The sequence below is a fragment of the Vallitalea guaymasensis genome (assembly GCF_018141425.1).
GTDB lineage: Bacteria > Bacillota > Clostridia > Lachnospirales > Vallitaleaceae > Vallitalea > Vallitalea guaymasensis.
This window is the reverse complement of record NZ_CP058561.1, coordinates 4,383,033-4,440,703: the sequence shown is the minus strand read 5'-3', so window position 1 is coordinate 4,440,703 and position 57,671 is coordinate 4,383,033. Positions and strand designations below refer to the sequence as shown.

Annotated in this window: 50 protein-coding genes (2 of these 50 cut by a window edge); 6 read left to right on the top strand and 44 right to left on the bottom strand. The window is 31.7% G+C overall.

The window, feature by feature from the left end; genetic code table 11:
* On the bottom strand, nt 1-905 hold the 5' portion of the coding sequence (locus HYG85_RS19010; RefSeq protein WP_212690990.1) for a uroporphyrinogen decarboxylase family protein. Its footprint begins 160 nt before the window's first position; the window shows 905 of its 1,065 coding nt (coding positions 1-905); it begins with the start codon at nt 903-905; its stop codon lies off the left edge, out of view.
* Between the two features lie 12 nt (nt 906-917).
* Entirely contained in the window at nt 918-2,126 is a 1,209-nt protein-coding gene (locus HYG85_RS19005) for a sugar ABC transporter substrate-binding protein (protein ID WP_212690989.1), read from the bottom strand.
* A gap of 213 nt (nt 2,127-2,339) precedes the next feature.
* Between HYG85_RS19005 and HYG85_RS19000 the strand changes: the two genes are divergently transcribed.
* Together HYG85_RS19000 and HYG85_RS18995 are read left to right on the top strand one after the other, a co-directional pair.
* A complete protein-coding gene (locus HYG85_RS19000; protein WP_212690988.1) occupies nt 2,340-3,941 on the top strand; it encodes a response regulator transcription factor in 1,602 nt (533 codons plus the stop codon).
* 2 nt (nt 3,942-3,943) lie between these two features.
* Entirely contained in the window at nt 3,944-5,752 is a 1,809-nt protein-coding gene (locus tag HYG85_RS18995; protein WP_212690987.1) for a cache domain-containing sensor histidine kinase, read from the top strand.
* A 51-nt stretch (nt 5,753-5,803) separates the two neighbouring features.
* On the opposite strand, the gene HYG85_RS18990 is transcribed toward HYG85_RS18995, so the two are convergent.
* Nucleotides 5,804-7,108 carry a hypothetical protein gene (locus tag HYG85_RS18990; protein WP_212690986.1) on the bottom strand — a complete coding sequence of 435 codons (1,305 nt, stop codon included), beginning with the start codon at nt 7,106-7,108 and terminating at the stop codon, nt 5,804-5,806.
* A gap of 138 nt (nt 7,109-7,246) precedes the next feature.
* Here HYG85_RS18990 and HYG85_RS18985 point away from each other — a divergent pair, with 138 nt between their 5' ends.
* Together HYG85_RS18985 and HYG85_RS18980 are read left to right on the top strand one after the other, a co-directional pair.
* Nucleotides 7,247-8,071, top strand: a complete 825-nt coding sequence (locus HYG85_RS18985) for an AraC family transcriptional regulator (RefSeq protein WP_212690985.1) — start codon at nt 7,247-7,249, stop codon at nt 8,069-8,071.
* An 81-nt stretch (nt 8,072-8,152) separates the two neighbouring features.
* A complete protein-coding gene (locus HYG85_RS18980; protein ID WP_113671411.1) occupies nt 8,153-8,563 on the top strand; it encodes an FxsA family protein in 411 nt (136 codons plus the stop codon).
* Between the two features lie 90 nt (nt 8,564-8,653).
* On the opposite strand, the gene HYG85_RS18975 is transcribed toward HYG85_RS18980, so the two are convergent.
* From HYG85_RS18975 to HYG85_RS18785, 39 genes are all read right to left on the bottom strand, one after another.
* Nucleotides 8,654-9,925 carry an ABC transporter permease subunit gene (locus tag HYG85_RS18975; RefSeq protein WP_212690984.1) on the bottom strand — a complete coding sequence of 424 codons (1,272 nt, stop codon included), beginning with the start codon at nt 9,923-9,925 and terminating at the stop codon, nt 8,654-8,656.
* Nucleotides 9,915-10,952, bottom strand: a complete 1,038-nt coding sequence (locus HYG85_RS18970; protein ID WP_212690983.1) for an ABC transporter permease subunit — start codon at nt 10,950-10,952, stop codon at nt 9,915-9,917. Before HYG85_RS18970 ends, HYG85_RS18975 begins: the two co-directional genes overlap by 11 nt.
* Nucleotides 10,953-10,954: 2 nt before the next feature.
* Entirely contained in the window at nt 10,955-12,553 is a 1,599-nt protein-coding gene (locus HYG85_RS18965; RefSeq protein ID WP_212690982.1) for a sugar ABC transporter ATP-binding protein, read from the bottom strand.
* Between the two features lie 118 nt (nt 12,554-12,671).
* The gene (locus HYG85_RS18960) at nt 12,672-13,829 is read right to left on the bottom strand and encodes a DUF3798 domain-containing protein (protein ID WP_212690981.1); all 1,158 of its coding nucleotides are present in this window, start codon (nt 13,827-13,829) and stop codon (nt 12,672-12,674) included.
* Nucleotides 13,830-14,108: 279 nt separating this feature from the next.
* On the bottom strand, nt 14,109-14,513 hold the full coding sequence (locus tag HYG85_RS18955; RefSeq protein WP_212690980.1) for a hypothetical protein: 405 nt from the start codon (nt 14,511-14,513) through the stop codon (nt 14,109-14,111).
* 39 nt (nt 14,514-14,552) lie between these two features.
* Entirely contained in the window at nt 14,553-15,716 is a 1,164-nt protein-coding gene (locus tag HYG85_RS18950) for an ABC transporter permease (RefSeq protein WP_212690979.1), read from the bottom strand.
* Nucleotides 15,717-15,729: 13 nt separating this feature from the next.
* Nucleotides 15,730-16,377: an ATP-binding cassette domain-containing protein gene (locus tag HYG85_RS18945; RefSeq protein WP_212690978.1), complete on the bottom strand. Its 648-nt coding sequence runs from the start codon at nt 16,375-16,377 to the stop codon at nt 15,730-15,732.
* A 13-nt stretch (nt 16,378-16,390) separates the two neighbouring features.
* Complete coding sequence (locus HYG85_RS18940) at nt 16,391-17,170, bottom strand: class I SAM-dependent DNA methyltransferase (protein ID WP_212690977.1); 780 nt, start codon at nt 17,168-17,170, stop codon at nt 16,391-16,393.
* A gap of 6 nt (nt 17,171-17,176) precedes the next feature.
* Complete coding sequence (locus HYG85_RS18935; protein WP_212690976.1) at nt 17,177-19,537, bottom strand: B12-binding domain-containing radical SAM protein; 2,361 nt, start codon at nt 19,535-19,537, stop codon at nt 17,177-17,179.
* A gap of 16 nt (nt 19,538-19,553) precedes the next feature.
* Nucleotides 19,554-20,894, bottom strand: a complete 1,341-nt coding sequence (locus HYG85_RS18930) for an aminotransferase family protein (protein ID WP_212690975.1) — start codon at nt 20,892-20,894, stop codon at nt 19,554-19,556.
* 1 nt (nt 20,895) lies between these two features.
* The gene (locus HYG85_RS18925; RefSeq protein WP_212690974.1) at nt 20,896-22,323 is read right to left on the bottom strand and encodes a PqqD family peptide modification chaperone; all 1,428 of its coding nucleotides are present in this window, start codon (nt 22,321-22,323) and stop codon (nt 20,896-20,898) included.
* Nucleotides 22,307-22,522, bottom strand: a complete 216-nt coding sequence (locus HYG85_RS18920; RefSeq protein ID WP_212690973.1) for a hypothetical protein — start codon at nt 22,520-22,522, stop codon at nt 22,307-22,309. The genes HYG85_RS18925 and HYG85_RS18920 overlap by 17 nt, the downstream gene beginning before the upstream one ends.
* Nucleotides 22,519-23,877, bottom strand: coding sequence for a B12-binding domain-containing radical SAM protein (locus HYG85_RS18915; RefSeq protein WP_212690972.1), 1,359 nt, complete (start codon nt 23,875-23,877; stop codon nt 22,519-22,521). The genes HYG85_RS18920 and HYG85_RS18915 overlap by 4 nt, the downstream gene beginning before the upstream one ends.
* The gene (locus tag HYG85_RS18910; protein WP_113671424.1) at nt 23,855-24,157 is read right to left on the bottom strand and encodes a PqqD family peptide modification chaperone; all 303 of its coding nucleotides are present in this window, start codon (nt 24,155-24,157) and stop codon (nt 23,855-23,857) included. Before HYG85_RS18910 ends, HYG85_RS18915 begins: the two co-directional genes overlap by 23 nt.
* 24 nt (nt 24,158-24,181) lie before the next feature.
* Nucleotides 24,182-24,910, bottom strand: a complete 729-nt coding sequence (locus HYG85_RS18905) for a CPBP family glutamic-type intramembrane protease (RefSeq protein WP_212690971.1) — start codon at nt 24,908-24,910, stop codon at nt 24,182-24,184.
* A 180-nt stretch (nt 24,911-25,090) separates the two neighbouring features.
* A complete protein-coding gene (locus HYG85_RS18900) occupies nt 25,091-25,351 on the bottom strand; it encodes a hypothetical protein (RefSeq protein WP_212690970.1) in 261 nt (86 codons plus the stop codon).
* A 150-nt stretch (nt 25,352-25,501) separates the two neighbouring features.
* Nucleotides 25,502-25,930: a hypothetical protein gene (locus HYG85_RS18895; protein WP_212690969.1), complete on the bottom strand. Its 429-nt coding sequence runs from the start codon at nt 25,928-25,930 to the stop codon at nt 25,502-25,504.
* Nucleotides 25,923-27,656 (bottom strand): ABC transporter ATP-binding protein, encoded by a 1,734-nt coding sequence (locus HYG85_RS18890; protein ID WP_212690968.1) that lies wholly within the window; start codon nt 27,654-27,656, stop codon nt 25,923-25,925. Before HYG85_RS18890 ends, HYG85_RS18895 begins: the two co-directional genes overlap by 8 nt.
* Nucleotides 27,657-28,003: 347 nt before the next feature.
* Nucleotides 28,004-28,222 carry an SPRY domain-containing protein gene (locus HYG85_RS18885; protein ID WP_153064061.1) on the bottom strand — a complete coding sequence of 73 codons (219 nt, stop codon included), beginning with the start codon at nt 28,220-28,222 and terminating at the stop codon, nt 28,004-28,006.
* The gene (locus tag HYG85_RS18880; RefSeq protein WP_212690967.1) at nt 28,185-29,180 is read right to left on the bottom strand and encodes an ABC transporter ATP-binding protein; all 996 of its coding nucleotides are present in this window, start codon (nt 29,178-29,180) and stop codon (nt 28,185-28,187) included. The genes HYG85_RS18885 and HYG85_RS18880 overlap by 38 nt, the downstream gene beginning before the upstream one ends.
* The gene (locus tag HYG85_RS18875) at nt 29,173-30,216 is read right to left on the bottom strand and encodes an ABC transporter ATP-binding protein (protein WP_212690966.1); all 1,044 of its coding nucleotides are present in this window, start codon (nt 30,214-30,216) and stop codon (nt 29,173-29,175) included. Before HYG85_RS18875 ends, HYG85_RS18880 begins: the two co-directional genes overlap by 8 nt.
* A complete protein-coding gene (locus tag HYG85_RS18870) occupies nt 30,137-31,141 on the bottom strand; it encodes an ABC transporter permease (protein WP_212690965.1) in 1,005 nt (334 codons plus the stop codon). Before HYG85_RS18870 ends, HYG85_RS18875 begins: the two co-directional genes overlap by 80 nt.
* Entirely contained in the window at nt 31,138-32,178 is a 1,041-nt protein-coding gene (locus tag HYG85_RS18865; protein ID WP_212690964.1) for an ABC transporter permease, read from the bottom strand. The genes HYG85_RS18870 and HYG85_RS18865 overlap by 4 nt, the downstream gene beginning before the upstream one ends.
* 93 nt (nt 32,179-32,271) lie before the next feature.
* A complete protein-coding gene (locus HYG85_RS18860) occupies nt 32,272-33,963 on the bottom strand; it encodes an ABC transporter substrate-binding protein (protein ID WP_212690963.1) in 1,692 nt (563 codons plus the stop codon).
* Between the two features lie 556 nt (nt 33,964-34,519).
* Entirely contained in the window at nt 34,520-35,314 is a 795-nt protein-coding gene (locus HYG85_RS18855) for an ABC transporter permease (protein ID WP_212690962.1), read from the bottom strand.
* Between the two features lie 2 nt (nt 35,315-35,316).
* Nucleotides 35,317-36,240, bottom strand: coding sequence for an ABC transporter ATP-binding protein (locus tag HYG85_RS18850; RefSeq protein ID WP_212690961.1), 924 nt, complete (start codon nt 36,238-36,240; stop codon nt 35,317-35,319).
* Between the two features lie 354 nt (nt 36,241-36,594).
* The gene (locus HYG85_RS18845; protein WP_330619138.1) at nt 36,595-38,148 is read right to left on the bottom strand and encodes an acyl-CoA carboxylase subunit beta; all 1,554 of its coding nucleotides are present in this window, start codon (nt 38,146-38,148) and stop codon (nt 36,595-36,597) included.
* 47 nt (nt 38,149-38,195) lie between these two features.
* A complete protein-coding gene (gene iolG / locus HYG85_RS18840; protein ID WP_330619137.1) occupies nt 38,196-39,209 on the bottom strand; it encodes an inositol 2-dehydrogenase in 1,014 nt (337 codons plus the stop codon).
* Between the two features lie 44 nt (nt 39,210-39,253).
* Entirely contained in the window at nt 39,254-40,153 is a 900-nt protein-coding gene (gene iolE / locus HYG85_RS18835; RefSeq protein WP_212690960.1) for a myo-inosose-2 dehydratase, read from the bottom strand.
* A gap of 84 nt (nt 40,154-40,237) precedes the next feature.
* Nucleotides 40,238-42,169, bottom strand: a complete 1,932-nt coding sequence (gene iolD / locus HYG85_RS18830; RefSeq protein WP_212690959.1) for a 3D-(3,5/4)-trihydroxycyclohexane-1,2-dione acylhydrolase (decyclizing) — start codon at nt 42,167-42,169, stop codon at nt 40,238-40,240.
* An 18-nt stretch (nt 42,170-42,187) separates the two neighbouring features.
* A complete protein-coding gene (locus HYG85_RS18825; RefSeq protein ID WP_212690958.1) occupies nt 42,188-42,979 on the bottom strand; it encodes a 5-deoxy-glucuronate isomerase in 792 nt (263 codons plus the stop codon).
* 75 nt (nt 42,980-43,054) lie between these two features.
* A complete protein-coding gene (locus HYG85_RS18820; protein ID WP_212690957.1) occupies nt 43,055-43,885 on the bottom strand; it encodes a class II fructose-bisphosphate aldolase in 831 nt (276 codons plus the stop codon).
* Between the two features lie 18 nt (nt 43,886-43,903).
* Nucleotides 43,904-45,283 carry an acylating sulfoacetaldehyde dehydrogenase gene (gene sauS / locus HYG85_RS18815; RefSeq protein ID WP_212690956.1) on the bottom strand — a complete coding sequence of 460 codons (1,380 nt, stop codon included), beginning with the start codon at nt 45,281-45,283 and terminating at the stop codon, nt 43,904-43,906.
* A gap of 17 nt (nt 45,284-45,300) precedes the next feature.
* Nucleotides 45,301-46,320 carry a 5-dehydro-2-deoxygluconokinase gene (gene iolC / locus HYG85_RS18810; protein ID WP_113671442.1) on the bottom strand — a complete coding sequence of 340 codons (1,020 nt, stop codon included), beginning with the start codon at nt 46,318-46,320 and terminating at the stop codon, nt 45,301-45,303.
* Nucleotides 46,321-46,460: 140 nt separating this feature from the next.
* Nucleotides 46,461-47,474: a LacI family DNA-binding transcriptional regulator gene (locus HYG85_RS18805; RefSeq protein ID WP_212690955.1), complete on the bottom strand. Its 1,014-nt coding sequence runs from the start codon at nt 47,472-47,474 to the stop codon at nt 46,461-46,463.
* A gap of 519 nt (nt 47,475-47,993) precedes the next feature.
* On the bottom strand, nt 47,994-48,296 hold the full coding sequence (locus tag HYG85_RS18800) for a hypothetical protein (protein ID WP_212690954.1): 303 nt from the start codon (nt 48,294-48,296) through the stop codon (nt 47,994-47,996).
* A gap of 242 nt (nt 48,297-48,538) precedes the next feature.
* Nucleotides 48,539-49,597: a sugar ABC transporter substrate-binding protein gene (locus tag HYG85_RS18795; protein ID WP_212690953.1), complete on the bottom strand. Its 1,059-nt coding sequence runs from the start codon at nt 49,595-49,597 to the stop codon at nt 48,539-48,541.
* 98 nt (nt 49,598-49,695) lie between these two features.
* Nucleotides 49,696-50,682, bottom strand: coding sequence for an ABC transporter permease (locus HYG85_RS18790; protein ID WP_113671446.1), 987 nt, complete (start codon nt 50,680-50,682; stop codon nt 49,696-49,698).
* Entirely contained in the window at nt 50,675-52,171 is a 1,497-nt protein-coding gene (locus HYG85_RS18785; RefSeq protein ID WP_212690952.1) for a sugar ABC transporter ATP-binding protein, read from the bottom strand. Before HYG85_RS18785 ends, HYG85_RS18790 begins: the two co-directional genes overlap by 8 nt.
* A gap of 286 nt (nt 52,172-52,457) precedes the next feature.
* On the opposite strand from HYG85_RS18785, the gene HYG85_RS18780 reads away from it, so the two are divergent.
* Nucleotides 52,458-54,290: a sensor histidine kinase gene (locus tag HYG85_RS18780; RefSeq protein WP_212690951.1), complete on the top strand. Its 1,833-nt coding sequence runs from the start codon at nt 52,458-52,460 to the stop codon at nt 54,288-54,290.
* A 4-nt stretch (nt 54,291-54,294) separates the two neighbouring features.
* Nucleotides 54,295-55,833 (top strand): response regulator transcription factor, encoded by a 1,539-nt coding sequence (locus tag HYG85_RS18775; protein ID WP_212690950.1) that lies wholly within the window; start codon nt 54,295-54,297, stop codon nt 55,831-55,833.
* An 8-nt stretch (nt 55,834-55,841) separates the two neighbouring features.
* Here HYG85_RS18775 and HYG85_RS18770 read toward each other — a convergent pair whose 3' ends face one another.
* Both HYG85_RS18770 and HYG85_RS18765 read right to left on the bottom strand, forming a co-directional pair.
* The gene (locus tag HYG85_RS18770; RefSeq protein ID WP_212690949.1) at nt 55,842-57,071 is read right to left on the bottom strand and encodes an ROK family transcriptional regulator; all 1,230 of its coding nucleotides are present in this window, start codon (nt 57,069-57,071) and stop codon (nt 55,842-55,844) included.
* 94 nt (nt 57,072-57,165) lie between these two features.
* Nucleotides 57,166-57,671, bottom strand: the final stretch of a protein-coding gene (locus HYG85_RS18765) for a uroporphyrinogen decarboxylase family protein (RefSeq protein ID WP_212690948.1). It continues 730 nt past the right edge of the window; only the last 506 of its 1,236 coding nucleotides appear in the window; the start codon falls outside the window, past its right edge — the gene reads right to left on this strand; it ends in the stop codon at nt 57,166-57,168.

The window sequence follows — 57,671 nt, the reverse complement described above, 5'->3', positions numbered from 1 at the left end:
TCTCTAACTCTCTCTTCGGATTGATTTAATAGGATATCATTCTCATCAATACCACCAAAAAAGGTTATATCATTACCAAATTCATCCATCAACTCTTGCGGGTCCATATCAGAAGCATTGACCTGTATAGGATTAACTGCATCAAAACCAACATCTATTAAATCTGGAATAAGTTTTCTTATTGCTCCACAGGAGTGAACAGCAGTTACCGCATTATTACTATGGGCTAAATCAACTATTTTCCTTATCCTAGGTTTAAAATATTTTCTCCACATCTCTGGAGATAATAATAATGAACGTTGTGTTCCGAAATCATTACCCATGAAAAACATATCAATCACTCCAGGATTTTGTTCAAAGCTTCTTTTGGTTAATTCGTAATAGAAATCGAAACATTTTCCAACAAGAGTGTCTATGACTTTTTCATCTGTGTACATTTTGATAAAAAAATCTTCCATACCAATCAATTCAGTAGCATCATGAAAAAAAGGAGACCAAGTTCCACCGATGATTGTATATCCTTCTGCTTCACGCAATTGCTTTTCTGTGATTTTACAATCATAATCATCAATATCAGGATAAGGATAATCCATGATGTCTTTAACGGACTTAGCGTATGCTAGGGGATGTGTAATTGCTTGCCCGTAATGAAGCCCTGCTCTTCGTATACCCCAATCAGTATCAAAACTTCCATCTTCGTATGTCTTGTAAGGCTTACCAACATATTCAGGTCTGATAGTTTTATAATCAATATCTAATATATCGTACAATGCTTCATTTTCATCTTTTGCCCCTAGAGCTGCAACAATATTTTCAGTGGTCTTTGGATCACCACCATACCACATTGGAAATCTATCCATAGTCTTATTCTTAATTGGAGCTAATGCTCTTTCCTTTGAAGTCATAAAATCCCTCCCTTACCATTGAGCAGGCATATATTTATCTACATTTTCTTCAGTTATGATGTTACTAGATAGATAATAGATATCATTTATCTTTTTTCCATTAAACCAATCAGCTGCAACCTTTATAGGAAGTGCCCCATCTGCTTCTGCTGATTGATAGGTTATAGCGAACAAATCCCCTTTCTTAACCGCATCCATTCCATTTTTTCCATTACCTGATGCTACAATGACTATGTCACTTCTTCCTGTTTCCTTACAGGCATCAATAGCGCCGATTGCTTGTATCGAATCATCACTACAAACGATACCTTTTATTTCATCACCATATTCATCAATCCAATTCTTCACTATTTCCTTGGACATATCATAATCAAAATCACAATCCTTACTATCAAGTGACTTAATATCAGGTGCATACTCTCTAAATTCCGTAATAGGTCCCCAATTCCTTGCATAATAAGGTGAACCGCCTACCGGTGTATGCCTTAGATAACAGACACCACCTTCTTTGTCCAATTCATCAGCCATAACCCTTGCTAACATACGAAAGTTTCCCCAATCATCTGGTCCAGTCCATGCAAGACAATACTTTAACGCTTGAGATTCTGGCAGTGTATTGAAAAAGATTAGTGGAATACCTTTTTCATTGATTCTTATAGCTTGAGATACCGCTTCTTTTTTATCAATGGCAGCTAATATAATCATGTCAGCGCCATCATTTATTGCATCATCTATTAATTGATTCTGCTTCAATAAATCTCCATTTGGATTTAACATTCTAAAATCTATACCATATGCATCTGCTACCTTTTTAGCTCCTATACCAACAGCTGTCCAATAAGGATGTTCACTAGTGACGATTACATATATTTTCTTACCCTTAGCTCCATCACCAGGAGAGGATGGTATATTGATTTTGTCTTGTACCCACCCAGGAAATCTAATATCATACCAATGCATAGGATCAGCTAAAGGCAATAATTCAGGATTAGTAGGTCTTTCGGGTATTTCTTTTATTTTTGTTGGATAAATAAGTAACTGTCCATCATAGGACTTCAAATTTGATATATCAACCTGCAAATCTGCATTACCATCATTTGCTGATTGATTATTTTCAGAAAAATTGTTATCGTTTTTGTAGATATCATCATTATATTTGCAACCATTAAATAAAGTAACTGAAAGAAAGATTGTTATAACAAGTGCTAATAATTTTTTCAAAAAACTCCTCCTTAAAAGTATTGTTATTGTTAATATTAGCACATCACTTACGATAGATACATTATAATTCCCTTACAAGAAAAAGTTAATTCAATTTCTTAAGATGTTTTGGTCCATTTATTAACAATACTCGTAAGCATATTGATTTTTTGACTCTATGATGATATGCTTTTTTTAAGTTCTTAAAACTAAGACAAAAAGGTGGGACACTATATGTATAAACTTTTGATTGTCGATGATGAAAAATTGGTTCGTTCCTCTATAAGTACTATCATTGATTGGCATTCTCTTGGATTCACCGAAGTATATGAAGCTGAAGACGGAGAACAAGCTCTAGAAATAGCATTAGACAAAAAACCTAATCTTATACTTACAGATATCAAAATGCCTTTTATGGATGGTCTTGAATTAACCAAGCAGGTCAGAAAATATCTTCCTACATCCTATATAGTTATTCTAAGCGGCTATGATGAATTTGAATTAGCTCAAGATGCTATTGCTCTTGGAGTAAAAGACTATATCTTGAAACCAATAGGTGCAAAAACTCTATATAATAAAATTGCTCACCTATGCAAAGAAATAAATCTAGAAAATGACCACCGTAATTACCTGACGAAGATGAAAACTCAATTGCATCAAAGTCTTCCTTTATTGCGTGAAAGATTATTGAATATGCTTATATGTACTCCTGGCAATAATGATAGGATAATCGACCGCCTATATTCTCTTGGAATAGAATTCAACCTTGCACCATATACAATATGTGTAGTAGAACCAGATCTGAATAGTATCCTTCCCAAAGATTCTGAGATATACTATTTTGCAGTAAAAAATATAATCTACGATACAATAGGAAAAAGCTATTATGTGTTTTCTGATAATAATAATAGAATAATAATTGTTTTCAACAGCAGTGAATATCTAACCTCTATGGAAAATCGTAGCATCATATCGGTTACACTTCAAGTGATACAAAACAACGTTAATTATCATCTTAACATACCTTTAACCTCTTCAATAGGAATAACTGTAGATAGTATATATAGACTCTATTCATCTTATACAGAAGCTTTATCTGCACTTGAATGTAAGTATACATTAGGAAAGAATAATACCTATGATATAAACGACCTTGATTATATTCAACCAGAATTCTATTATCCTTTTGATACCAGCGGATATTTATTGGAAGCAATAAAAGCTGGTGAAGTAAATAGCATCAAACAGACATTATCCAACATATCTACTTTATTAAAAAATCAAGAAACCCTGACATGGGTTAATATCAAGCTCATATTTATAGAAATAATTACAAGCATTTTGAAAGTAGTAGTTAAAACCAGTGATGTTTCTTCCTCTACATGGGAAGAAGGTATATCTCTATATGATACTATTGAAAAAATGGATACAATAGATGCCATTGTTGCAAACGTTCAATCTTTTTGTATACAAGCATCTGAAAAATTGGCATTGACCAGAAACAATAGTAATTATAATATCATAGCAAAAGTAAAAGACTATATCGACAACAATTATGAACAAGAAGAACTTTCCCTTAACTCAGCTGCTGATTATGCCTCTGTAAGTTCCGTTTACTTAAGTTCTCTGTTCAAGAAAGAAACTGGAATCAATTTTAAGACTTACCTGATTAATAAGAGAATGGATAAAGCTATACATTTAATAAAATCAACTAATTTCAAGACTTATGAGATAGCTCATCTAGTTGGATTTTCCAACCCTCATTATTTTAGTGTTTCCTTTAGAAAATACACTGGCAAATCACCTACCGACTATAGAAAATCCTTGGAGGAATAGTGATGGTAATAACTAAAAAATATCTTGAGAAAATTAGATATATCAGTATACGTACAAAAATACTATTATCATTTTCTTTGGTTATTATTTCATTAATAAGTTCAACACTTATCTTTGCACTTAGCAAATATAATCATAAGCTACTTAATAATAATATTGATTATTCCAAGAAAGTTACTTCATCACTTGTTGTCAATCTGGATGAGTACATCTATCAGCTCAAGTATATTTCTAATATAATTGCTTATAATCAATATGTCCAAAAATACCTTAACAAACATGATTCTTATTATAGTATTGATTCATCTGATAGTTTTCAGCGTACACTGGAATTCCTATCGAATATTATAACTTCTAGAAGTGATATTGACTCCATACTGATTTTTGATAATGATAAACTATCAGTTTTCAAAAGCACCCATCTTGACCTTAACACCAATTATGATTATAAAAATCAGTTATGGTACAAAAACATATTAGAATCAGGCGTAACCCCTAAGATATCAGGTCCTCACAAACAAGAGTACTTACATACTCCAGAAATCAATGTATTCTCGGTTAATAGAACCATCCAAAGATATGACGGACTAAAAAAGACAGGAGTTATACATATAAGTGTCAATCTATCAGAATTAAAGAAGTTCTGTGAATCAGAAATATTATATAAGAACGGATTCATATTCATCGTCAACGATAATGGAGAAATAATCTATCAACCTGATAATAACATTACTAACAGCAAAAAATTAACTTCATTGGAGAAGGATGTAACCAACATATTACCTAAACTAACTAATAATAAGATTAATATCTTCACTGATACAATATATGATGAAAAATATCAAATCGTATCAAAATATATGAGTAATGCTAATTGGTATATAGTAGCTGCAACTCCATACAAATCTATTACCGAGGATGCTGAGCATATTAAGAACATTATTCTTTCAATGGGACTATTATCTCTGATATTAGCACTTGTAATAACCTATATCCTATCAACTGCAATAACAAAACCAATACTCAACTTGCGAAAATGTATGGCTGAGGCTACAGAAGGAAATCTTACTATCAGGTCAAATATAAAATCAAAAGATGAAATAGGTATATTGTCCTCTAGTTTCAATGGTATGTTATCTCAGATTGAAAAGTTGATGCAGCAAGTAATATCAGACCAAGAACAAAAACGCAAGCTTGAATTGAAAACCCTTCAAGCTCAGATAAATCCTCATTTTCTTTATAATACACTTGATTCAATAATATGGATGGCAGAAAGCAAAAACGATAATATTGTTCCTATGACTGAATCCTTATCTAAACTTTTTAGAATAAGCCTTAGTAAAGGCAATGATATCATACCTCTATCTTCTGAAATTGAACATGTAAGGAATTACCTATTTATTCAAAGCATGAGGTATACTGACAAATTTGACTATTCAGTATCAGTAAAACCAGAAGTATTACGTTATAAAACCATAAAACTTATCCTTCAACCCATAGTTGAGAATTCTATCTATCATGGAATAAAAAATAAAAGAGGTAAAGGTAACATCAGTATCAATTGCTGTATCAATGATAAAAAATTGTTAATTACAATAACTGATGACGGTATAGGAATGGACTCTGAGACCTGTACCAGAATATTATCTCCTTCTTATAAAACCGATGGACGCCTTAGTTCTGGTATTGGCGTACATAATGTCAATGAAAGAATAAAACTATACTTTGGAAATCAATATGGTCTTAGATATGAAAGTACTATTTCTGTTGGTACAACAGTTTACATTGATTTACCTCTAATAGAAGATTAACCGCAAGTAGATTGACGCTGTATGGTTTCATAGCCAAACAGCGTCAATCTATTAATTACTATATTCCTCAGCTATTCTCATAGCTATCTTTTCCCATTCCCAAAGTCTTTCTGGGTGATAATTGACAGTGGATATATCCTTCATAATAAGTTCTACATGGCATTTTCTTTCTGTCCTGTCCATGAATTCTCTTATTTCTTTTTCGGCTTGTTTCAAGGACCAATTATTTTCAATAAATATTGCAGGATTTACTTTTCTACTCATAACATAATCGGTTTGCACCTCTTCGATTATTCTATCAATATTACACCATGGACTCACAGATAGCTTCCTGAGATTTGGTATTTTTCTTAGGAGATCCATCTTTCTATCTAGAGGCTCACAGCATCCGTAATAAGTATGACCCCATCTGCTTAACCATCTCATATCATGTTCTATGGCAAATTCCCAATGCATCTCGGGAGATACTTCACTGAATATCTGTGCGTTAGAACATCCCCACATATTATGTGGTTTTACATAATCAGGGTCATAATCTTTGCCTGGAAGAGAACTTATATAGCCATAACCACCTGAACCGATTCTTGTGTTATTACAATCAAGTGATAATAGATTCTGTTCTACAAATTGGTCTAATTCAACCATCCAAGCATCAACCATCTTTTCTACTGCATCATGAACCATATTTGGTCTCATTACCAAATCCATCATTGCTTCCTGGACACCCCACCATCTGATTAGATAATCCCATGGGGTGAACCATATATGTGTCTGTCCTGCTTTCTTCACAGGAATTATGCCTTCAAATATATCACACATAGCTTTATACGCATATTCTGTAGCTTCTTTATTATGAGTTATTTTTGGCAACTTGATTTTTTCTATATCTTCAGGTTCTTTTATCTGGATTTTGAAATGCCTTGAATATATTCCATTGGCTTCATCAGTTTTTATGACATCCACTTCTTCTTTAATACCAAAATCAGTACTATGAATAACCAATGGACATTCAATATAAGGATTAACAATCATATCTCCCGGCATATGATTCCATTGATAAATAGTCTTTCTTAAAGTATCCTCAAGATTCCTTGCCCACTCATGTTCACATTGTAATGTCAATTCATCGTTCACATTCATTTCATGCCAAGGTATCTCGTTAATCCATACCATTGGTCTAGCAGAATCAAGATCATTGAGTTTCGTCCATAATACAGCTTTTTCTTTATGTATTGGCAAAGATGAAATCTCTGCAATCCTTGCCCCAAGTTTTCTTAATACCTCTTTATCTTTCTCCTTGAGTATAATCTCTTGTGCTACAGGTGGCATAGTATGATGACTTGGATCATGCAACATATGAATCTCCTCCTTAATATATATAATATTGACTTTTAGCAATTCACTATTTATACTAATAATATAATATACTTTACTGATTGTGAATTAATAATCTAAACCAATATATACATATTATTAACTTAAGGAGTTGTTTATGTGGATAATCTTAAAATTAAAATTATAAGTGGAGGATTTAATAATTGTTCCCCCAAATGGAATTCCAAGGTTACCAAAGATAATTGTTACAAGATATATTTTCCTGTTCATGGAAAAGTCAATCTCATGTTAGATGATGATATCTATAATATTATTGAAGGTAATGTATACTTTATTAATGGATATAAACTTCAAGAACAGATTTGTCCTGAATATATGGACGTATATTGGATACATTTTCTGCCTAGCTCACTATTTTTGAATAAGATATTGGATTACCTTCCTCCTGTTTATTGTTGGGAGAAAAGCAGCAAAATAGTAGATACTATTAACTACAAAAGTATTCCTGAGTTATTTGATAATCCCAGAAGCGCTAGAAACAACGTGTTGGATACAGCACCTCTAAGTTTGCCTATATATATTAATTCTTTTATTCTCCTTTTGATATCAGATATGATGGAAAACCAGAAGGAACTGGTTGATAACATATCCTACGTTGAATATGAAAAACTGAAACCTTCCATAGATTTTATTAACAATAATTATGATAGGACATTAACTCTAGAAGAGATTGCAGGAAAAGTTTATCTCAACCCTATATATTTTCTAAGATTGTTCAAGAAAAATTTTAATATAACTCCTCAGCAATATATTATGAAAAAAAGATTAGATGAAGCATGTAGTCTCCTTAGGGAAACAGAATTAACCATCAATGATATTGCCAACAAACTAGGTTTCTGTAACCAATTTTACTTTTCTAAAATATTCAAAAGGAATTTTAACAAGACACCTTCACAATATAGGAAATTGATAATATTACCTTAAATTAATAAAGGATTCAAGATTTATTCATATACTGTTCATTATTTTGGTTTATACTAATAAGAAAGAAATGAGGGATTGAAAATGAAATTTACATTTGGAAAATTACTTTTAATCTTTACAATAGTACCATTTGTTGAGTTATATATATTATTGAAGCTGGCTAACATAACATCTGCTGGCATTACATTACTTATAATAGTCATTACAGGTATAATAGGTGCTTATTTTGCTAAACACCAAGGAAGGGCTGTAATTCAGAATATACAATATGAAAGTAATAGTGGCCGTATGCCTGGTAATGAACTACTACACGGATTATGTGTTTTGATAGGCGGTATTTTATTAGTGACTCCAGGGATCATAACAGATTTGCTTGGATTCAGTTTACTGTTACCATTAACAAGAACCTTTTATGTTAATTTCATTAAAACATATTTCCGAAAAAAATTTGATGCAGGGAGTATTAACATATATACATCGAACAAATTCTAAGTTAGGGGCTGTTTCATGATACATTATTTATATTGAATGTATTATGAGACGCCCCTTCATTATTGTATAATCTATTTATTATAATGTTTTTTACATCTTACCTAGTTTATACTTCTTCCAAGCATGTAATCCAAGTGATACACCTATTACCCCATATACTACAAATGCTCTGAAGAACTCGCCAATCTGAGCATCTCCAAATAGTGCTTTACCTGCTGTTGGAGAAACAATGAATATCATGTGGAACAACACAACTCCAGTGATTGCATGACTAATCTTAGCATTGGTTACTGAAGCACCACCTATCAATATCGCTGCTATTGAGAACATAGCCACCTGCATATGACTGCCGTATGTATTCATTGTACCTATATTCTGTAAAAATATTATTTGTCCCCATGAAGCAAGGACTGTTGAGATTATTACAGCTTGTATTCTGGTTCTATTAACATTTATACCGGCTACCTTGGCAATATGCTGACTGTGACCTACTGTTCTGAAGTTCTGACCAATCTTAGTTCTCATTATGAGCTTGTTGAACAAGCATAAAACAGCTATAACAATCCATGTAATAAGTGGAATCTTGAGATTCTTGTACATATTATCACCTAATAATATTAGTACACTGATAACAATCAATACTATACTTGCCACTACATATACTGTATAAGTTTCTTTTGACTTCTTGACTATTCTATCTTTTTTAATTCTCTCTAGATTATATAATGAATAAATAATTAATAATACTGCTAGAATAATGATGAAATAGAATAAATTTAGCCGAAAGATTCCATCTAAAGCATATTTTATACCTCCATTTCCATTAACACCATTGAGAGCTATGGTATTCCTTAACCCTATTCCATCAGGTTTTATCATAACATTATTACTCATAGGAATAGCAGTACCCACCATGACAAGGAGTAAGAATTGATATAAGCCATTAGCAAAGAAACTGACTATAAGTCCTGCAATCATTTCTTGTCCTTTTGTAGCATTGAATAATCTTCCAGTCAAATATCCCAACAATATGGAGATTGGTAATGCCAAAACTATACATAGTAAAAAACCTATAATCCCTTCTACCTGCCAATAAGTGACTGCTATAATTGATAATTGTCCTGCCATGGCTCCTATTACTAATCCAAAGTTAAGTCCAAGACCTGCTAAGATTGGTATTAACAAGGATAATACCAGAAATGAGTTTCTTGATATCCTATTTATCAATTCATTGAAGATATATACTGAATTAAGTTCTGATAACATCATGCCAATAAGTGAAAGCGCAATAAAAATAATAGATACAATATTACTTAGAACCAACTGCTTGATTGACGCCTTATTAAAGAATCTAGCCAACATATTTACCCCCTTTCACCTTAGTTAAAGCATATAGAATTATCCCATTCTGAACTACCATTCTTATCATCTCAGAGACATTTCCTTCAGGAAACATTTCGTTAGCTACAGGCATAGAACTAGCTAATAGCCCTTGGAATAGTAGAACCCCTATAATGACATGTGATATTTTTGCTCTTTTAGCAGTTGCGCCACCTATTAGTATTGCTGCTACAGCTGGAAAAGCCATCATAAGAGGTGCGCCATATAGTTGTACAAATCCGTAGCTTGAGGAATATATGATTATACCAATTGCTCCAAGAACAGTTGACAGCATATTTGCTATGATCCTTCCTCTATTTATATTGACGCCAGATGCCTCGGCAAAATTAGGATTCATACCTGCTGCAAGAATAACAATACCTGTTTTACTCTTAGTAAACAGAAATACCAAGAAGCACATTAATAGGAAGAATAATATTAATCCTGTAGGAATATGTACACCACCAATATGAAAATCCCAAAAATTATTCAATATATGACCAAAAGTGGTATCTAATGTAAATGTGTTTCTAAGTCCTTTACCTATAGGCCAAACCATTTTCTTGTTACTGAAGGGTAAGGCTATCCATGCTATACACATTAATTGAACCATGGAAAACCCTGTATATGTAGCTATAGTCATTTCAGAACCTTTTACCACATTAAGAAGCTTTCCATATAAATATCCAATCAGTAGTGCTATTGGTATAGCGAATAATATTGCAGCAATCAAAGCAACGACCCCCACAAAACCGAATTCAACGCTTAAAACTGCTCCCATCAATCCACATAAAATTCCAATAGGCAGGGCGAAATTAGGTCCTACACCAGATTGAATTGAAGGAACCATGGCTAATACCAATATTCCATACATACCAAATCTTTTTATTATATCAGTTAACAGCATACTCATAGGCAGTCCTTGAAACTTAGCAGCTACTAATACAATGATAAATAGAATAGAGATAATTAATCTGGGGATACCAATTTTATTAATCACCGTCTTCATTGTTACGCCTCCTCTTCCATTATTTTGTTTAATGGAATACCTGACATAAGTAATCCAAATTTTTTATTAGTATCGGAAGGTTTCAATATTCCAGCTAATTTCCCCTCGCTTATAATGGCTATTCTATCTGCTATACTTCTTACTTCTGCTAACTCAGAGGAAGTCATGATGATGGTCATACCCAATTCTTCATTAAGTTTTAATAAAAGGTCTAAAACTAATTTCTTAGCACCTATATCTATACCTCTTGTGGGTTCTGAAACAAACAATACATCCGGCTCTTGAGTAAGTGCTCTGGCAATACATACTTTCTGCTGATTCCCACCGCTTAATCTTCCCACATGTTGTCTACTACTTGTACATCTAATATCCAGTTCTTTTATCCTTTTCATTGAATACTTTTTAATCTTAGTGAAGTTCTTTAGCTTAAATAATCCAAGATTAATCAAAAACTGCTCTTTTATATTGAGTGCAGTAAAGATCATATTAAGTTCAATGGATTCATCAAGAATCAAACCAACATTCTTTCTGTTTTCAGATACAAAAGCAAATCCTTTTTTTAATGTATTTTTTGTATCATTAAGGTTCAATTCTTCTCCGTTATAGAGCACTTCACCTTTTGATGGATATAGACCCATTATACCGTTGGCTAACCCTATCTTTCCTTGACCTGCAAGTCCACCTATTCCAAATATTTCACCTTTACGTATCTGTAAATCAATACCTTTAACTCTTTCTCCTGGCATATCTACATATAAATTCTTAATATCCAGTATAATTTCCTGTGAGATATTTTTGCTAGCCTGTTTATTTTGTATATCTATTTTTCTTCCAACCATAAGTTCAGCCAATTCCCCAACATCTGTTTCTTCTGCTCTTTTATTACACACTCTTACTCCGTCTCGTAGAATAGTAACATTATCTGCTATGGATATGACCTCATCAAGCCTATGTGTAATAAAAAGAATAGCAATTCCAGAATTGGCTATCTTCTTCATGGCTGTTAAGAGATTTTTTGCTTCACTTTCTGCTAAAACAGCTGTTGGTTCATCAAAGACAAGAAGTTTTACATTTTGTTTATCAATCTCTCTTGCAATTTCAATGAATTGCATATGTCCAACAGGTAAACCAGCTACTTTTATCCATTCATCAATATTTATTTCCAGTGTATCAAGAGCTTTTCTAGCATCTTTATTCATTCTTTTGAAATCTACTGTTTTTAGCTTTTCCCCTAGAGCACGGCTTACTAAGTTATCTTTCAAGATTTCTCTATTTAATTTTATATTTTCTGTTATAGTGAATTCTGGAATCAACATGAATTCTTGGTGTACCATACCAATACCTAACTGCATTGCTTCTTTTGGAGATTTCACATCAACTTTTTCTCCTTCAAAGTATACTTCTCCTTCAAATCCACCTGTATTATGAATTACGCCCATTCCAAAAAGTATATTCATCAAAGTAGATTTACCTGCACCGTTTTCTCCAACTAAGCAATGTATTTCTCCAGGTTTTACTTTTAGTTCTACATCTTTTAGAACCTGATTACCTGAATAATTCTTACTAATATTTTTCATTTCAAGTAAATAATCACATTCCATTGTTCTCCTCCTATATTTTTAATTAGATAATAAAAAGAGCTGTCTCATAATACTTTTAATGGGTAAACTCTTGATAGATGTATTATGAGTCAGCTCCTACCTATATAAGTAATAGTTTTTATAAGTCTATATAGTCTATAAGAACTAAGAAATAATTATCGAATTTCTTACCGTTTTCTTCTAGTAGAGTAACATTGATATCAATGTCATCACCATAATTACTTGTATAATCAACAAAACATTCTTTTAATTTTTCGTTATCTATCTTATCCCCCCATTTTCCTTCAATCCATTGTGACGCATACTCTGCACCAGCTTCAATAAACATCATATTAACAGGAACAGGCCAAGTAGACATTCTGCCTGTCATATTGTTTTCAGCATTGATTCTTCTTATTTGTTCAACAACATAGTTAGCATCGCCTTTTTTGTCCTCTGGGATTTCAATTTGTAGAGCAGAAGGAAATCCATGATATGGAGAAGGACAACAAGGTTGAGGATATATTCCATGTTGTTGTAATATAGATTTTATCAATGGTGGCTGCATGGAACAGTTGGTTGAGAAGAAAGCTGTATCTTCTCCATACTGCTTAATCTTTTTAGGTACATCTTCTAGGATGAATTGCTGTGCACCAGATATACCTGCATCACCAGTTGGGTCTGGAGCAGTGGCGTCAACAAATTTTATACCTTCTTTTTTACAGTTTTCCTTTAGTAGGTCTCTCCTTGCTGCAAGTAGAGCATATGACATATGTCTTGGGAATGAATAATGAACCAATGTCTCGGCTCCCTGTTTTTTTATCTGCTCAACTATAGCTGTACCCATTCCAACTTCATCCATTTGGAAACATAGATCCGCTCTGTCAGCTATCATGTTAGGATCTTCTCCTGATGTAGCAGCAATTATCAACAGATCATCTCTTGTTTCGAGAACCTTGTCTATTGCTGCTGATGTACCAGGAACCGCTTGACATATAACAAGAGCCTTTACTTTTGGATCAGCTGCAATACCAGCTATATTGGCTATAACAGTTTCTTGTTCATCCATGAATTTTTCTGGATAAGTCTGAAGGATGACTTTATCTTCGCCATATCTCTCCATGAATACTTCTTTTGTCCTCTGTGCAGCCCTATATTCTTCTTCATTTTGAGCAACTGTACCAGTAATGATACCTATCTTCCAGTCACCAGTTGATTTTTTACCGCACCCTACAAACATTGATACAGTAAGGGCTAATACTAAAAAAATTGAAAACAATCTTTTTAACTGCTTCATTAATAATACCTCCCGCAATCTCTTTTTATTAATTGATAGTTAACTTATAGCTAATGTCCTATATAAAATCTAGTAACAAGTTGTCTAAGATCAGCTAAAAAAAATAATGTTGTTATTTTATCTCATGTATCTTATTATTAATATAATATATTTTACTGGACATAGTATTATGTATGTTTTCAACAAAAATAATGAGGTATATAATAATTATCTTTATACATAATAAAAAACTCCTTAATCAATAATTTTAATTAAAGAGTTCTCTTGTTATAATTTATATTATTTTAGTTTTCCATAAACACTATAAGTTCCTTTTTCAGCCATATCATCTGGAGAATTACTATTGTTAATAATAATATTACAATACCATAAACCTTCTGGTATCTTCACATCCACAGAATCCTCGTAGTTGCTTCCGCTTTTTGTATATAGGATTTCATTTCCCTTATTAATAATCTGTATTGTAATATTCCCTTGTTCTACAGATGCACTGCATTCAAATTTCAATATGGAATCTTTTTTGACATCAAAAGGTATAAATATACTGTCTGAGTACTTTCCAAAATCCACAGCTTCCTCAAACGCTGCTTTGGACGTATGCTGTCTATTCATTAAATTGAATACAAAAATAAATGATATACATATCACAGTTAAGACCAATAATAGTTTTGTATCTCTTTTCATAGGCTTTCCCCCTATAACAATTTACAATCAGATATTTAATTACTTCACCATAGCTTCCATAGGATATATTCTATATGTCTTAAGTTTAATCAGTACATACTTGATGATTATAATAAACAAGCAAAGCCCTGCCATATATATGATGACTCCAGTATCCATAGAATATATGTTCATCTCATATCCCAAAAAACTAGTTGCACTATTATTCATTGCATTCAAGATCAAGGACACTAATAAAATAGAAATGACAAATACTCCTCCTACCACTATAGATAATCCTCCTACAAAGATTTTATTGATATATCTATTGGATAGTCCTAGAGCTTTTAACAAACCTATCTTTTTGGATAAGCCTTTCATCAGATACGATATCAATAAGAAAACTATGATAAAGTTGCTGACAAGCATCATAACAATATTTATTATTATATTACTATGCTTATTATTATTAGATTTAAAATTGGAAGATGTACTTCCCACATTATATTCTCCTATCATGTTAGTAAATTCAGAGATAGTATCTTTGTAGATATTAATGCTATCATTATTCTTAAAATACACTAGAACTTCATTTTCTATTACTTTTGTATCATTCAAAGTTTCATATGTATCTATAGAAAGCATGATTGAAGATTTGAATTGCTCTACATTGTCGTCCAATATACCTACTACTTTATATTGATTAGGTTCTACATCAGCTATATCTTTCTCTAATGTGACACTTAGATTCACCAAATCACCTATACCTAGATTATATTCCTTAGCTGAATATGGACCAATTACTACTTCTTTCTCACCACTCCTTGGCAGCCTTCCTTTAGCAACACTGTTCTTTAATTCTTGTTGAAAGAATTTGTCTTCAACACCGGTAATTACATAATATATACTTTGAAAAGTAAGACGATCATCTATATAGTAAAGATTTCTTGTAATGGTTTTATATACGCTCATATCTTTTCCATATAGTTCTTTCAATGCATCTGATAATCCATCCACATCATGATATAACCAATAATGGAAAACTCCATCCTGGCTTGATTTACCTTTAAGGTTGATATCAGGTGTTAAAACAGATTTAGTCTGCTGTTTAATTATTTGATATTGTACTCCTCCATAGGTTAAAAGCAGAACAAGAAAAACAAAAAATATTATTAGGAATCTTTTCTTCTCAAAATAAATATCCATGAAAATCTTTTTGCTCATATTATTTCCCTCCCTACAGATTTATTACATAATCAGCACAATCATCAAAATAATCATCATGACTTGCCACTATTACAATTTTATTTTTGTTATGACAGTAACCATCAATGAATTCTACAATGTTGACTGCATTATCTTTATCAAGATTAGATACAGGTTCATCACATATCAGAATAGATGGATTTTTGAGTATAGCACGTGCAATACCTACTCTTTGTTGTTCTCCTCCTGACAGTTCATATGGATAATGGTTGATTCTATCTTCTAATCCAAGTATTCCAATTATGTCTTTTGCTTTATTATAGATTTCTTCTTTATTAATCTTGTTTTTCAGCACATCTACAATAACTACATTGTCCATTACTGTGAGATTATCAAAAAGATTGTAATCCTGAAATACTATACCTATCTCTTTTCTACGAAGATTACATTTCTCTTCTTGTTTCAGGTTACTAACTATAATATCATTAAAAATAATTTTACCACCATCTTCTTTTTGCAAAAATGCAAGCAATGTGAGTAAAGTGGTTTTACCCTTTCCCGATTCTCCTTTAATCAAATATAGTTTCCCTGACTGGAATTCATAATTAAAATCATTAATAACATTAATCCGTCTCTTCTTCTTAACAAACTGTTTAGATAAATGTTCTACTTTTATCATAGCAATAGCTCCTTTACTTTTTTAAGACAACAAATTTCATTTTACCTGTCTCATAATTAACAGCATTCAAAGTATATGTTTTTTCATGTTTGAAAGCTGTTTGATCAATAATATTACTAATCATTTCATTATTTAATAGATATTTGGATGTTGAAGTAATGTATCTCTTAGTTTTATCATCTATATTGGTTTCACTGTAAATATTAACTATTGATCTATCCTCTAATATTTTTTCGCTTATTATTGCATAACCTTTTTTATCTTTGTCAAATAAGAATGTTGGTCTTTTTTCTCCTAATTCAATTTCTTTTGGACAATCCAAGTAATTGAATACGAATACTCCTCCATCTCTCAGGTTGTTGTAGACATTATTGAATAATTTTATTCTTGTCTCATCATCTTCCAATAAACATATAGTAATCCTTGCTAGAATAATAATATCATATTTGGATGATGAAACATGTCTAAGCATGTCATCACATACAAGAGTAGGTTTTACATCCAACTTAGAACATTTCTCTTCTAATATCTCCAGCATATCTTGTGATATATCCAAGCCAGCAGCATCATATCCTCTTTTCAATAGTTCCACTAGAATTCTACCACTGCCACATGCAAACTCCATAATATGATTACCATATTCCCTTGCCAGCTTCTCATATAACGGTACATCAAATATATCATTTACATTAGTATCATAGAACTTGGCAAAATGTCCAGAATATATTTCCTCTTCATATATATCAGATAAACTCATCTCATTTATTTCTTTACAGAATCCAAAGTATTCCAATTATATTCACCTCTCAACCAGCATATTATTCTTTTCTAATTTCAGTATTATATCTATATAACGCTCATTACTAAACGAAATATCCTCCTTCAATCCCATTAAGTACTTAGCTGTATCTTGTTCATCTTTTGTACAATATATCATGGTATTACTCTCTAAGTTGTAGATAATGGATATATAGTCATACTCAAACATCACTACCTCATCCTTGAAGGAATATGAATCTCCGGAGTTACAATCTTTGCATATAATGAATCTTATCTTATCCTCACCTTCAATATTAAATAGATTAAAGGTGTGATAGTGATACAATATGTTTTTCATTCTAAGATAGTGCCAAAGCTTAGGATTACATCTAATATGTTCACAAAACATTTTACGGTTCAGGAAATGTGGTAAAAATGTACATTTAGAACATTTACTATAAAATTTACAGTTACTACACTCAGCACTACTGTTTTGTTCCATTTGTTTTGATAAGTTATCTACCAATTGATTGGTAGTATCAGTAGTTGAGCCTACATGTCCATGATTAATACAAAGATTAACCTTTTCATCTGACAAAGTTACTCTATTAAACTGACTTAAGGTACAGATTCCACTGAACATGCATGAATTTTGAATAATCCCTTGCTTAATATCATTAATTGTGAAGTAACCTTTATTCATGACTTCTGCAGCATTGTTTTCTAGTTCTATCAAATCTTGTAGGCTATTTAAACTTCTTGTTGTGATACTAAGCTTTTTACTATCGTATAAGTTATCTATTTGTATATTAGTAGTATTGTCTTTGGTTCTAGTACTGATTATTGATGGTATATACTTATCTGATTTATAGGCTGCTTCTAGAGTATGGTCATACTCCTTGATACAGTATTTTATATTTTTTCTATCATCACAGAAAAGATAATCCTTACTTAATGAAAGCTTATTATTATTGTGAATAATTCTTCCATTGATATTAATATAATTATCAATAAAATCCAAATAGTCATTGGCATCATCTTTTACAAATATATTGTTAAACTTGCTATATCTGTTACTAAAAGGTATTCCTGAATAATAATATAGGATATCTTTGACTATTTTGCTTTTTCTAGTTGACTGCTCAATATAAATATCATTAAGTATATTTTTCTGTTTCAGCAGATTATGAATTTTACCCATATCATAATTATGATAATAAGTTCTATAAGGTAATACTGTGGGTGACATATCCTTGTGGGTATCATATAATCTACTATTTTCAAAGATCCTGCTGCCAGGAAAACTTGTCATGAAACATACGCTTATATTGTCCATCTTTTTATCTTTCACATACTCTATAGTCCTAAATGCATCTTCTAACTTTTCAAAAGGCAATCCAAAGTTAATACTTATATATGGATTAATTCCTACCTCCTCACACTTTTTATAAGATTTTCTTACCTTTTCAATGAATTGGGATGAATTCTCACTACCTACAGCCTTACCAAGCTTAGACATAACCTTGTTGGATGCTGTTTCAAGACCAATCACAATATTTTTAAAATCCGCTTCACTCATTAGATCAATTAATTCTTCAGATAATAAATCTGCTCTTGTACAACACCAATATGTATATTTTATTTTGTTTTTGATTATCTCTTTGCATAATTCTTTGGTTCTATTATTGCTTATGGAAAAGCAATCATCATAAAAATTGATTTTAAGACTGCTATAGGCAAAGTATTTTTCGATATATTTCAATTCATCAATGATGCCTTCAATGCTATGGGTTAAATACCTATTCTTCGTATAAGAACAAAAAGCACAATTACCGTAACATCCTTTTGATGTAATCAATCCTACGTTCTCCACTTCTTCTATTGGAACAGAACCACTGCTATAGGGAAATCCAATATCATCTAGGGTATAATCATAATATCTAATACCCTTTTCAACAATCTCAGTTCCTTTTCTGTAAATAATGTTGTCTATATGATCTAAACTATAACTGTTGATAAGATTATAAATGGTCATTGGTTCTTCTTGTAAGACGCATATATCAATCATGACTTCATCTAGAAGGTTGTGACTTATATATTTACTTACTGGTCCAAAAGCAATTATCCTATTATCTTTTATACAAGATTTCAATCCATTGATGATGACTTTTGAAATATAATAATTGTATTCATTAATATAAAAAATGTATGCATCTGTTTTATAATTGAACAAGTCATTAATCAACTCATGGTAATTATTAATATCTTTATTTATATATTGAATAACTTCAACCTCATTCTTCCGTAAATAAGACATGACATATGCAGAATCAAGCTGATATTCTGCTCCTGTAATATATCCATTGACTACATTCATATAGATTAATACTGCATCCAACATCTCTGCAAAACCCCAATCAAAATACTATACTAGAAAATACCTGCTCAAGAATACCTACTAATTCATCTACCTGTTCTTCATTCATAATCAACATAGGCAATAATGTCAATCCTGACTCAGCATGTGATACTATTAGACCTTTCTTCAATAATTCATACTTCAATATCCCTATCTGTTGTATAGAAAGCTGACTATTATTCTTCTTTTCTCTTATAAGCTCTATTTGTATAAGACAGCCTTTGCCCCATATATCATTGACATTTTTATGATTTATGATGTTTTTACTTAGCTTATCCATGAGATATGAATTAATATGTTTGACATTCTCTCCAATATTAAGTCTTGAATACTCTTCTATGGCAGCTATACATGCCGCACATGATGCTAGGTTACCTCCCTGAGTAGTTCCATGATATAATAATTTATCAGATTGATTATATACGGAATATATCTTTTCATTAAACATAACTGCACCCAAAGGAAGATACCCATTGTTGATTCCCTTAGCCATACAAATTATATCTGGTTCAATACTAAGGCTATTACTATATAATGCTTCTCCAGTTCTATAGAACCCTACTGTTACTTCATCTACTGTTATCAAGATATTATATTCTATACACAATCTCTGTATCATATCAATATATCTGTCAGTAATAATAGATACACCATTAGAAGCAAGAATAGGCTCAATCAAAATACCAGCTATTCTATCATGATTCTTAATGATATATTCTTCTATAGCCTGTAATTCCTCATTATCTCTCTCATTTTTAGATACATCTTTCTGTTCTATCTCAGGGTCAAAAAATACAATATCATCTACTAATGGACCATATCCAGCTATATGTTTCCTGCTTAAACCACTTACACCCATACTTCCATAATGTGTACCATGATATGAATTATTGAAACTGATTATTGTCTTCTTGTCATCACGTTTTCTGATAGTCCAATATTCCCTCATAGTTTTAATAGCCAGTTCTATACTTTCAGAACCTGAACATGTAAAAAATACCTTCTTCATATCACATTCACTAAAGGATAGTATCTTATTAGCACAAGCAATTATTATTGGATTAGTATAATAGAAGAGTGAAGTAAATGGTAAGTCATATAACTGTTTATTTATTGCTGATATTATTCTCTCATTTCCATAACCTAAGGCGATATTCCACAAACCACTTGATGCATCAATATATTTTTTATTGTTTACATCAAATAGATAGATACCTTCACCGCGAACAAAATTACGCATACTGAAGTAATCTTTATTGACTGATGAATAAGGGTGCCATACAGGATACTTGAAATCCATATCATGAGATATGACATTCCTTAGATTTAGATTGTTCATGTTATGCCCCCTCTTTATCAATGATAGGTCTTGTATAGTTCCATATTATCTCAAGCATAGCTTTCATATAATATTCACACAAAGGATCTTCTCCATCAATATTACCTTCATTACCAAGAGCACAAGCTCTACAACCTCCACCACAGAAATATCTCATTTTACAATCTTTACAGGTTGATATATTGTCTACAGAGTATTTACATGCTACTTCTTTACCTATTTGCATAATATCTTCCATATTATCTTCCAATATATTTCCTAACCTATATTCTTCATGTTGAAGAGAAGGACATGGATACACATTATTGTCACTGCTTATACTTATAGTACCGCATCCTAGACTACAATTGGTGACTTTATGCCTATTAATGACTTTTTTTGATTGATCCGCTGCCATGGATAATTCAACATATTTTCTCTTCTTATCCTCTTCTAGGAAAAACTCTTCTGTCTCCCTAATATAATGAATACGTCTATTGATTCTTTCCATGTTTTTCATGAATTCTCTTACATTTGTTTCATATTCATCAGGATCTGATTCAATGACTGGTTTGTTGTCTACCCCTCTGCCGACAGGCATTAATCTAGTCAGATGAATACTATCTATATCATGTTCATATGCAAACTTTGGTATCTCTGGCAGATTACTTATATTATATTTAGTAGGTGTGAATGAAATAATCAATCTCTTAATGTTAAATTCTCTAGCTAATTTGAGACTTTTTACCATCTTATCAAAGGAACCTTTACCTCTTGTTCTTTCATGATATTCTGCTTGGGTACCATCAACAGATACTTGTAACGAATGGATATTAGGTAAGACTTCCTTATATATTTCATTACCAACAGTACCATTAGTTATTATTACAATATTCTTGTATTCTAGTTCATTCAATCTTTTTGTCAATGTTGGTAACCCTTTAAATAGAAATGGTTCTCCACCACTTATTAAAACTGTACTACGATAATCTTTCGGTATTTTTTCTAAAAAACCTATTACAGCATCAATATCCACCTCTTCTTGCTCCACATCAGCACATGTTGAATTGGAATAACAAAAGGGACATCTTAGATTACATTTTTCTGTAACATGTATCCATACATCATTAGGATACTCTGCGGAAGCTGGTTCCAAAATAGTCTTGGAATGACCTGATTTCAATAACAATTCTTTATTGATAGCTTCTTTTAAGAAATCGCTGAATTGTTCTTTTAGAAAATCAGTTCCAAAAGAATATAATTCTGATATTTGCTGTATAACGTTTTGTAAGGTTTCTTTTCCATCGCATCTATTCAATATTTCTTTTCCAGTTGAATTGGTTCTAAGCCAATTGACATTATTATAATCAATAAACAAATATTTATTATCTTTTTCTATTATTTCAAACTCATTATCCAATGTATAGACTTTATCATAATCTAAGTTCATGTTTTATATCCTCCCCTTCAACTTTTTTTCCATCTGGATATATGATAGTCTTTATTTCATCAATGGGACACCATATCTTGATATCTGATTTTGGGCTGGTCTTCAATAATGCTCCCTTTTCATTTAACAGGTTATTAGTAACTATTTCTCCACAAAAACTCAAGTTGGATGTAGTTCTTAGAATTATTTTATTTATCATTTTACCCACTCTCTTTTCAAACTTTCTATTTTTACAGCTCTAGCTAGATATTTAGATGATTTATAGAATATTTCCCTTTGGTCGTTAACAGTAAAGTTATCAGTTTTAACAATAGGATCCAATAAAGAATATTGTTTGTATCTGTCAGCAGTTATTTCTAATCCAAGTTTGGCTTTATGGGTATGCTGCCACGTTCCAGGAAAAGGAGTATTAAATGACAGTGCAATTTCGGCTCTATATTTTTCGTACATCTCTTTTATAAATAAATATGTTTCTTCCATAGTGTCTTTGGTATCACAGAAATGACCTACCATGAAAGATAGACAAAGGAATATCTTTTTCTTGTAAGTGTAATCAATTATTTTCCGTGCTTTAGTAAGATCTATTCCTTTTCTAATGCTATCCAAAACTTCTTGACTGGCACTTTCAATACCATATTGTATAGCTATACATTTATTTTCTGACATGAGATTGAGTAATTCTTCTGACATCACGTCTATTCTTGATTCACAATGCCAATAGATGTCAGGGTCATATTCAGTCATTAGTTCAGTAAATTTTTTAACTCTATCAGGAATAGCCGTGAATGTATCATCAACAATATATATTTTCATTACTTTTGTATTTAATAGTGCTCGCATCATAACTATTTCCATAAATACGTTTTCTATGTTTCTTACTCTGTATGTAGCTCCAGATAATGTAGTTGCTGAACAATAAATGCATCTACCTGGACATCCTCTGCTCGTAAATATGTTTATTATTTCTTTATATTTTGATAGATCTACCAAATCTCTTTTTACTAGTGGGGCAATATCCAGATCTGTACACTGTTTTCTAAGCTTATTCTTAATAATCCTTCCATCTCTTTTAAAAACTAATCCGTCTATATCATCCAGCTTTATGAGATACTCATTGCTTTCTATGGCTTCAACCAATTCAAGCATGGTTGATTCCCCCTCTTTTCTAATAATATAATCAACATATTGAGATTCCATGCCATCTTCTGGTACAAGTGTGGGATGAGGTCCACCTAATACAATTGGTACATGGGGATAAACGGATTTTATTTTTTCAGCAAATAGTTTTGCTAAATCAATATTTTCTGTGTACACCGAAATACCAATTAAAATTGGCTGTAGCTGTTCAATATTGTCTATTACCTCTTTGAAAGGCATTCTATGATAACATAGATCAATTACAGTTGCTAAGTAACCATTAAGTTCCAGCCATGTTCCAAGTGAAATCAGACCTAAAGATGGATTATATTGTGTATCACTAGAAAAATCTTTTTGTAGATAAGTTTGAATTGGTAGATTAATCAGTAGAATGTTATTCGTATTGTAACCACCCATCTATTTCATCCTCTTTCATATTAATAATATTATTGTCAATCAATAATTGTATTGATTCCTCAACTATTTCTTCAATATAATGTGGTTCGTCAGTATCTTTATATTCATTTATCAAAATATTATTGATATCATCAATAGTATTTATACCATTGATTAATTCAAGCACAAGTTTTACAGATTTATTGAGAAGTAATTTTTCAAAATTGTTATTGACTACCGCATAATCCCCCTCCCCCTTCCAATTGATTGTTTTTACTTCTGGTACCAAATTCTTATCCATAATATCCTCCTATCCAAGAATCCATTAATTTACAAATAGTAATATCAAATTTAGGAATGTCCCATTTATGACTGCATGAAAAACAATACATGGGATAATACTTTTAGTTCTTTCTATTATCAAACAATTAGTTATTCCTAAAACCATGATAGCAATTAGATTATAGATTGCTCCCATGGAATAATTGCTAAACGCATTATTAACTAGTGACATATGCCAAAATGTGAATATAAGTGAAGTTATGATTGTAGAACTAGTCTTACCGATTATATTCTTAAAAAAATTGTATAAGAATCCTCTAAAAAACAATTCTTCCAATAAAGCTGCCATAAAAATAAATCGAAATATATTCTGAATGAGATTATCAGGTGAAATATAATTATAGGCACCAACAATAATTCTTACTATACTAGTTATAATATTGGGTAAACATATAAGTATTGTAAATAGACCTATCTTAGAATTGATCTTCCACATATTTTTAAAATACAATGGTTGTCTTATTATCATGTAAACGATAGGTATTATAAAATAATAAGCAAGTATATATGATGGTATTAGATTAATCCCATTTATGACTAATCCTTTATTAAAATACCCTAAGTCAAGTAAAATTGAAATAAGATAACATCCTATTATGCTAAATATTATATATATGCTATCCATCCATTGTATGTTATCTTTTATTATGTATACTTTTTCATTGAATCTCATCAATAATAATATACTGATTGCTGCAATTAAGAACAGCAAACCATATTTATCAACATAAAAAAATGGAATAATATATAGTATAATATAGATATAATCATCTTTAGTTTTTATTAGTTTGATAGCTTTTTGTATAAGTCATCACCTCGTATTCTTGAAAAAGTTTTTTACATTACTCTCAGGATATGATTCATCCTGAGAGTAAGTATAATCAGCTAATCATTATGTTATTGCAATACCAACTGTAACACCTGCTCCTACAGCAGCACCACCTGCTCCGATTCCCAATGTCCATCCACATCCTGAACTATAGCTTGAATCTACACAGTTATCACCTGATACAGGATGACATGAATAGTCACTACTACAAGTAGCTTTAGTACTAATTACTTGAGTATTGTATCCACTACCGCATCCATTCAAACCCATGAACATATTTGTAGAAGCATTAGGCATTTTGATTATGTTAGGTTTTGGTAACATATTACTGCACCTCCTTCCTTACATAATTTCATAAGATTATCAAATGAATATATATGTACACTATTAAAAAGATAATATTACGAAACTATGTTTATTAACTAATCTTAATTTATATTTAAGGATTAGCCAGCAATGAATAGAACTATTATTTTATAGACCAGATTTTTCAAGTAGTATTGACAGCAGACTTTTTTCATCCTTACTCACTTGAAATTCATATAATTTGTCTGGATCAAATGTATTCACATTTGGTTGAAACTGTATCTTATATCTAATAACATCTCCTTCTTCAAGACCAAGCTCACATTCACTTTTTTCAATGATTATCCCTTCATATTCACTATCCAAATAAAAATCATATGTCAGAAATGAAAGTATCTCATTAACTTCTCCTAAACTGTTATCGTTAAGGATATTAGTCATAAAATATGTATCTTCACCGCTTCCAAAGAATTTACCATTAACAATGTATCTCTCTTGTATTTTCAGCATATTCAGACCTATCAAGAAAAGGCAGGTTAGTATAAAACAAAGTACAAACAATACTTTAACTGCTATAATCATTTTTTTATTATCCAATGCTTTTCCCCCTATCCAATAATTCCTTGTATGTCTCTGACTTTCTCATAAGCTCATCACTACTTCCAATAGCTTCAATATTACCTTCTTTCAATACACAGATGTTATTCATTCCTTTTATCAAGTCCAAGTTATGAATTATAAATATTATTGTTTTATCTTGGAATTCTTTTAATATATTATTGTATATCTTACTTTCTAATTTTTTATCAAGATTAGAAAATGATTCATCAAAAATGTATATATCAGAATTTCTGAGAAGACTTCTTGCTATACATATTCTTTGTTTCTGTCCGCTTGATAAGTTGAATCCATTTTCTCCAATTATAGTTTGTATTCCATTGGGCAATTGAATGATAAAATCTTGTATATGACATAACTCCAATATTTTCTGAAAATAACTTTCTTGCACATTACTGTTTCCATATAATATGTTTTCTTTGATACTGCCATTTATCAAATAACCTTCTTGAAATACTACGCTGATCTTTTGCCTGAGTTTATAAATATTAATATTTTTTATGTTCTTATTTCCTATTATGATATTTCCTTTGTCATCTTCAATGTCGTACAAACGTATTAGTAAATTGGATATGGTTGATTTCCCTTCTCCACTTTCACCGATTATTGCATATTTACTACCTTTTTTAAATTGTAATGAAAGGTTCTTTATTACATCAATATTACTATCTTCTTCATATTTGAAACTAAGGTTGTCCACAATGATATCAGAACCTTCTATGGTTTCATTTAATGATAGGTTGTCCTCTTCCTTCATATTGAAAATAGATTCTATCCTACCAAATGCCACCATGACGTTTTGTATATTAATATTCAGATTTATTAGTGCACTAGAAAATTGATTGAATCGTTCAACCAAAGTATCAAAAACAAAGAATACCCCTACGGTCATATTTCCCTTATATATCTCATATATAGCAATAATGAAAATGAGCATAGAGCTTACAAAAGACACTAGGGATACAAAACTGCTATGTTTAAAAATTATTAAGAACCTATCATAACTTAGATGAATAATTTTTTTTAATAAACTATCGTAATTCTGGGAATTGGCTTCTTCTTTACTGTAAGCCTTAATTATTTTTATACTAGACATTATTTGTTTTAGAAAACTAATATGTACAGACGCTTTTTCTCTAATCTCTTCTTGATTGATTTTAACTTTTTTAGCATATCTTGTTGATATATATGTCTGGATAAGAACTGAGATTATACCTATCAACGATAATTTCCAGCTGAAATAGAACATGACAAGAGCTGTAATTATAACATTCGTAAAATTATTTATTATAGAAATGATAGTATCCGTCATGAATCCAGTCACTGTACTAACATCATCAATGCTTTTACTTACTACATCACCTACTTTGATATTTTCCAAAATATGTAGTTTGCATTTTTGCAGGTGATTCACTAAATCATTTCTAATATTTTTAGCTATGGATTGATTTACATATAAATTGAGATAACCATTACAAAATGACATCAAAAGATTAATTATATAAAAGAATAAGAATATGCCTATTACATAATTTAATAACTCAACTTCTTTTAAAATTAAAACTCTATCTATGATAACTTTGAATAATAGTGGATTCACTAAAGATATCAATGAACTTAACCCTAGAATAATAAAAATCATAACTTCATAATTTATAAATGGTCTTAGATATTTGACATATTTCCTTAGATAATCTTTTAGCATATGTAAACAGCTCCATTCATTATTTTAACTTTCATTATTATAAATAATGTATACTTATATTATAATTTAATATTTTATTATTATTAAAATAGATTGTTCATTTTGGAATTTATATCAGCAAAGCCCAGAGATGTTAATGGAAACAGATTATATTCTAAATTTTCTTATATGTTTATTATATTTTATTTTTCAAAATAATACAAGGATTATTTATTGTATATTTTGATAAATTTATGTATTTTTATATACTTTTTATGATTTTTTTGCAATATTGAGTTTTCTAGGTTTATTATATAAACTAAAAAACAAGTTCTTGCATTATATTAATTAATACAAGAACCCAAATATTATATTTTAAAGAGAATTTTTATGAAAATTAGATATATTAAAAAGATTCCTAATCCAAATGGAAGAACTGTAGTAAGTGCTGCTATGATTATAGCGGTAGTATCACCTCTCTCCAGTTTGGTTCCATTAAGACTATTCTCTTCTTTTTTTCTTACTTTAGTACCCCTTGAAACATTATCCTTAATTGATATCAGCTCCTTTATAATGACAAGCAACATATCTCCCCTTTGTAACTTCTTCCCATTGTGGTTTCTCTTTTGAACATTTGTCAGTGGCAATAGGACATCGTGTGTGAAACTTACACCCTGATGGTGGATTAACATTAGATGGTATGTCACCTTCTAATACTATTCTCTTTTTATTCTTTATTATTTCCAAATCAGTGACAGGTATTGCGGATAGTAGAGCTTTCGTATAAGGATGTAAAGGATTGTTATATAATTCATCCTTAGTAGCTAATTCAACGAAATTGCCAAGATACATGACAGCAATTCTATCACTAATATGTTTTACTACACTTAAGTCATGAGATATGAATAAATAAGCCATTCCATATTTCTTCTGTAGACTATCTAATAAATTGATGATCTGAGATTGTATAGAAACATCAAGAGCAGATACTGCCTCATCACATACAACAAATTTTGGATTTAATGCAAGTGCTCTAGCGATACCAATTCTTTGTCTCTGTCCTCCAGAGAATTCATGAGGATACCTGTGAATCATATAACTATCAAGTCCACATGTCTCCATGATTTCCATAACATATTCCTCTAATTCAGTGGATTTTTTCTTATACATTCCATTAGCAACTAATGCCTCTCCAATAATCTGTCCAACTGTCATTCTAGGATTTAACGATGAATAAGGATCCTGAAAAATCAGCTGCATATCTTTCCGAAGTGGCAACATCTGCTTAATAGACCAATCAGTTATATCTTTATCTCTATATTTAATTGTACCTTCAGTTGCTTTGTATAATTTAAGTATGGTTCTTCCTATTGTGGATTTCCCACAACCAGATTCTCCTACTAATCCTAATGTCTCCCCTTCATATATCTGTAAATCCACTCCATCAACAGCTTTAACTGATAGTGGTTTTTTATCCTTATCTTTTTCCCCAGTTGGAAAATATAATTTTAATCCTTGAGTTTCTACGATTATATTTTTATTCATTATCCTTCCCCATTTCTGGATAGAAACATCTTACAAAATGATCTTCTTCCACCTTTTTTAATTCTGGCATTTCTTCATTGCATTTATCGGTTGCATACTTGCATCTTGGAGCAAATTTACATCCTTTTGGCAAGTTAAGTGGGTGAGGAACACTGCCTTCTATCTGCTCAAGTTTTTCTACATCCTTGTCAAGTTTCGGAATAGATTTCAATAAACCGCCTGTATAAGGATGTTCATAATCCTTATCGCCAAATATCTTTTCAACTGGAGCCCTTTCAACAACTTGACCACAATACATGACCACAACATCATCTGCTAATTCAGCTATTACACCTAAATCATGGGTTATAAACATTATAGCGGTATTTAGAGTGACTTTCAGTTGATTCATAAGCTTGAATATCTGAGCTTGAATTGTTACATCCAAAGCAGTTGTTGGTTCATCAGCGATAAGTAATTTTGGTCTACAGGCTAATGCCATTGCAATCATGACTCTTTGACGCATGCCTCCTGAAAATTCATGTGGATAGCAGTTGATTACTCTTTCAGGTGTAGGTATCTTAACACTTTTAAGAAGGTCTATAGCCTTTATCCATGCTTCATCTTTTGATAATTTTTGATGTAGCATAAGTGGTTCAATCAGTTGCTTTCCAATTCTTAACACAGGATTTAGAGAAGTCATTGGTTCTTGGAATATCATAGATATATTATTTCCTCTTATTTTCCTCATTTCTTTCATATTAAGATCAACCAAATTAACCCCTTCAAAAAATATTTCCCCATTTACGATTTCACCTGGATTCTCTACTAGGTTCAAAATACTCATTGCTGTTACTGATTTACCACTGCCAGATTCTCCAACTATACCAAGTGTTTTACCTTCTTCTATTATAAAATCCACACCATTTACTGCTTTCACAGTTCCTTTATCTGTAAAAAAATATGTACATAGATTATTAACCTCTAATACTTTGTTCACCCTTTGCACCTCCAAATGGTTTACTGAAGAATCTGCCAAATAGTCTAACGAAAACATTTTTCTTTTTGATTATTTCTGATTTAGGGTCAACTGCATCTCTAAGTCCTTCACCAATAAGGTTCACACTCATTACAAGTAGAAATAGTAATATTCCAGGGAATAGCCACAACCACCAATAATTTCTCATGACTACTGAATTGGATGCTCTTTGAAGAAGACCTCCCCATGTTGCCACAGGCTCAGTGACTGAAAGTCCTAAATAAGATAAGGAAGCCTCTAACATTATGGAAGTTGCAAAAGTTATAGTTGCTGACACGATCACATAAGCAATAACATTGGGAATCAGATGTTTAGTTATTTGCTGGCGTGTTGAAATTCCTAGTACTTTTGTGGCAGTCATGAATTCCTGTTCTTTTAGTGATAAAATCTGGGCTCTAACCATCCTAGCCAACCCAGGCCAGCTCAACAGCCCAATGATACATATCATTATATATAGTCTGATCTTAGCTGGATAATCAATAAAAATTGCACTTACAGCAATTGCTAATGCCAAAAACGGAAAAGAAATGACTATTTCTCCGACACGCATTAAAACAACATCTACCATACCACCAAAATATCCAGAGATGGCACCTACGACTACACCAATGCCAACAGTTAATAAAGTAGATAATAATGCTACTTGTAAAGCTATGTATCCTCCAGTTATAACCCTATAAAAATAATCTCTTCCATATTTATCAGTACCAAACCAATATTTACTATTAGGAGCTGTATAAGAACCTTCACCAATCTGACTTAGATTAGCAAAATCATAATTGATTACTTTTGTATATATTGTAAAAACTAATACAACAATAACAATGGCTAAAAATACCAAAAAACCAAACATTGCTAACCTATTGGCTCGAAATTTCAATAACATCAACCTAGTTGGAGATAATATTTTTTCTTTTCCTTTTACATTCTTGTTTGTCATCATTTATTACCTCCTTCTCTGACTCTAGGGTCAACTAGTGAATAACCCACATCCTGCATAAGATTTCCTAACAATGTCAACAGAGCGAAGAAAGTCAGAGCTATTATAAGTACACTTCTATCTCTGAAAGTATATGAATCTCTTATTAAACTTCCTATACCATTCCACACGAATATCTTTTCAACAATGATGGAACCACCAAATAATGCTGGGATATAAGCTCCAATCAAGGTAACAACAGGTATAAGCGCATTCCTGAAGGCGTGTCTGTAGATTACAACTTTTTCTCCTAACCCTTTTGCTCTTGCTGTTCTTATATAATCTTGTTTCAATACCTCCAACATTGAATTTCTTACATATTTTATCAGGGGTGCAAGTAAGGCTAAAGTGATAACTGATACTGGTAAAATATAGTATTGGAATTCAGGTCTTAATCCTAGAGGATCACTCATTCCTGATATTGGCAACCATCCAAGAGTTATGGAGAATATAAAAATCAATAACATAGCTATAAAAAATCTTGGTAATGATATTCCTGCTATAGAAAACACAGTCCAACATTTATCGAATATGGAGTTTCTCTTAACAGCTGATTTTATACCTACAATAATAGCAATGATGAAGGCAATTGCGAAACCATATATATTGACTCTAAATGAATTCATGAAATGTTCTCCGATAAAGTCTTTTACTGGTTTATTCTTGATGACAGAGTAACCGAATTCACCTCTTAAAATCTGTCCCCACCACCTAAAGAATCTTACTAAGAATGGGTCATCAAGTCCAAGTTTCTCTATAAAGAATTGTCGCTTCTGTAATATTTCCTCAGTTGTACCTGTAAGCTGTTCAGGATTCAAGAAAGCATTCAAAGGATCACCAGGCATGAATTCGACTATTGTAAATATAATCAATGATATTATAAGTATTACAGGTATCATCAATAATAATCTTTTAAGTATATACTTGATAAGAGATGAGTATTTTTCCATGAAAGTTGGTTTTTTATAAACTGCTTGGGATTTCATATCTACATTTTCCATCTTACCATCCTTTTCTAATAGTCCCTATCTTGTGGATAGGGACTATGAAATATATAACCATGAGTGAATTAAATAATTACTTTGAAACTGTAATTATTTAACTGTACACTTAATAAGAGCAGGTACCCAATCCCAAAATGCATTAGTTTCAAATCCTTTTATTCTTTTACTGAATAAATCATGATAATCATTAGAATATATAGGTAATATTGGCATTTCTTCATTCATTAATTTTACCCATTCCCGATATGCTTTTTGATATATTTCATCATTTTTTGCAGTTCTCATAGTCATTAATAATTCATCATTCTTTGCATTTTCAAAACGAGCTGTATTGGCACTTATAGCACTTCCCCAAGGATTAGCAACATTGTCAGAATGCCAGCTGCCATATCCATCAAAAACTATAGCTGGAGAAGAAGCCAATGCATACATATGATATTTTCTTTCGTTTTTATCTGAGATTTCTTTACCATAGTAATGGTTCAAGAATATTGCCCAATCAATAAGAGAGACATTGAATTTTATACCAAATTCTTCTCCAGTTTTACCAATTGTCAGGTTAAGACAATCTGCCCAATCTTGACTTGGTACCAAAACTTCTATTTCAAGTTTTTCATCCCCTTTTGCCCAAATACCATCAGAACCTTTTGCCCAGCCAGCTCCTGATAATAACTCGTCAACTTTTTCTTTGTCAGCTGTATACTTATGTAAATTATCATCAACCCATTTTTGATCTATCATCCAATAGTTCAAAGTATAAGGTCCATCAGTACTTACAGAATATTTACCTAAGAATGCTTCACGGAATATTTTTCTATCAATTGTATAACATATTGCTTGGCGAACTTCTTTGTGATTTACTGGGGCGAAGTCATTATGGAAAGTAAGATGCCCATAACCCTGTCTTGGGTAATGGCAAAAACTAAACTTGGAGTCAGCTTTTACTGCATCAATATTTTCTGCTTTTACTGATCCTGGTAATACGTCTACATTTCCTGTTAATAATTCATCTAGCTTAGTTTCATCTGATATAACCTTTACTATCATATCTTTTATCTTAGGTTTATCTCCATCCACATCTCCTATGAACTTGTCATTTACAGTAAGTTTGACATATTGATTTTCTTTATATTCTACTATCTTATAAGGACCATATCCTAGAGGCTTATTGATCAAGCTATCTTTAACATGTTGTTGAATAGTCTTATCTTCTGGTTTATCCTTGGTAGCCCACTCTTCACATATGATATTATCCATAAATACTAGACTATCAGTTGCATAATATTGATCAAGTAAAGTGAATTTTATAGTTAATTCGTCTAATTTCTCTACTTTTTCCAGATATTCAGGATAGTCTGTAGATCCTCCTGCTTCTACTATTGCATCTTCATCAAGATAGAAATTGTATGTAAATACCACATCATCAGCAGTTAATGGTGTTCCATCTGAATATACCAAATCAGGTTTTAATTTGAATGTATGTTCTAACCCATCGTCACTTATCTCTCTAGAATCAGTAATTGAATTTAACAAGATTTCTCCTTTTATATTACTTGTCATCAATCCAGCTGGGTTATTGCTGGCACCACCAAAAACAAATTTCCTGATACTGTTGTCATAAGAATTATTACCCCATCCATTGATAAAATCACCGTTAAAATTAGGAGTTCCTATTGTAACATGACCTGAAACTTCTCCTCCTCCAGTTTCTTTAGTTTTATTACATGCCGTTATGGAGCATACCATAGTAAGAACTAGTAAAATCGTTAATATTTTTTTCATTTTTTTTCCCCTTTCATAAATTTTTATTTTAAAGTATAAGAAGATATTTGATATACCTACTTAACATTAAAACCATAGCATTAAAAATTAGTATACTAACAAAACTTTTATGCAAAGCCTAAAATTTTTTAGGGCAAAAAGCTCACTACAGTAAAAAATATGAAATTAAAAATGAGTACAAAAGGAGTATCATTTGGGAAATCATAAGTCAATGATAGAGATATAATTATGAAATATATCAGCTAGAGCAAGCATAATTTAGGAATAATCCAGTATAAGAAAGAGATTAGTAGGTATTATATATATACCTCTTATAATTCATTAATAGAACGTTAATATTAAATATAACCATATAATAATCTGCATAATATTATTAATATACATAATTTAATGTTTTTTCAAAGATTTTTTATATAATAATACTAACTTATACACATATAATTTGTCAAGTTAGTTTTTAATTTTTTATATTTTTTCATAACCATACAATTTCAACAAAAAAAATGAGCTGATAATTTAGATAACCATCAGCTTTTGTATAATTTCTATATTAAAATTAATATTGACCCAACAAACCTCTTTTTCTTGCTATCTTACTGCATTGGTTGAATACTATTAATCCAATAGTAAAATAAACTACTGAATTAGCTATTAGTATCAGATAATCACTAGCTGGAAAATCAGATAATTTATTACCCATTAATGTTGTTGCATATACTTTATCAATACTAGGTCTGAATGGTAATATTGATGCTACTAATTTACTCAGTGATCCTTGACCTGTTATAACTAGAGCAATGAGAAAATATTGAACCACATTCAATAAGGATTGAATCCTTTTAAAAATAAGTGCCAATCCTCCAAATATAAGCCCAATACCAAACATACTAAAAATACCTAATAATATTATTAATAATAATTCTAGTACATTAATATCCAACCAATAATTGGTTGTTTCCATAATAGTTAATAAGACTATAAAGCAGGTTAACAAATTTATTATTAGATTGCTTATACTCCTCACAATCAATACCTTATGTAAGCCTTGATTAGTCATGCTTATTTGTTCTAATGTACCTCTATTGGCATCATTGGTTATACTGTATGCGGTATTTTCATATACCATTAGCATTATTATCCAAAGAAAATATCCAATTACAAATCCTTCTATGGTTTTTCCCAGTTCTATAGGGCTTACATTCATAGTGGAACCAAATACCTTCACTCCTAAAAACATAGCAATAAAAAGACAGTATAAGCTCAGTATTTCAGAAATTGTATTGAATTTGTATCTAATCACATCTTTAAAAGATTTTTCAATAGATACCTTAAACAAATAGAATAACTTCATATCTATTTCCCCTCCCCACTAGTAAGATTTAGATATACTCTCTCAAAGTTTATATTCTTTTGTTTTACTTCTTTTATTAATATATTTTTTACTTTTAAAATATCTATTATCTTATATATGTCCTTTGAATCTAATATATCTATTTCAAGAGCCTCTCCATCATTTATAAGATAAAATTCATTTTCTAGGTTGGACAGGTATTCTTTTTGCTCTTCAGTGATAGTATCTTGTAAATTAATCTCATAAGTCATACTTCTAAACATATCCAATAGATTACCTATTGTATCTTGTGCTATTATATTGCCTCTATTCAATATGATAATATCTTCGCAAACTTCTTCAACCAGATTCATATCATGAGTACTTAGAAGAACTGTTTTTTTCATATTATTAGAGATATATCTCAACATGTTTTTTATTTCCATGAAACTCTTAACATCTAATCCAAGTGTAGGTTCATCTAATATAATAATGTCAGTATCACATATTAATGTCATAGCTATAGCTACTTTTTGTCTCATACCTCTGGAAAGATTATTTACTACAGTATCTTTTTTATCTTCTAAATCAAATCGATCTAGTAACTCATCTATTTTTCTTTCTATCTTCTTACCACCTAACCCTCTAATACCAGCAAAATATCTTAGATTCTCTCTTGGTGTCAATCTCCAATAGAGATTTCTTGTTCCTTCAAAAAGGGCTGCTATATTATCTATGGACTTTTTGTTATCTTTACCAAACAACTTAATGTTTCCTTCGTCTGGAATTATTAGATTACATATACTTTTGATAGTAGTAGTCTTACCAGAACCATTAGGCCCCAATATTGCACATATGCTACCTTCATTGACAGAAAAAGAAATATTATTTACTGCTGTTAAATCCCCATATTTTTTTACCAAATTATTGACTTCAATAACTTTCAATTCTTACACCCCCAAAAATTATTATTTACCCTTCTTTTTAATAAAATTTTGTTTATCATATTATTTTCAAGTAATGGGTCTACTATTAATATAATCTATATTCATTGTTTTTTCAATAAATACTTATATATATCTAATAATATAAATACATAAAATAACTTCACATTCAAAAAGAATATTTTTAAATTTATGGAGAAATATTTATCTGCGTTAAATTAAAGGTGGGAAAGATGAGTTGCTAACTAAAAAGGCTGTAATCATAATACATACATTGTGTTATAAACATCATCGAACACAATCTTTCTTAATGTATTATGAAAACAGCCTTATATTTTTTAAATCATAAATATTTTTTTACAACGGTATATTTCCATGTTTCTTATTCGATTTTTCTTCACGTTTACTCTTTAGAGCCTGAAGTGCAGATATAATATATGGTCTAGTCATCATAGGTTCGATAACTGCATCAACAAATCCTCTATTAGCTGCAACATAAGGGTTAGCAAAATTTTCTTTATATTGTTCCACCTTCTGTTCACGCATCTTCTCAGGATTGTCTGCATTATCTATATCTTTTCTAAATATGATATTAGCTGCACCTTGTGCTCCCATAACAGCTATCTCCGCTGTGGGCCAAGCTAAAACCAGATCCGCTTTTAGATGCTTACTGCTCATTGCAATATAGGCACCACCGTAAGCTTTTCTTAAGATAAGATTGATTTTAGGTACAGTTGCTTCGCAATATGCATATAAAAGTTTTGCTCCATGTCTTATTATTCCAGTATGTTCTTGTGCAACTCCTGGAAAATAACCAGGTACATCCGTCAATGTTACAATGGAAATATTGAAGCTGTCACAAAATCTAATGAATCTTGCGGCTTTATCTGAAGCATTTACATCAAGTGCACCTGCCAGAATTTTGGGCTGATTGGCTATAATACCAACAGTATCATTGTTCATCTTAGCAAAACCTACAATTATATTTTGTGCATAATCTTTATGGACTTCTATAAAACTATCCGTATCAATTATTTCTTCTATTATTAATCTCATATCATAAGCTTTACTTGGAACATCTGGCATGATATCCATAAGCTTAGATGATTTTCTGTTCGGGTCATCTTCAATATTAGATTCAACAGGCTCCTCCAAATAATTAGAAGGCAGATAATTGATTAACTTCCTGATTTCTCTAATACATTCAGCTTCATCAGTATAATGAAAGTGAGCTACACCACTTTTACTTGCATGAACATTAGCACCACCAAGTTCCTCTTTGGTTATTTCTTCTCCAGTAACAGTTTTAATGACCTCAGGACCAGTAATAAACATTTGACTAGTATTGTCTACCATAAATACAAAATCCGTTATTGCAGGTGAATAAACTGCTCCTCCTGCACATGGTCCCATGATTACGGATATCTGAGGTACTATACCAGATGCTTTTGTATTGCGATAAAATATTTCTCCAAAGCCTCCAAGAGCATCGATTCCTTCTTGAACCCTAGCTCCACCTGAATCATTTATGCCAATAATGGGAGCTCCTGTTTTTATTGCCATATCCATTACCTTACAGATCTTTTGTGCATGTACTTCGCCTAATGAACCACCCATTACCGTAAAATCTTGTGCATATACATATACTAGGTTATTATCAATGGTACCATAACCTGTAACAACACCATCTCCGGGAATTTCTGCCTCCCCAAGTCCAAAATCAGTTGAACGGTGTTTCATATATGCTCCAATCTCTACAAAACTGTTGATATCCAGCAGCATATCTATTCTTTCTCTTGCAGTCATTTTTCCATCTGCATGCTGCTTATCTATTCTATCCTTACCGCCACCTTCTAATAAGCTTTCTTTCCGTCTATACATATCCTGTATACTTTCCTGAATGTTTGACACTATTTCACCTCCCCAGAAGTAAATATCAAGTAAATCAAGCTATATAACTAAACTATCTCATTTATCTTAACTGGTCTTCCTTCTTCCAACGATTTTTTAGCCGCCATAGCTATAACAACTGCATTTAATCCATCGATACCTTTAACTGGAGTCTCAGTATCATTTCTTATAGCTTCAAAGAATTGTTTCATTTCTTCAACAAAAGAACCCATATAACGCTCTAAAAAGAAATACAATGGTTTATCAGAGGATACTGCTTCCTTAGTTCTTAGGATTGTATTTGTCTCAGTGTCATTCTTGGCTTCAATACTGCCTTCAGAACCGAATACTTCAACTCTTTGGTCATAGCCATAAGCAGCTTTTCTACTATTGTCAATAATGGCTATTGCACCATTTTCAAACTTTATAGTGATGACAGCTGTATCCACATCACCAGCTTTGCCTATTTCTGGGTCAACTAGACTTGCTCCAACAGCATAGACTTCAGTAGCCTCACAGCCTGCTTGGAATCTAGCCATATCAAAATCATGAATAGTCATATCAAAGAACATTCCTCCAGAAACTTTAACATATTCAATTGGTGGTGGCTCTGGGTCTCTTGACGTAATTTTAATTATATGTGCATCACCTATAACACCATCTTTGGTAACTTGATTGATTCTATTAAAATTATGGTCAAATCTTCTATTAAAACCTACTTGGAATTTCACTCCCGCTTTTTCTACTTCCTTTAGAACATTGTTTATTCTATCTAGATCATAGTCTATAGGCTTTTCACAAAACACATGTTTTCCTGCCTGAGCAGCTTCTATAGAAATCTGAGCATGTGTATCTGTAGATGAGCAGACAAGAACAGCATCTATTTCTTTATCATCCAATATCTTGTGATAATCATCATATACATTTTCTATGCCATAACCTTTCGCCCATTCTTTTACTCCATCTAATCTAACATCTGATACAGCCTTTATTGTTACATCTGGTATATTGTTAGATATACTTTGTGCATGAACTCTTCCAATACGACCTACACCAATGATACCAACATTCATTTTTCCCATAATAAATTTCCTCCAATTATATATTTTATAGTAAGTTGCTATTATTACAGACCTGTATTCTCTTTGATATAAGTTCTAGCTTTCACTGCATATTCAAAAGGATTAGCGATAGCTGGATCTTGTTCGGCTTCTACTACCATCCATCCTTCATAATTGTTATCTTCTAAGATCTTGAAGATTGGTTTAAAATCAATGGCTCCATCTCCTGGAATAGTAAATGCTCCCATCTTAACTCCTTCAAGAAAACTCAATTTATCTTCTTTTACTTTATTTACAATATCCATACGGATATCTTTTAAATGAACATGTGCTACTCTTTTAATATGTTTTTGTAGTACATCATATGATGCTTGTGCACTTAACTCAGAATAAGCAAGATGTCCTGAATCAAATAATAAGTATACATCATCATTTGTCATTTCCATGAATTTATCAACTTCTTCTGGTGTCTGGACTCCAGTTCCCATATGATGATGATAAGATAATTTCATACCTTTTTCAGCTGCTAGTTTTGCAAGTTTGTTCATACCTGATGTAACTTTCATCCATTCTTCTTCTGTATATATTGGTTTGTCATGAAAAACAGATTTATCTGTTCCCTGAATACTATTTCCTTGTTCTGAACAACCAATCATTTTAGCTCCTAGAGCATGTAAGAAATCCCTGTGTTCAATAAAATTATTGATTGTAACTTCTTCTGGTTCTGAGGTAAAAAGTGTTGAAAACCATGCGTTGCATATTCTGACACCACGTAGGTCAAGATATCTTTTTAACACCTTTGGATCTTTTGGATATTTATTTCCAACTTCACTTCCTGTAAATCCAGCCAAAGCCATTTCACTGATACATTGTTCAAATGTATTCTCCCTGCCTAATTCTGGTAAATCATCATTTGTCCAAGCTATGGGAGCAATACCTAATTTCACTTTGCTTCTATCTAACATAATTTCAACCTTCTCTCACATTTTCTAAGTATATATTTTTTCTATCAATTATAATTAATTCAATATCTACAAGTCTGTAATCTATCAATATTTTCTTGCCTCATTGATTTTATCTTTCAATTCTTTTGTAGCATTCATAATGCTATCCTTCTCAGCTACTTCTGCATTTCCTACACGCCACCATGATTCATAACCATCAGTCATGGTTTTTGGTAATACCTTAATATCTATCAGAGTTGATACTTCTTGTTTCTTAGCATCCTGAACTGCATTTATTAACTCTTCTTCTGTTCTTACAGAATATGTTTTACATCCATAAGAAGCTGCATTCATTGCAAAATCCATTTTAACCAGCTTATCATCCAATAATCCTGTTTTAGGATTCCTATGACGCATTTCTGTACCAAAACTTCCCATTCCATGACCCATCTGCAAGTTATTGATACAACCAAATTCCATGTTGTCAAATAATAAGATATTGATTTTAGCTCCTTCTTGAATGGAAGTTACAAGCTCTGAATGAAGCATCATATATGAACCATCACCAACCATTGCATACACTTCCCTATCTGGCTGAGCCAGTTTCACACCAAGGGCAGCATTAACTTCATAGCCCATACATGAATAACCATATTCCATATGATATGTATTTTGTTCTTTTGGTCTCCATACTCTTTGTAAATCACCTGGAAGACTTCCAGATGCACCTACTATGATGGAACTATCATCCAGTAGACTATCCAGCATACCTAAAACTCTGGTTTGTGTTAAGCTTGATTCAAGAACTTCTTTGTATTCATCTATTTTATCATCAAGATGTCCCCTGACTTCTGGAACAAAATCTTCCTTGTACTTGATATTGAACAAACGGTCAACCTCGTTATTCCATCTATCTTTTATATTATCAATCTCATCTGTGTAAGCTGATTCATAATCTTCTTTTTCCAATCGATCAGCTAATATCTCTAAAGCAACTTTTGCATCGGCTTCTACTTTTATTCCATCCAATTTATATGCATCAAATGAAGCTACATTGATATTAACAAAATCCACCTGTGGGTTTTGAAATAACCACTTTGATGCAGTTGTGAAATCTGTATATCTAGTTCCTATTCCAATGATTACGTCAGCTTCTTTGGCTAAGACATTAGAAGCTAGATTACCAGTTGTTCCAATGCCTCCCATGTTTAATCTATGTTCCCATGTAATTGCACTTTTCCCTGCCTGAGTTTCTCCAAATGGAATATCAAATTTTTCAGCAAATTCTTTCAAAGTATTAGCTGCTTCTGAATACCTGACCCCTCCACCACATATGATGAAAGGCTTCTTTTTGTTTTTGATAACCTTGACTGCATCATCTATCATAGCATCAGTTGGAATTTTTCTCTCTATACGATGCACCCTTTTTTTGAAGAAACTCACAGGATAATCATAAGCTTCTCCTTGAACATCTTGAGGAAGTGCTATGGTTACAGCACCTGTTTCAACTGGATCTGTTAATATACGCATTGCATTAATCATAGAAAACATTATTTGCTCTGGTCTATTAATTCTATCCCAGTATTTACTTACTGCTTTGTAAGCATCATTTGTTGTAAGTGTCAAATCATGAAATTGTTCAACTTGTTGAAGAACTGGGTCTGGTTGTCTTGCTGCATATGTATCTCCAGGGAATAACAATACTGGAATTCTATTAGCAGTAGCTGTAGCTGCCCCGGTTATCATATTTGCTGCACCTGGTCCAACTGATGATGTACATGCATATATTTGCTTCCTGTGATTCTGTTTAGCATATCCAATGGCAGCATGTACCATCCCTTGTTCATTACGTCCTTGATGAACAATCAAATCACCTTTATCTTGTTCAAGAGCCTGTCCTAGACCTAGTACATTACCATGTCCAAATATTGTAAAGAAACCTTTTATAAACTTTTGCTCTTCTCCATCAAAGGATATATATTGATTATCTAAAAATTTAACTAGTGCTTGAGCCATAGTTAAACGAATAGTTTCCATGTCCCTTCCTCCTCAAATTTATTTTTGTGACCAAACCTTGGCATTCTTGTTTAACAGCCATTGGTGTTGTGTTTCAAAAGTACGATCTTTCAACCATCGTTTTTCTTCAATATGAGGTATCATCCAGACATAGTACATTGCATAACCTGGTGCTGAACATTGTGGATGTACCACATTGCTTGTTATACAGGAAGTACTTCTATTTTTTACTTTACTGGCTTTATCTCCAATCAGACTGAAACCAAATCCAGTATCTGGCAAAAATCTATAATGATATACCTCAGGTTGTATGTGATAATGAGGTGGATAAGATGACCACTTTCCTGGATGATTGACTACTTCCCCCATTACAAGATTGGAATAAGGAGCAATATCATCATCTATAATAGTTCTTACTGTTCTAATTGATGTATCATTGAGAGTATCCTTACCGAAAACATCACTAACACAGTCTTCCTTATTATATAGTTTAGAATCAAAAACATTATCGTTATAAACAGCTTCGTAACATAATTCAGATTCTGCTAAACCGATAATAACAACCTTCGTGTCTTTTGGAATATGTAGACATATAGGATTTTCATTGAAACAACTATCTCTTTTGACTATCTCTTTTTTACCATCCCATTGAAACATCACATGACCTTTAATCAATAGAATAGCTCTTTCTTTTGGCTCAGCATTTTCATAGACATAATCTTTATTGACTCTAATAATTCCCATGTCCATTTTCATATCACTACGTTTACCTTCTAGTTCTGTGATTGAATTATATCCGTACTTGAACTCCTTGTTTTGATTAATTACCATCTATAACAATCCTTTCTCCTAATATCAATATTGAACTTAAACATCTATACGTCTATTCCAATAAGTTCTTACTAATTACCATCCTAAAAGCTTATATTTATCAAGAATTACTTCTTTCACTTGTTTCATTGGCTTCTTGAAGAATTTAATTCTGTCAAATTCGTCTGTGTTTCCATTGATTTCTTCTCTTAATGTATTACCAAAGGTCATTCTAAGAGCTGTTCCTATATTGATTTTGCCAATATGATAATGTGATAATTTGGTGAGATCCTCATTAGAAAGTCCTGTTGAACCGTGGATGACCAATGGTATATCTGTCACGTTCTGTATTTCTTCCAGCAGCTCATATTGAATCTTAGCATTCTGTTTTTGCATTCTATGTAGGGTTCCTACTGCTACAGCTAAAGCATCCACTCCTGTTTCTATAGCAAATCTTTTAGCTTCTTGTGGGTCAGTATATATTGCTTTTGCTTTTATAGTTGGATCATTATACCCTACTGAGCCTATTTCAGCTTCTACAGACACCCCACAGGCATGAGCCAGTTTCACGACTTCTTTTGTATTTGATATATTCTCATCAATAGGTAATTGAGATCCATCATACATAACTGATGTAAAACCTGCTGCTATAGCCTTAGCACAAATTTCGTAATTACCGCCATGGTCAAGATGCACACATACTGGTATATTGGCATCTTGACCTAAAGCTCTATATAGTGCTGCTTGGTATTTTACGTCCATATGGGCAACAGCATCTTTATTGGACATGAGTATAGCAGGTGCATTCAGCTCCTGGGCTGCCTTTATGACCATCATGGCATCTTCATATCCAAAAACATTGAATCCTGGAATAGCTTTTTTGCTTATTGCTGCCTCTTTAACCATTTGTTCCATATTAACTAGCATAACGTACTCCTTCTTTCTCTATATAGCCAAGTCTCCGAATAATTCTTCATCAGTAGGAATCACTTCTTGTATTGGTGTAGATACCCATGTTACATTAATGAAATGCTTCCAAGTAACATTTTCTGAGGCTACGTTGCCACCCCAAGTACCACATCCAAGTGTTAATGTAAATGGCATTCCATTATCCCAGTTACCACTGTTTGCATAACATTGTGGCTGTCTAACCATGATACGGCTGACTTTTACTCTATTACCTAATATCTCCACACGATCTTGATCGGTAGTATGTATTCCACAAGAATGACCTGTTCCTTGATAACCAGTAATTTCATTTACTTTATCTACAGCTTGGTCAAAATCTTTTACTTTATATAATGTAACTACAATAGACATTTTCTCTCCGGAAAATGGGTAATCAGCTCCAACACCTTGTTCTTCAACCATGATGAATTCTTCATCATCTGAGATGCTAATACCAGCAAGCTCTGCTATTTTATCAGCAGGTTGAGCTACTATTCTACGATTGAGATGTCCATCTTCCCACATAGCCTTTTGTAATTTTTCCTTTTCATCTTTTGTAACTAAATGTCCACCTTCAGCCTTTAAGTCAGCTACTATTTCATCATAAACACTTTCTACTATTACTAATGAATTCTCTGATGAACAGCTTGTTGCATAATCAAAAGTTTTACTTAATTTGATCTTATGAGCTGCATCTTTTATATCTGCTGTTTCATCAACTATAACAACTGCATTACCTGCTCCTACACCATATGCAGGTGTTCCAGATGAATAAGCGGATTTCACCATTCCTGAACCTCCTGTAGCAACAACCAAGTCACATTGTTTCATAAGTTCATTACTAAGTTCTAGAGAAGGTTCTTCAATAGTTATTATCAAATCTTCTGGTGCATTATATTTTTTTAGAGTTGCTCTCATGATATCAACTATGTATTTGTTAGTTTTTTTAGTTCTTGGGTGTGGAGCGAATACTATTGCATTTCTACCTTTGATTGCATTCATAGCTTTAATTACTGGAGTCGCTTCAGGATTGGTACATGGAACTAAAGCTCCAATGACACCTACTGGTTTTGCAAATTTCACAATTCCTTTTTCAGGTATTCTCTCAATGATACCTACTGATTTTTCATCTTTCATGTCCCTTAGTGCTCCTCGGACTTTTTTCATTAATTTAGAGTATTTACCTTCATAATTACCAAGTTGTGATTCCGTTACAGCTAGTGTAGCTATTTCTCTTGCTGTATCTTCTTGTACTACCTCCCAAGCTATTGCTTTTATAAGTTCATCAACTTGCTCTTGTGTAAAACTTTCTGCTACCTCTTGTGCTTTTTTAGCACGTGTTATCAATTCATTTACCATTAATTTTGCGTCTGACATTTGTAATTCCTCCCTATTTATATATTCTTGACGTCATAAGCTTTTTCGCCATCATATTGCTTGATGAATCTCTCTATTTTATCTATACCTGGCATAGCATCTGAACAACTATGACTTGATACAACGATTGATGCTGATGCTGCACCTATTTCCATAGCTTTGCCTGGATCATATCCTTGCATTAATCCGTATATGAAACCACCTGCATAAGAATCTCCAGCTCCGAATGTTTTAACTGGTACAACTGGAAATACTGCTCCCGTATATTTATCACCTTCTAGTGTGTACGCATATGAGCCTTCTTTTCCGTGTTTAATTACCATTATCTTGGCATTAAAGTCAAACCACTTGTTGGCTGTAACATAATCATCTTTGTTATCAGGATTGGAGAACATTTCTAACATATCAAATTCTTCACGAGTACCAATTATCACATCACATTTTTCAGCTAATAAACTGTAGTATATCGCAGTTTCTTCAACTGATTTCCATGTATATGGTCTATAATCAATATCAAAAAATACTACAGTCTTATTTTTTCTTGCCAGTTCAACAGCTGCGAATACCGCTTCTCTTGATGGACTTGCTGCTAATGCAGTTCCTGAGATAAGTATGGCTTTTGCGTTTTTTATGTACTCTTCTTTTACATCTGCAACTTCTAATTTCAAGTCAACAGCATCTGAGCGATACATTAAGATACTGCAATCTGTAGGTGATTTTATTTCAGTGAAGGCAAGACCTGTTTTAGCTCCTGATTCATCAATGACAACATTAGAAGAATCTATATCATTATCATTCAGGTAATTTAATATAAATCGTCCTAATTGGTCATCTGCAACCCTTCCAATAAACCCTGCTTTTAATCCTAATCTGGATACAGCAACTGAAATATTAGCTGGAGAACCACCTAAATATTTAGTGAATGTAGCCGTTTCTTCCATAGGGCGATGAATTTCATTAGCGTTCAAATCAACTGCAAGACGCCCCAATGCAATTAAATCTAAATCCCTGTCATTTTGAAATACCAAGTTATTCATTTTCAATCCTCCTATAATTGAATTAAGTAAAACGTTTACGTAAGCTGTAAAAAAATATTTATATTTGGTAAAACGTTTACGTTGTCTGCAAAAAATAATAAGCCTCTTAGAGTAAACGTTTTAGTTGTCTGTAAAAAAAATTAATTATTTTTTTTAACTGAATCTCTGACTACTAGATTAGGTTCAAATATTACATCATCTTTTACCTTACTGCCTTTACCTTCAATAATGTCAATTATCATATTGGCAGCTACTCTTCCCATTTCATGTATAGGTTGGGCAACGGTAGTCAGCTTAGGTCGAACTAATCTTGCAATATCAATATCATCAAATCCAACGACTGATATATCTTCTGGAACTTTAATTCCCATTTCTTCTAATTTTTCAATTGCTCCAATAGCCATAAGGTCATTACAACAAGCTATTGCTGTAAAGTTTTTGGTTTGGTTATAAAGTCTTTCCATAGCATAGTATCCATCTTTCATAACATAGTCACCTTTGACTACTAGATTGGAATCAAATGGTATATCATAATCATTTAGAGCATTGATGTATCCTTTATATCGTTCGTTAGTTGAATAACTGTCCATAGGACCTGTTATAAAACCAATTTTACGATGTCCATTGAGTAATAGATGTTCAATAACTTCATACATGGCTCTTTGATTATCAAGATAGACACATTTACATCCTTTTATTTCTGGTTTTGAATCAATAAATACTAAGGGTAAAGAACTTTTTAAAATCTTATTAAGTATAGTATCACTTATATTATGGAAGTTGTTGTATATTATTCCACATACATAATGTTCATTCAAGAAATCCAAGTATGCCGCTTCTTTTTCTTTTGAATTATTGCCGTCACATAGTATAATATTATAACCATGTTCGTGAGCTACATCTTCAATCCCTTTAGTCATTTTAGGATAGAAGGGATTAGTTAAGTCAGGTATGATAAGTCCTATTATCTTGGACTTTTTGGTTACTAATCCTCTTGCAACTGCACTTGGTTGAAAATCATATTCTTTTATTAGTTCAAGAATTCTTTTTCTTGTCTCTTCTCCGACACCTTTGCTTTTGTTGTTAACAACTCTTGAAACAGTAGCTACTGAAACATTCGCTTTCTCAGCAATATCTTTTATAGTAACTTTCATAAAAACAACTCCTAATTGAATCTTAAAATACGAAAAAAAGCTTGTAACATTCTATAATTATTTATTAGTAATTAATTAGAGTAAACGTTTTAGTAACTTTGGTTTCATTATATAATGATATAGGGTGTTTGTCAATAAATTATTTTTTAAACATTTTTATATACAGGTAAGTCAGAAAAATTTTTTGTGCTGACGTGGTAATTGCAAAATAGTAAGTGTATATGTTTCGCCAGCGAATTGCTCGTCCTGAGCTCTACAAATAACAATGGACATCGAGTCCATTATTATTTCTGACAGTCCAGTAGGGCTGTCAGATTAAATGCTGGGTTCGGCGTCCTGCCTCACTACTTCACATATACACTTACTATTTTGCTTTAAGTATCCTTCAATGTTGTTACAAAAAACTTTTTCTTCTGATTTGGTTAACTTGTGGCTATTCATATTTCATTATCTTAGTTTATTATTTTATAAATTATTTTTTATAATTTATCATTTAATATTTAATTTTGAGGTTAGATTTTAATTTATGTCTTGGTCTTTTTCTTGTTTTATTTGTTGGTTTTCTTCTTGGTTTACTTCTTGGTTCACTTCTTGATTCTCTTCTTGTTTTTGTTTTTCTATAGCCATTTTTTCTACTCTTTTACCGTAGACGAATACTGCTAGTGCTAGAAACATTAGGAATGTTCCGGCGTTTTTGGTTTTAGTTGGATCAAGTTCTATGCCAGATATAAGTTGAAACAAACCTATCCCCATGTATAATATTGCTATAAATATAACTACAATTCTCCAATGTTTCTCAAAGAAATCTTTTAGTCGTTCCATTTGTTGTCTCCTTTGTATTTTATTAGTGATCCCCAAACATTTATCAATACTCTACTTTATTATTGTAAGCAGTTATTTTATTTTATCATATAATTATTATTGTGAACAGGGGGAGTTTATATACTTAATAATGGGTATTTAAGAATAGAAAAGGCTGTCTCGCGATAGAAATTAGATTTAGATTTCTATTTTGAGACAGCTATTATCTGGGGGATTTCAATGAAATTATTATGTTTTGCTTTTTATAATTGTGTATCGGAGTTATATTGCTCTTTTAAGAATTTTTGTGCTGCTTCGATGTCATCTCCTGTTATAACGGCTGAAGGAACAAAGATATCATCTGTGTTTTTCATTTCTCTTTCGCCGTTGATTATTTCTAGAATGGTATCTACTGTTGCTTCGGCTAGATCTTTTGGTAGGTTTGCATTTGCGATTTTGAGAGCACTTTCTGGATCAGCTATTTTTAAGAGTTCAGGTTCTGAGCCATCGTGGCTGATAACTATTTCTGTGTCAATGGTTCCTCTTCCTTGAGCTTCAAGTGCTGCTAATGCACCTAATCCTTGATCACCATTTGCACCAAAGAATACGTTTATATCTGGATTAGCTTGAATAGCGTCTTCTACAACTGCCATTGCTTTATCTTTTTTACCTTCACCGTTTAATCTTACAACTACTTCTGCATCAGTTATTACTGATTGGAAGCCTTCAATAAATCCATCTGATCTGTCTGTTGATGCTGATACACCTGTCATTTCAATAACAGCTATTTTTGCTTTTTTATCTGGGAATTGAGCCATAAATTTATTGGCTGCTTCAACTCCACCTAATGCACCAGCTGATTTTTCATCTATTCCAACAAATGTTGCATCTGCTGTTTTTGGATCATGTTTTATTGCAAATGTTATTACTGGAATACCTGCTTCTTGTGCCATATTAATATCTGCTGATCCTGCTGTTCCTTCTAGTAGACAATAGATGATACCATCAACTTTTTGTGATACAAGGTTTTCCATTTGGTTTGCCATATTGGCTTGGTCTACTTTACCATCTAATTCAATAAGTTTGATACCTTTTTCGGCTGTATAATTTTGTGTATGCATTGCATGTGCTTGATAATAAGGATGCTCTGCTGTTAAGTATATAACACCTATCTTAAGAGGCTTTTTTTCATCTTTTTTATTATCTTTTTCACTTGCGACTTCTTTATTATCTGTGTTTTCTTTTACTTCTTTTTTACTACACCCTGCCAATAAACTTAATCCTATGATCATAACCAATACTATACTTAATATTTTTTTCATTATCCCATTCTCCTTTTCATTTTATATTTTATATTTATATATTAACAAAATCAATACCTCATTATCACATCCCATCTATCTGAGATTATTTTTATATATTAAGATTTTGCTAATATTCTTTTGTTAAGAGATTTTAGGCTTAATCCATTTCCTTTTAGAGCCATGTCAAGCATTACTGCTAATACAAGTACTATACCTTTAATGATATATTGATAAAACGGATCTACTCCAAGAAGATTTAATCCATTAGATAGTACTCCAACTATCATAGCACCAATAAATGTTCCAACTATAGTTCCTTCACCACCAGTTGTACTTACGCCCCCTAAGAATACTGCTATGATAACATCAAACTCGAAGCCTGTTCCAATTTGAGGGTTACCTGAAGTCAGCCTTGAAGCCATTATGGTACCACTTAAACCTGTTAATAATCCTGTGATGACATACAATAAAACCATAACTTTTGCAACTGATATACCTGATAGCCTTGCAGTTTCTTTGTTACCACCAATTGCATAAGTATATTTACCTAATAATGTTCTACTTAATACAAAATGAAACACTATGTATACTAGAATCATAATAACAACAGGTATGGGAACTGGTCCAATATAACCTCTTCCTAGAACATTGAAATTTTTGGGAAGACCATTAGCAATAGTTGTTCCACCAGCTACTAAATAAGCAATACCCCTTACTGCATACATACTACCCAAAGTTGCGATAACCGGATTTATTTTAGCTCCAACAATCATTGATGCATTTATAAGTCCAACTATACCACCTACAAGAATAGCAATAAGACAAGCAGGCAATAATGGCATACCACCTTGTACAAGTTTAGCAAAAACAACACCTGATAAGGCTATGGTACTACCGACGGAAATATCCAAACCAGTTGTTATCATAACAAATGTTGCCCCAGCTGCAGTAATTGCAACCATACTTTGCTGTCTCAAAATGTTTCTAATATTGATATATGTGAAAAATTCTTCACTCATTACTGCAAATACGACGCATAAAACCAGCAATATACCAATAATCATGAATCGTTGTAAGTATCTGCTGTTTAATCTACTATTCATGGTCACTTCCTCCTACTGATAATTTCATTATTTCTTCTTGAGTAGCTTCTTCGTTACTTAATACACCAGCTAATCTTCCATTATTCATAACCATAATATCATCACATACACCTAGTAATTCAGGCAATTCAGATGAAAATAACAAAACTGCTTTACCTGATTTTGTCAAACCATTAATTATTTCATAAATTTCACTTTTCGCACCTATATCTATTCCTCTAGTTGGTTCATCCAGCAGAAAAATATCTGCCTCAGTTGCCAGCCATTTACCAATAATTGCTTTTTGCTGATTACCACCACTTAGAAATCTAATAATTTGTTCGGGGGTCGGTGTTTTAACATTAATATCTTTAATATACTTCTTAGCTAGCTGGCGATCTTTCTTTCTATTAATAACACATAACTTAGACAGACGATTGCTAACTACCAAAGAAATATTTTCTCTTACTGTCATTTTACCTACTATACCTTGAGTTCTTCTTTCTTCAGGAAGAAGAGCTATCTTAGATTTGATGGCATCTTGAGGTTTGTTTAAATTAATCTTTTGCCCCTTCAAAGTAATATGTCCAGAAATTATAGGATTATCTCCAAATAAAGCTCTAGCAAGTTCTGTCTTCCCTGCTCCAGCCAGTCCTGATACTCCAAGCACTTGTCCTCGTTTCAGTTGGAAACTAACATCTTTTATAAGTTCTTTGGCGCATATTTTTTCCACCTCTAATATGGTTTCGCCAATTTCATGGTTTCTTTTAGGAAATGTATCCTCGATATTTCTTCCTACCATATAACGGATGATTTCTTCTTCACTGGTATCTTTTACAATAAGGTCTTTAGCATTTTTTCCATCTCTAAATACAGTTATACGATCACCAATAGTAAAGATATCTTCAAATCGGTGGGATACATAGATAAAGGTAACACCTTCCTCTTTTAAAGACTCTATCATTTTAAATAATTCATCTGTTTCTTTATTTGTTAATGAAGCAGTTGGTTCATCCATAACAATAATTTTGGAATCCTGAGATAGTGCTTTTGCAATAAGCATCATCTGCTTTTCACAAACAGTCAAATCCCCAACATAACTATTGTATAAAATATCAATATTCAATTTCTGCAAAATATTTTTGACACGTTTAATATTTTCTTTTTTGTTAACTATACTTCCATAAGATGATTCAAAACCAAGTGTCATATTTTCTTCCACTGTCAATGTATCAACAACACTCAATTCCTGAAATATAAAACTGATACCATTTCTATATGCATCATGAGGATTATTTATACTCACTGGCTTCTGGTCAATGAATATTTCTCCAGTATCTTTTTCAAGCAATCCAGCTAGTATATTAATCAAAGTAGATTTACCAGCTCCATTTTCTCCCATCAAGCAATGAACTTCTCCATATTTTACTTTTAAAGAAACATTCTGGAGTGCCTTTACACCAGGAAATGATTTACTAATATCATTCATCTCCAATATATAGTTACTCACAATATCACTCCTTTCTATCGTTTACATATATTGAACCAGCCCTTTTTTGTCAATTAATTAAAAAGTTCAATATATTTTCTTTGATTCTATAAGTTCTTTACCTATCTCTTATAATAAAGATACCTTTTTTTGGGTTCTTTTAAAATGCACATATCTGTCTATTAACCATATACATTTTTGTAAAATTGCATAAAAAAATTCATTATTTGTGTAAATAAATTTACTATGATATACTAAACTTGTCAAAGTCCTTTACCTATTACTAATAATTGATGAGGGTGAGCTAATGATCAAACTTAATTTCAACAAAAAACTCCTTATTGGATTGACTAGTATAATATTTGTTGTATTTTCTGTACTATTTCTTGTTTTTTATAATTATTATTCAAAAGTTTCTCTAGATGATGAATATGTTACCTTGAATCATTCTACAGAAAGAACTTCTTCACAAATAGATCTATTATTTAATCAGATGTCCATGTCCGGTTTATATATTTCTAAGAATGATTTCATTCATGAAATTCTTGATGATATATTTACCAAAGAAGATATATCTGAATACGAAATGATTGAAAACTCAGGGAAGATTAGAAGTCAACTTAATATCCTTACTTACTATTTTCCTAACACCACTAATGTAACTCTTTTTAATGCTAAGTATAATTTTTACTTTCATTCAGGTCTACCTGATAATAAAGAAGAAGTTTCAAGACATCTTGAAGACCTAGAGTGGTATAACAGTCTTATTCCTGATAAAAATCAGTTGAAAATATTACCACCTCACCAAGATTTTTGGGTCACAATCAATCGACCTGTCATATCCATCATACGGTCAATCAAGTCAAATAATGGTTATGATTATGGTTTATTGGAATTCGATATTCCATATTGGAATCTAGAAAATATCTGCGAAGGCAATAATGGTAATGAAAACACAAAAGTACTCATTTTCAATGAAGATGGAGATTTAATATATCCTTATATTCATAGTGATTCTTATGAAAAAATTATCAAAACTTATAATCCAAAAGCTCTTTATCCAAAATTAAATAATCAATCTGACTTAATCAAAATAAATAATCGCCGGTATATATACAGTAAGCATCATTCTGATTTTACCAATTGGACTACTGTTTTAATCAGCTATCCAAGTACTTTAATTGAATCACAAAAGATTTTTCGTATCTTCTTCTTTTCATTTAGTTTGTTGATTTTGATATTAGTTATTATAGCTTTTTCATTATTGATTAGAAGATTGACAAGACCACTCTATAATCTTATGACTCATGTAAAAGAGGTCAGTATTGATAATATGTATTTGAATCTGCCAAATGAAGGTAATAATGAGATAGATCTACTCAATGAATCTTTCAATATAATGTTTGATAATATTAAAGACTCAATCAATCAGATATATGAATCTAAAATAAGAGAAGTCAATGCTAATTTACTTGCATTACAGGCTCAGATGAATCCTCATTTTTTATACAATACCTTAAGTGTAATTAGTGCTTCATCTGAAAGAAATGGTATATCAGAAACAACTATAATATGCAATAAACTATCAAATATGTTAAGATATGTTTCCAACTCGAAATCAACATTTGTGTCATTGTCTGAAGAAATAAAACACACCATAGATTATTTGGATTTAATGAAAACCCATTATAAGGACTATAATAATCCTGATAATATCTATCTTGATTATGATATCAATTTACCAGATGAGATGTTATTATTAAAAATACCTAAAATGACTCTTCAACCTTTAGTTGAAAACTCAATCAACCATGGTTTCAAAGACACTATGCCACCTTGGCATATAAGTATTACAGGTAAATATATCTCACCAAACAACTGGTCATTGACAATTATTGATAATGGTTCAGGGTTTGAAGATAAAACCCTTGATAAGTTATATAGAAAAATAAATGACTATAAAGAAAACTTAAGAAAAGGTCACTTCCAGCAAAATGCTGAGATTGGTGGCATGGGTATTATGAACACTTATACTCGACTTGCTATTCATTATAAATCAACTTTCACCTTTGAATTGAAAAATAATGTACCTAATGGAGCATATATTAAGCTTGAGATTAAACACATAGGAGATGATTAATAAGATGATTAAAGTATTAATTGTTGAAGATAAACCACCAATACTTTGGAGTATAAAGCAAAAAGTACAAAATTTCAGCTCTGATATATTAATTACAGGGGAAGCATTCAATGGGATAGAAGCCTTGGAATCCATAAAAGAAAATCAACCTGACATTATTATTACGGATATACGCATGCCTATAATGGATGGTCTTGAAATGATTACTGAAGTGCTTAAGATGGATATTAATGTTAAATTCATTATCATCAGCGGTCATGATGAATTCGAATACGCTCGTCAAGCAATGAAGTTAGGTGTAAATGAGTATCTACTTAAACCAGTTGACCAAAATGAACTAGATAAAATCCTTCATAAATTAACTTCAGATATCTATAGACAAAAAAACACAAACCGTCAAAAACTTATTTATGATATGCTTAATAAAGATATACCTTCAAAAATTTTTAGTTACTATTTTAACGTTTATAACAGATATTATTTAGTTTTATTTTGTGGTGGTTCATATTCTCATTATCCTTTAAACTATTCTCATCCTCATAACTTTTTTGTTTCTGAAGAAGAATTGCAACATTTAACCAAAGGAATTTTACATCCTAGCATTTTCTTTTGGCCAATAGCAACTTCAAAACTGAATGAAATGATAGGAATATTTTGTGTACCTGAAAATATATCCTTTGACCCACAAAAAACTGTACAACTATTATTTAATGAACTTGATAAACAAGATTTTCCTATTACAGTATTATTATCAAAGACTATAACAAAACTGGAAGATATATCCAAGACAGCCTCATCACTTAGTAAATCTTTAAGAAAGAATACATTATTTGGCTATTCGAGTATTATATTAGAAGAGCAAGCCCCTACTTCATTCTGTACAGACAAAGTTACAGATATTGAACATAACCTGATTCTTTCTTATAAAAAGAAAGATCGTACTACATTTATTGATGAACTCTCCAAGTTCATAGATTCATCCAGTAATCTGCATTACACTCAAACAAGACTTGAAAGTCGACTAAAAAAGATTCTTGGAATTATGGTTGACTCTTCAAAGGATTTACATATGGATAACTATCAACTTGATATTGAAGAAATAGTCATGTTTAATGATAATTATTGTAAACTCCATACAAATCTAGATAATTATTTTAATTCTTTTTTTGAGAACCAAATGAAACAAAGTACTAACAAAGCTATTCATGAAATTGTTGAACAAATAGAAACCTATATTAAAAAACATTACTCTGAACAGATTACCATTAATGATATCTCTACTATGTTTAGCGTAGACCCATGTTATCTTAGCAAATCTTTTAAACAGTACAAAAAAATATCTCCAATGAACTATTTAACCCAAACACGTATTGATGTTGCAAAAGATCTCATGAAGAAAGATCCCTCTATGAAATTAAAAGAGATAGCTGAAATAGTGGGGTACTCTAATCAATACTATTTCAGCCGAATCTTCAAATCCGTAACAAACCTATCCCCATCTGCTTTTAAAGACAATTTGATTAAGGAACAATCTGTGAATTAGTAAAATCTTTAGAGCCTAGAAGGCTCTTCTTTTTTTACTAACTTAGGATTTCTGTTGTAGAATTCCTGAATAACCAAGCTAGCTCCACCCACAGTTAACAAATTCTGTCCAAAGGAAGTTAATTTTATATCAATGTCCTTTTGAAATAAGGGATAAACATTTTTTCGTACTCTCTCAAGCACTTTTTCATAAAGAGTTGGGCAGCCTAGTATTATATCTCCACCAAGAATTATAGTTTGGGGACTGAAAACTTGAATTATGTTAGTTATACCAATACTTAAATACTCTGCTTCTCTATCTAATATATCATTGCAAACCCTATCTTCTTTCAGGCTCTTTTCATGTAAGTACTCTGCTATTTTTAATTCCTGTTCTGGCAACTCTGCATTGCAGGTTTTATTTTCTATAGCCTTGGTTACTTCATTATACATATGAACTCCATTGGCTAAAGCTTCAAAACATCCAACTTTACCACAACTGCATTTTGGTCCTTTTCTATCAATTGTCATATGACCTACATCTCCAGCACCATCTGCAAAACCACGATAGCTTTTTCCGTTAAGGAGTACTCCTCCACCAATTCCTAAATAATTTACCACTAATACAAATATATTCTTGGATTCATTAACCTCTCCGAATAAATATTCTCCCAGCGCAGCTGCTTGAGTCTCTTTTTCCATAAATGTAGGAAGTTGAAATTCTTTTTCTATAATGTCCCTTATAAGGATATTCTTGAAATATTTAAAATTAGGCAAATCCAATAATTCACCCTTTTCGTGATTATAAGGACCTGGCATTGCTAACCCAATACCAATAATTTTATGTTCCCTGTCATATGCCAACAATTCTTTTATTACATTAAAAATAACGTTTAATATCTCTTCCTTACTCCATCTATTATTTATTTTACTACTATATTCAAACTTCTTCTCTGCTGATAAATTAGTAATTATTCCACTGACTCTTTGAGTATCTAATGTCAGTCCAATCATCCAACATGATTCAGAATTCAGAGTGACCATTACTGGCTTTCTTCCCCCAGTAGATTGTCCCATTCCCTTCTCTACTAAATATCCATGATTAATGAATTTATTTACTATATTCGTAACAGATGCTTTTGTTAATCCTGTTATATCCGCTATCCCTTTTCTTGAAATATATTTTTCCTTATGAATAGTAGTGAATATAGCTTGTTCATTCATTATTTTCATTCTTTCATTGTTCATTATTCTATTCATTAATAACCTCCTGATAATATAGGTTTTATATAATTATACCGTATAAATGTTATAAACTCTAATATTATCAAATTTCTATCTGATTCATTATCAACTAGTCATTCTTTTTTAATGTGGAATAGTCTCTGAATTTTATAGCACTATCATATATTGCCAAAACTTTTTCTGGTTCAATATCAGACTGAATATTGTGTACTTGTGTAAATACAAACCCTCCACCAGATGCAAAAATCTCAATCTGTTGTTTAACTTCATTCTGAATATCTTCCACTGTTCCAGATGTAACAGTTTGCTGTGTATCAACGCCACCGCCCCAGAAAACCAGGTCTTTGCCGAATTCTTCTTTTAGCTTAACTGGGTCCATACCTTTTGCTGATAGCTGAATCGGATTTAATGCCTGTACACCTGCATCAATTAGATCAGGTATAATATTATATATTGCACCACATGAATGAAATAACACCTTAACATTAGGATAATTCTGTTGTACATATTGAAATTGTGCTTTGTGATAGGGCTTAATCATCTCACGATACATATTAACAGATAATTGTAAATTCTCCTGTGTACCTAAATCATCACCAAATTGGATAATGTCAA

Excerpts from the sequence above, each read along its gene's own strand:
- HYG85_RS18915 (WP_212690972.1), bottom strand. The coding sequence starts at position 23,877 with ATGGGTGGTTACAATACGAATAACATTCTACTGATTAATCTACCAATT.
- iolE (WP_212690960.1), bottom strand. The coding sequence starts at position 40,153 with ATGTTAGATAGAAGCAAAGTGAAATTAGGTATTGCTCCCATAGCTTGG.
- HYG85_RS18775 (WP_212690950.1), top strand. The coding sequence starts at position 54,295 with ATGATTAAAGTATTAATTGTTGAAGATAAACCACCAATACTTTGGAGT.
- HYG85_RS18990 (WP_212690986.1), bottom strand. The coding sequence starts at position 7,108 with ATGTTGCATGATCCAAGTCATCATACTATGCCACCTGTAGCACAAGAG.
- HYG85_RS19000 (WP_212690988.1), top strand. The coding sequence starts at position 2,340 with ATGTATAAACTTTTGATTGTCGATGATGAAAAATTGGTTCGTTCCTCT.
- HYG85_RS18855 (WP_212690962.1), bottom strand. The coding sequence starts at position 35,314 with ATGAAGTTATTCTATTTGTTTAAGGTATCTATTGAAAAATCTTTTAAA.
- HYG85_RS18880 (WP_212690967.1), bottom strand. The coding sequence starts at position 29,180 with ATGAATAAAAATATAATCGTAGAAACTCAAGGATTAAAATTATATTTT.
- HYG85_RS18950 (WP_212690979.1), bottom strand. The coding sequence starts at position 15,716 with ATGAGCAAAAAGATTTTCATGGATATTTATTTTGAGAAGAAAAGATTC.
- HYG85_RS18975 (WP_212690984.1), bottom strand. The coding sequence starts at position 9,925 with ATGTTGGCTAGATTCTTTAATAAGGCGTCAATCAAGCAGTTGGTTCTA.
- HYG85_RS18805 (WP_212690955.1), bottom strand. The coding sequence starts at position 47,474 with ATGAAAGTTACTATAAAAGATATTGCTGAGAAAGCGAATGTTTCAGTA.
- HYG85_RS18980 (WP_113671411.1), top strand. The coding sequence starts at position 8,153 with ATGAAATTTACATTTGGAAAATTACTTTTAATCTTTACAATAGTACCA.
- HYG85_RS18890 (WP_212690968.1), bottom strand. The coding sequence starts at position 27,656 with ATGCTAAAAGATTATCTAAGGAAATATGTCAAATATCTAAGACCATTT.
- HYG85_RS18875 (WP_212690966.1), bottom strand. The coding sequence starts at position 30,216 with ATGTTTTCGTTAGACTATTTGGCAGATTCTTCAGTAAACCATTTGGAG.
- iolD (WP_212690959.1), bottom strand. The coding sequence starts at position 42,169 with ATGGAAACTATTCGTTTAACTATGGCTCAAGCACTAGTTAAATTTTTA.
- HYG85_RS18865 (WP_212690964.1), bottom strand. The coding sequence starts at position 32,178 with ATGGAAAATGTAGATATGAAATCCCAAGCAGTTTATAAAAAACCAACT.
- HYG85_RS18925 (WP_212690974.1), bottom strand. The coding sequence starts at position 22,323 with ATGAACTTAGATTATGATAAAGTCTATACATTGGATAATGAGTTTGAA.
- HYG85_RS18870 (WP_212690965.1), bottom strand. The coding sequence starts at position 31,141 with ATGATGACAAACAAGAATGTAAAAGGAAAAGAAAAAATATTATCTCCA.
- HYG85_RS18885 (WP_153064061.1), bottom strand. The coding sequence starts at position 28,222 with ATGTTGCTTGTCATTATAAAGGAGCTGATATCAATTAAGGATAATGTT.
- HYG85_RS18970 (WP_212690983.1), bottom strand. The coding sequence starts at position 10,952 with ATGAAGACGGTGATTAATAAAATTGGTATCCCCAGATTAATTATCTCT.
- iolC (WP_113671442.1), bottom strand. The coding sequence starts at position 46,320 with ATGAATAACTTGGTATTTCAAAATGACAGGGATTTAGATTTAATTGCA.
- HYG85_RS18780 (WP_212690951.1), top strand. The coding sequence starts at position 52,458 with ATGATCAAACTTAATTTCAACAAAAAACTCCTTATTGGATTGACTAGT.
- HYG85_RS18800 (WP_212690954.1), bottom strand. The coding sequence starts at position 48,296 with ATGGAACGACTAAAAGATTTCTTTGAGAAACATTGGAGAATTGTAGTT.
- HYG85_RS18770 (WP_212690949.1), bottom strand. The coding sequence starts at position 57,071 with ATGAATAGAATAATGAACAATGAAAGAATGAAAATAATGAATGAACAA.
- HYG85_RS18995 (WP_212690987.1), top strand. The coding sequence starts at position 3,944 with ATGGTAATAACTAAAAAATATCTTGAGAAAATTAGATATATCAGTATA.
- HYG85_RS18790 (WP_113671446.1), bottom strand. The coding sequence starts at position 50,682 with ATGAATAGTAGATTAAACAGCAGATACTTACAACGATTCATGATTATT.
- HYG85_RS18935 (WP_212690976.1), bottom strand. The coding sequence starts at position 19,537 with ATGTTGGATGCAGTATTAATCTATATGAATGTAGTCAATGGATATATT.
- HYG85_RS18965 (WP_212690982.1), bottom strand. The coding sequence starts at position 12,553 with ATGGAATGTGATTATTTACTTGAAATGAAAAATATTAGTAAGAATTAT.
- HYG85_RS18820 (WP_212690957.1), bottom strand. The coding sequence starts at position 43,885 with ATGCTAGTTAATATGGAACAAATGGTTAAAGAGGCAGCAATAAGCAAA.
- HYG85_RS18910 (WP_113671424.1), bottom strand. The coding sequence starts at position 24,157 with ATGGATAAGAATTTGGTACCAGAAGTAAAAACAATCAATTGGAAGGGG.
- HYG85_RS18900 (WP_212690970.1), bottom strand. The coding sequence starts at position 25,351 with ATGTTACCAAAACCTAACATAATCAAAATGCCTAATGCTTCTACAAAT.
- HYG85_RS18920 (WP_212690973.1), bottom strand. The coding sequence starts at position 22,522 with ATGATAAATAAAATAATTCTAAGAACTACATCCAACTTGAGTTTTTGT.
- iolG (WP_330619137.1), bottom strand. The coding sequence starts at position 39,209 with ATGGGAAAAATGAATGTTGGTATCATTGGTGTAGGTCGTATTGGAAGA.
- HYG85_RS18960 (WP_212690981.1), bottom strand. The coding sequence starts at position 13,829 with ATGAAGCAGTTAAAAAGATTGTTTTCAATTTTTTTAGTATTAGCCCTT.
- HYG85_RS18955 (WP_212690980.1), bottom strand. The coding sequence starts at position 14,513 with ATGAAAAGAGATACAAAACTATTATTGGTCTTAACTGTGATATGTATA.
- sauS (WP_212690956.1), bottom strand. The coding sequence starts at position 45,283 with ATGTCAGACGCAAAATTAATGGTAAATGAATTGATAACACGTGCTAAA.
- HYG85_RS18860 (WP_212690963.1), bottom strand. The coding sequence starts at position 33,963 with ATGAAAAAAATATTAACGATTTTACTAGTTCTTACTATGGTATGCTCC.
- HYG85_RS18930 (WP_212690975.1), bottom strand. The coding sequence starts at position 20,894 with ATGAACAATCTAAATCTAAGGAATGTCATATCTCATGATATGGATTTC.
- HYG85_RS18795 (WP_212690953.1), bottom strand. The coding sequence starts at position 49,597 with ATGAAAAAAATATTAAGTATAGTATTGGTTATGATCATAGGATTAAGT.
- HYG85_RS18825 (WP_212690958.1), bottom strand. The coding sequence starts at position 42,979 with ATGGTAATTAATCAAAACAAGGAGTTCAAGTACGGATATAATTCAATC.
- HYG85_RS18945 (WP_212690978.1), bottom strand. The coding sequence starts at position 16,377 with ATGATAAAAGTAGAACATTTATCTAAACAGTTTGTTAAGAAGAAGAGA.